The organism is Streptomyces sp. NPDC001848, assembly GCF_042891915.1.
Lineage (GTDB): Bacteria > Actinomycetota > Actinomycetes > Streptomycetales > Streptomycetaceae > Streptomyces.
This window is the reverse complement of sequence record NZ_JBIATP010000013.1, coordinates 181,825-236,251: the sequence shown is the minus strand read 5'-3', so window position 1 is coordinate 236,251 and position 54,427 is coordinate 181,825. Positions and strand designations below refer to the sequence as shown.

Sequence of the window (54,427 nt, the reverse complement as noted above, 5' to 3'; positions counted from 1 at the left end):
TGCGGGGGCGCGGCCCGGTGAGATTCCGCTGTTCGTGCTCGACGGCGGTGGCGGACAACTCGGCGGCGCGGTCCAGGTAGGCGCGGGCCTCTTCCGCCCGACCGGCCGCGCGCAGATGCACCCCCTTGCGGGCCGGCGCCGCCGCGAGGCCGCCCAACCCTGCTCGACGACTTTCAGCACCATGTCGCCAGTGCGGCCTCCCGCAGGCCGGCCAGCTCCTCGCACGTGGCACGGCCCCGGACCGGTACCCCGCGGCGAACTGGTGGAAGGAAACGGCTCAGTTGAGCTTCTGCAACGTGCGTACGATGCGATGCGTGACGTGGCTCTGAACCCGGCCGAGTCGCGGAAGTTCATCCTGCGGATGTGGGCGGAAGTGCCGTGCGAGCGATCGATCCGAGCGCCGCCACCTGGCGCAAGAGCAGCTACAGCAATCCGGACGGAGGCAACCGCGTCGAGGTCGCCCCGACCTCCCCTCCATCGTCCCCGTCCGTGACAGCAAGGACCCCGCCCGCGGCACCCTCGTCTTCCAGGCCGCCGCCTGGGCGTGCTTCGTCGGCGTGGTCAAGAGCGGCGACCTCGTGTAGCCGAGCACGGTGGCCGAGGCCCCTACGGGCTGGACACGGACACGGAAGGCCACGACGGCTGATCGAGGGGCCCGGACAGAGAGGCCCCGGTTCCGGCCGCGTAAGCTGGAGCCCGGCCCTGTGTACTCGTATCGCGCTCATCCGAGGAGCACCCCGTGGAGATCTTCTTCGAAACCCTGCTGGTCCTGGTCTGCGTCGGCGTCCTCGCCTTCGCCGGACTGACCGTGAAGAAGCTCTTCCAGGGCCAGCGCTGACCCCTACGCCATCCACGACGAAAAGCTGCTCATGATCGAGATCCCGTCCGACCTCCACAAGGACCTCGTCCCGCTCGCCTTCCTGCTCGGGAACTGGACCGGCGCGGGTGTGCACGACTTCCCCGGCGCCGAGAAGTGCAACTTCGGGCAGGAGGTCTCCTTCACCCACGACGGTCGGGACTTCCTGGAGTACCGCTCGCACACCTGGGTGCTGGACGGCGACGGGAACAAGGTCAGGCCGCTGGAGTCGGAGTCCGGCTACTGGCGGATCGACGCGAACCGCAAGGTCGAGGTGACCATGGTCCGCAGTGACGGCGTCGTCGAGGTCTGGTACGGCGAGCTGGCGCACCAGAAGCCGCAGATCGACCTGGCGACGGACACGGTGGCCCGTACGGCGGCGTCGGGCCCGTACAGCGGCGGCAAGCGCCTGTACGGCTACGTCAACAGCGACCTGATGTGGGTCGGCGAGAAGCAGACCCCCGAGGTGGAGCTGCGCCCGTACATGTCGGCGCACCTGAAGAAGGTCGTCACCCCGGAGGACGTCGAGCGCTGGGCGAAGGCCCTTCCGGACGACCTCCCGGACGACGGGATCGCGTTCTTCAAGTAGGCGGGCTCACCCGTTCCAGACCGCCGGGGCACGGCGACGAACCGGATGAAGCCGCGTCCGCCGAAGTCGGGGAAGTTCCGTGCCCCGCCGGGCCTCCCCTCCAGGCGGCTGTCCGCCGTCTCGGCGTCACGCCCGAGGGCGGCGAGTCCGGTGGCGATGCGCTCCACCTCCGCCACTCCCGGCCATCCGGTGCGCCGGCTTCTCCGTACCAGCGTTGACCACAGCTCTGCAGCTCTCCCCTCTTGTGATGTCCACAACAGAATGAGGATCTTGGTGCCGGTGGGTGGCGGAGCGGCCCTGACCGCCGGCGCCGTCATCGCCCCTGCCACGTCGGCAAGCGCGGCAGAACCGATCACCCGCCTGGCCGCGGTGGCCGCCTGCCTTGCCCTGGCCGCATACACGGTGCTGATCAACCGGCGGCACCGCGGCCGGTCGGCCCAATGACGGGACAAGGGTGACAAGCCGGACGCCTCCCACCCGCCCGGACCCTTCAGCCCGGAGAAGGCCGTCAGCCGCGTGCGAGCGATCGCGGCGTCCTAGACTGGACGCTGTGGTGGGCACCGACTGGAAGAGTGATCTGCGGCAGCGCGGCTACCGGCTGACCCCGCAGCGGCAACTCGTGCTCGAAGCCGTGGACGCCCTGGAGCACGCGACCCCCGACGACATCCTCAGCGAGGTGAGGAAGACCGCGTCGGGGGTCAACATTTCCACCGTGTACCGGACCCTGGAGCTCCTGGAGGAGCTGGGGCTGGTGAGTCATGCCCATCTGGGGCACGGCGCTCCCACCTACCACCTGGCCGACCGGCACCACCACATCCACCTGGTCTGCCGGGACTGCCAGAACGTGATCGAGGCGGACGTCGCGGTGGCGTCCGAGTTCACGGCCAAGCTGCGCGAGACGTTCGGTTTCGAGACGGACATGAAGCACTTCGCGATCTTCGGCCGGTGCAAGGACTGTTCCCTCAAGAGTTCAACTACCCCGTCGTAGGCTTGAGACCATGAAGAGTCCCCTGCTGTCCCTGCCCGGCGCCGTCCCCGCTGAGGGCGTGGACGAAGGCGTCGCCGCCCACTACGGCGACCTGTTCCGGGAGCAGCGCGCCCTCGCCGACGGCTCCGGATTCGTGGACCTCTCGCACCGCGGTGTCGTCACCGTCAGCGGTGAGGACCGGCTGGGCTGGCTGCACCTGCTGCTCACCCAGCACGTCAGCGAACTGCCCCCGCACCAGGCCACCGAGGCGTTGATCCTCTCCGCGCACGGCCACATCGAGCACGCGCTGTACCTGGTCGACGACGGCGAGACGGTCTGGGCGCATGTCGAGCCCGGCACGCAGGGCGCGCTGATCGCGTACCTGGAGTCGATGAAGTTCTTCTACCGCGTGGAAGTCGCCGACCGGACGGACGACTTCGCGGTGGTGCACCTGCCGGCCGGTTCCATCGCCGAGGCCCCCGAGGGGGTCGTGGTCCGCGAGACACCGTACGGCCGCGACCTCTTCCTCCCGCGCACGGACCTGGAGTCGTACGCGGGGAAGAACGGCCCCGCGGCCGGCATCCTCGCCCACGAGGCGCTGCGCGTGGAGCAGCACCGGCCGCGCCTGGGCTTCGAGACCGACCACCGCACGATCCCGCACGAGCTGGGCTGGATCGGCTCGGCCGTCCACCTGCAGAAGGGCTGCTACCGCGGCCAGGAGACGGTCGCCCGCGTCCAGAACCTGGGCAAGCCGCCGCGCCGCCTGGTCTTCCTCCACCTCGACGGCAGCGAGGTCCACCTGCCCCCGCACGGCACGGAGCTGCGCCTCGCGGACGACGGACCCGACGGCCGCAAGATCGGCTTCGTGACGACCTCGGTACGCCACCATGAACTGGGCCCGGTCGCCCTGGCCCTGGTCAAGCGGAACGTCCCGGTGGACGCGAGGCTCCTGGCCGGAGAGACAGCGGCCGCGCAGGAGGTCGTGGTCGAGCCGTAGTGGCGCGACTGCGGGTCCGTGAGCGCCGGGCTGCGCGACCTACTGCCGCGCAGCCCCCGCTCAGATCTCGAGCAGCACCGTGAACGGCCCGTCATTCGTCAGCGACACCCGCATCGCCGCCCCGAACCGCCCCGTCGCCACCGTCGCCCCCAGCGCCCGCAGCTGCGCGACCACCTCGTCCACCAGCGGCTCGGCGACATCGCCGGGGGCCGCCGCGTTCCAGGTCGGCCGGCGCCCCTTGCGGGCGTCGCCGTACAGCGTGAACTGGCTGATCACCAGCAGCGGCGCGTCGATGTCGGAGCAGGACTTCTCGTCGTGCAGCATGCGGATCGACCACAGCTTGCGGGCGAGCTGGGCCGCCTTCTCCTTGGTGTCGTCGTGCGTCACCCCGACGAGCACACACAGCCCCTCGCCGCTGATCTCGCCGACCGTCTCACCGTCCACGACGACGCTCGCGCCGTCGACCCTCTGCACCACCGCACGCATGAGGACCATGATGCCGTGCGTCCCGGCGGTGCCGGGATGCGGCCAACTGGTCGTCCCTTCCTGACCCTCAACACCCCCATCTGGGCTGTCCATGGTCACTTGGCCACATTACGGCTACTTGCAGTGGCACGATGCGTGTGTTGGCGGCGCATCCGTGGGGGGTGCCGCGCCGGTCGAGGGGACGGTAGGTACATGAGCACACCGAGTACCGGGCAGCAGCCCGCCCGTACGGCAACCATGGCGGAGTGCCGGGCGCCCGTGCAGCGCACGGACAGTCCCCCGCTGCCCGGGCGCGACCTGTCCGCTCTGGGGCTGCCCGAACTGCGCGCGCTGCGTCGGGACGCCCAGCGGGACGAGGCGGACCTCAGTTACGTACGGCGGCTGCTCCAGGGCCGCATCGACATCCTGCGCGCGGAACTGGCCCGCCGCGGAGGCGGCGCGGCGCCCGACGGGGTCATGCAACGGCTCCCGGAGATCCTCAGGGACTCCCCCGCCCGCCAGCGTTCCTCGGCCCGGCATGTGACGCTCGGCACACCGCACGGCGAGGAGTACCGGCGGCTGGCGGCCGAGATGCTCGCCGAGGTGGAGCTGTCGGACCTCCAGGCGCGTACCGACGAGGAGTTGGGCGCGGGGATGGGGCGGCTCGTGCGGTACGAGCAGCAGGTGTCCCGGAGGCGGCAGGAACTGCAGCGCACGGCGGACGACTGCAGTGCCGAAATCGCCCGCAGGTACCGTGAAGGGGAAGCGCAAGTAGACGACCTGCTGATGTGACGCGAGGGCCCCGGTATCGCCGGGGCCCGAGAGCGTGCCCGCCACCCGGGAGGGAACCCGTCCCGGGCCGTGCCGGCCAGGTCCCCGTCCCGAAGGGCAACCCCACCCATGTCGACCTCCGTCCTGCCCGCCATATCCGCACAGTCCGCCGCACCCCCGGTGCTCGCCGAGGTGGTGCGGTCCGGCTTCGTCGAGGGGCGGCACCGGGGGAGTCTGGTGGTGCTCGCCGAGGACGGTTCCGTGGAGTTCGCGCTCGGTGACGTGACGGCGCCCGTCTTCCCGCGCTCGTCGAACAAGCCGATGCAGGCGGCCGGTGTGCTGCGCGCGGGCCTGGAGCTGACGGGGGAGCGGCTGGCGCTCGCGGCGGCGAGCCACTCGGGGGAGACGTTCCACCTGGACCTGGTGCGGAAGATGCTGGCGGAGCAGGGACTGACCCCCGACCGTCTCCAGTGCCCGCCCGACCTGCCGCTGGACCCGCAGGAGGCGGAGGCGTACCTGGCCTCGGGCGCCGTCCGCGAGCGGGTCACCATGAACTGCTCCGGCAAGCACACGGCGATGCTGGCGGCGTGCGCGCTGCGGGACTGGCCGCTGGAGACCTACCTCGACCCCGAGCACCCGCTTCAGCAACTGATCCACTCCGTGGTGGAGGAGGCGGCCGGGGAGCCGGTGGCGGCGGTGGGGACGGACGGTTGCGGGGCGCCGCTGATGGCGATCAGCCTCACCGGCCTGGCCCGCGCCTACCGCTCCTTCGTCCTGGCGGCCCCGGGCACGGCGGAGCGCCGGGTGGCGGACGCGATGCGGGCACACCCGGAGTACGTGGCGGGCACTCGCCGCCCCGACACCTGGCTGATGCGCGAGATCCCTGGCGCCCTGTCGAAGATGGGTGCGGAAGCGGTCCAGGCGGTGGCCCTCCCGGACGGCCGCGCCCTGGCCTTCAAGATCGACGACGGTGCGACCCGGACCCTGGGCCCGGTCCTGTCCAGGGCGCTGACCCTGATGGGGGTGGAGGCCCCGGTGGTCCGGCGCATCGGCAGGGCACCGCTGCTGGGCGGGGCCCGTGAGGTGGGGGAGATACGGGCGGTCTTCTGAGCCGGCCAGGGGCCGGGCGGGAATTGTCGGAGACCGTCGGCCGGGGGTCGGGGGAGCGCAGCCGCGCCTCCGCGTTGCCGCGCCTCCGCGTTGCCGCGTTGCTGCGCCTCCGCGTTGCCTCTCCCGCGCCTCCGCGTTGCTGCGCCTCCGCGTTGCCGCGTTGCTGCGCCTCCGCGTTCCCTCTCCCGCGCCTCCGCGTTGCTGCGCCTCCGCGCCTCCGCGTTGCTGCGCCTCCGCGTTGCCGCGTTGCCGCGTTGCCGCGTTGCCGCGTTGCCGCGTTGCTGCGCCTCCGCGTTGCCGCGTTGCTGCGCCTCCGCGTTGCCGCGTTGCCGCGCCTCCGCGTTGCCGCGTTGCTGCGCCTCCGCGTTGCCGCGCTCCCGCGCCTCCGCGCTCCCGCGCCTCCGCGCTCCCGCGCGCTCCCGCGCGCTCCCGCGACCCCGCGCTCCCGCGTTGCCGCGTTGCCGCGCCTCCGCGTTGCCGCGCCCCCGCGCCCCCGCGCCCCCGAGACTCCAGGCCCCCCGCCGCCGTGCATCCGCGCGCCCCCGCCGCCGTGCATCCGCGCGACCCCGCCCCGTAAATCTCGCGACACCCCACCCCCGCCCTTCTACCGTGGCCCCATGAGCCGCACTCCTCAGGACGTCGGCGTACGCGCCGTCACCGAGTCCGAGATCCCCGACTGGATCCGTGCCCTCAACACCGGATTCCTGCGTCCCCCGCACGTCTCCGAAGCCGAACTGGCCGACCGCAGCAGCTACATCGTCCCCGACCGCACCCTCGGCGCCTTCGACGACGGCCGCTGTGTGGCCACCTTCCGCTCCTTCCCCCAGGAGCTGACCGCGGTGGGCGGCGCGGCCGTCCCCGCCGACGCCATCACGAACGTCTCCGTCACCGCCACCCACCGCCGCCACGGCCTGCTGACCCGCATGATGGCCCTCGACCTCGCCGCCGCCAAGGAGCGCGGCGACGTCGTCGCCACCCTCATCGCCGCCGAGTACCCGATCTACGGGCGCCACGGCTTCGGGCCCGCCGTCCACACCGCCGAGTGGACCGTCGACGTCCCCCGCACCGGCCTCGACCGCCACCGTCCGGTCGCCGACGACGGCCGGATCGACCTCATCGACCCGGAAGCCGTCCGCAAGCTCGGTCCCGAGCTGTACGAGCGCTTCCGCCGCGCCACTCCCGGTGCGGTCTCCCGCGACGACCGCTGGTGGCAGGTCGACACGGGTGCCGTGCGCCTCGACCGCCCGTCCTGGACGGAACCCTTCTACGCCGTCCACCGCTCCGCGTCCGGCGAGATCGACGGCCTCGCCACCTATGTGAGCGACGACCAGTGGGGCGACGACAAGCGGCCTCTGCAGACCGCGACCGTCAAGGGACTGATCACCACCAGCCCCGCCGCCGAACGCGCCCTGTGGCACTACCTGTGCTCGCTCGACTGGGTCACCACCGTGAAGTCGGGCCGCCGCGCCCCGGACGACCTGCTGCCCCACCTCCTCCCCGATCCGCGCGCGGCCCGCCTCAGCACGTACGGGGACTGGCTGTGGGTGCGCATCCTGGACGTCGTACCGGCCCTGGAGGCGCGCACGTACGCGACGTCCGGCACGCTCGTCCTGGAGGTGGTCGACGAGGCCGGGCTCGCGGGCGGCCGCTACCGGCTCGACGCCGGGCCGGAAGGAGCGGAGTGCCGGCCCACCGACCAGGAGCCCCAGCTGAGCCTGCCGGTGGGCGAGTTGGCGGCCCTGTGGCTGGGCGACGAGTCCGCGGTGCGGCTCGCGGCGCTCGGGCGGGTCCGGGAACAGCAAAAGGGCGCCGCCTCCGTCGCCGACGCCCTGCTGCGTACGTCCAGGCGACCGTGGTGCCCGGACATCTTCTGAGCCCCACGGGCCCTTCGGTGGCCGCTCCTTCCGTGCGGGTGGTGACTGCTGTGCTTGTTCATCCGTAGCGATTCAGTTGTGGTTGTGGTGGTGCCTGCCGGGCTCCCGGCTCCCCTCCGGAAGGGAGCCCGGTCACTCGTACGACCATGTCGGTCAGGAACACTCAAGCTCGTTCAACTTCGCTGAAGTTGGCGACCAACTCCACTTCACTTATCTCCGCTTGGAGTCGTCTCATAACCACCTTCTTCTGAACTGCCGGAAGATGGCGTGAAGTTGTAGTGTTCCGTCGTGGAGCCGGAACACGCTGCCGCGGGCGGGCGGAAGAAGTCACAACGGCCACAGAGATCACACCAGGACGTGGCCGACGAGCTGCGCAGCCGGATCAGGTCGGGGGTGCTGCGACCGGGCCAGCGCATGCCCACGCAGGCCAAGCTGGCGGACGAGTTCGGCGTGGAGCGGGGAGCGGTGCGGCAGGCGCTGCGCATCCTGCAGTCCGAGCAGCTGCTCACCAACGTCTCCAAGGGCAGCCCGGCGACCGTGGCGCAGCACGCGGGCAAGGCGCCACCGGCCGGTCCCCAGGCCCGGCCGCTACCCACGATGGTGGCGCTGGCCCCGCGGATATCCGCCGCCTTCGCGGCCCCGCACGTGGAGATCGACGCCCTGTGCCTGACCGCGGTGTCGCTCACGCTCGCGATGAGTGAGCCGTTGCGCGAGATTCACGCGGGGCGCATAAAACCGGCCAAGGTCGACGTACGCGTGCTGCTGCCCAGCGGCCGTATCGACCTGGCGTTCCCCACGCCGGTGGAGGGCACGGACAGGGTCCGCCTGCACCGCCGCTGGCTGGCCCAGCGCAACGCCCAGGGCCAGGTCCTGAGGCACAACCTGCTGGCGCTGCGCGGCACCCACGGCATCGACGTGCACGTCTCCTTCCGTGCCCTGCCCTTCACCCCGCCGGTGAAGCTGTACCTGCTCAACGGCGCGGAGGCGCTCTTCGCGTACTACACGCTGACCCGGCGCGAGGAGGAGATCGACCAGGAGTACCTGCAGTTGTACGACGCGGAGGGCACCCGGTCGACGCTGTTCCCGTTCGCGCAGGGGGCCGGGTTGCGGGACACGACGTTCGTGGAGCAGTCGCACCTGTGGTTCAACGCCCTGTGGGAGACGATCAGCTCGGAGCTGGACCTCGGCGTCTGACCCGGTCACAGCGCCGGCTGGGCGACCAGCAGGGCGAGGACGACGGCCCCTATGGAGCTGCAGGCGGGGCTGTTGGCCTTGATGCCGATCGTGAGCAACGTCAGTCCGATGATGCCGATCGTCCCGTACTTCCACTGGACGAACTGGTCGAATCCGACGACGAAGAGGGCGGAGAGAAGAGCGAGGGCGGGCATGGCGGACCTCTTTCCAGGGGCGGACCTCGGGGGCCCGGGTGGCGGGACAGAGGGGATCGAGCCGTCAGCATCAGGGAACTACCTGCGGACGATGTGCAAGAGGAGGGGAACCTGCCGCCAACCCTCCCAAGTTGGCGACCAACTACACTGAAGTTATCCCCAGTTGGTCGGTACCTATAAACAACCTTCAAACAACTCCCCGTAGATGGGTGGAGGTTGTAGCGTTTGGTCGTGACCCAGGAGAACGTCGCAGTGAACGGCAGCAGAAGGCTCTCGGCCCAGGAGATCGCCGACGCGTTGCGGACCCGTATCCGCAGGGGCGATCTGAAGCCGGGTGACCGCCTGCCGACCCAGGCCGAACTGGCTGATGAGTTCGGGGTGGAGCGGGGCACGGTCCGCCAGGCGCTGCGCGCCCTCCAGGAAGACGGCCTGCTCAGCAGCGTCAGCCGGGGCAGCCCGCCCCGCATCGCCGAGCCCTCACCGACCGGCGACGAGCCGCAGCCGACGATGGTGGCGCTGGCGCCGAGGCTGGCCGAGGCGTTCGCCGTCCCGCACGTGCGTATCGACGTGGCCTGCCTGACCGCCGAGACCCTGATGCTGGCGCTGGGCGAACCCCTCCGGCAGGTCCACGAGGGCCGCGTCCTGCCCCGGTCGATCGACGTACGGATCCTGCTGCCCTCCAGGAAGATCAACCTGGCGTTCCCGATCTCGGTGGACGACCCGGGCGACGACGAGGACCCGGTCCACCGCCGCTGGCTCGACCAGCGCAACGCCCAGGGCCACGTGCTGCGCCACAACCTCCTGGCCCTGCGCGCGACGCACGGCATCGACGTCCATGTGACGTTCCGGGCCCTGCCCTTCACCCCGCCGGTGAAGCTCTACCTCCTCAACGGCGCCGAGGCCCTGATGGGCTACTACATGGTCACCAGGCGCGAGGAGGAGGTGGACAGCCAGACCCTGGAGATGTACGACACGCTCGGCGCCGCGTCCCTCCTCTTCTCCTTCGAACGCCGGGCGGGCCAGCGCGACGCGGCGTTCGTGGACCAGTCACAGAAGTGGTTCGACGCCCTCTGGGAGACCATCACCACGGACCTCACGCTCACCTGAGGGGGTTGCCGTGTCCTCCAGTACGAGCAGAGCATCCCGCCGGCGACACGCGGGCGCGCGCAGTTGACCTATGGTCAGACCCGTTGGGCCGGCTCTAATCGGTCCAGTCCGGTTTACGTTTTTCGAGGAAGGCGGCCATGCCTTCCCGGGCTGCAGGGGTCTGGGAAGCAGCCGCCATCACCTCGACGGCGATCGTGTAGGCGTCGACCTCGGGGCGGTCCAGCTGCGCGTACAGGGTCTGCTTGCCCAGGGCCTTGCTCGTGCGGCTGCCGCGCGTTGCTCTGGCCAGCAGTTCGGCCACCCCCTCGTCGAGTTCGGTGTCCGGCACGACCCGGTTGACCAGTCCCCAGTCGAGCGCGGTGGCAGCGTCGATGACATCACCGGTCAAGGCGAGCTCCATCAGCCGCTTACGCCCGACAGCCCGGGCCACCGGCACCGCCGGGGTGTGGCAGAACCAGCCGCCCTTGCCGCCGGGCAACGCGAAACCGGCCGACTCCGCAGCCACCGCCAGGTCGCAGGACGCCACCAGCTGGCATCCCGCGGCGGTCGCCAGGCCGTGCACCCGGGCGATGACCACTTGCGGCACGGACTCGACAGTGCGCATCAGCTCGGTGCACAGCTGCAGCAGCTCCCGGACCCCGGCCAGGTCCCGAACGGCGACGTCGCCGAAGTCGTGACCCGCGGAGAACACCGGCCCCGCACCAGCCAAGACGATGCCGGTCGCGTCGGACTCCGCCGTCTCACGGAAAGCCGCCAGCAGCTCAGCGAGGTGATCCGCGGACAGAGAGTTGCGCCGCGAGGCCCGGTTCATGGTGATCGTGACCGTGTCACCCTCGCGTTTGACCAGGATGTGCTCGTACTCGCCCATACCTCGACGCTACGCCGCCCACAGCCGGAGGAAAACTCAACCGGGTGCGCGCTGCGCGTGGACGGGTCTGCGGTTGACGACGACATGCCGGCGTTCTGCGTGCGACAAACGGTGTCGCTCGGTCCCCCTGCCCGCCGCCGTGGGAGCCGCCCGGCCGCCGTGCAGAGCTGGTGAACAGGCGCGGCTCCGCGGGTTTCGGGACGAGGCCGATCAAATGAGCGGTGCAGAACACGAACGAGCGTTTCGGGTGACGTGTTCCTTCCCGGGGGAGTACCGTGCTTCGCCTCCGGACCACGGTGCGGGATCAGTTCAGGGGGCGAACGATGCCAGCCAAACGTGTCTCTTCCTCCGCGCGGCAGCGCGCCGTCCAGATGAGCGGTGACGCGGACGTCATCGAAGGGCCGCTGAAGGGCTACCACCACGAGACCTATGTGATCCCGCTGCCCGCCGAGATCGTCGGCCCGGAACCGGTCCGGGGCAAGTTCCGGGAGCCGCGCAGCAATCTGCTGTGGTTCGACCGCCGGTGCTTCGCCTCTGAAGGGAAACTGCTCCGTGCGTTGCAGGGGCGCATCACCGGCATCCCGGAGCTCATCAACTTGGACGACGGTCTGCGTCTGCAGCGGTTCATCGAAGGGCGGACCCTGGGTTCGCTCCATGCCTCCGGAGAGGGGGTACCCGAAGACCTGGTCAATCAGATCCTTCTTCTCTTCCGGGACTTGGCCAGGGTCACCGTGTTGTCGCTCGACGTGGAACGCGAGTGCCGCCCCGAGGACCGCTCCCCGGAGGGGCACACCGCGGGATTCCTGGATCACCTGATCTGTTTCGCCGAGGAGCGCGTGTACCGCGAGAACGAGAAGAGGTTCCCCGGTCTGTTCGCCTCCCTGGGTGTGGACGACAGATCGTTCATGCGGCTCCGAAGGCACGTGGCCGGCCTGAGTGAGCGGCCCTTCTGCCTGCTGCACGCGGATCTGCACCGGGAGAACTTCGTCGTCGACGACCGGCGGCGGCTGTGGACCATCGACTGGGAGCTGGCGATGTTCGGTGATCCGCTGTACGACCTGGCCACCCACCTCTACCTGATGCGTTACCCGGAGGCGCAGCAGGAGCTGATGGCCAAGCGGTGGTGCGAGGCGATGGAGGAGGTCCGGCCCGGCAGCTCGCGCGGCTGGGAGGAGGACCTGCCGCGACTGCTCGACTTCAAGCGGGCCCAGTCGGTGTTCACCGACATCGTCCGCGCGATCGGGTTGCTCGACTCCCCGCCGGGGGCCGACAGGATCGTCCTGACTCGCCAGGCCGTCCAGCTGAGGCGGGTGCTGACGGGGGCCGCCGAAACCCTGGGCCTGGACGGCGTGCCGAGCCTGCCCGAGGTGGAGGCCGCGCTGGCCCGCTGGCGCCGGCGGTGAGACCGAGCCGGAAGGTGCTGCCGGGGAGTGGGAGTGGTGCTGCCGAGGAGCGGGAGTCGCTCCTTTCACCGTTGCCCGGTTGCCCGGCCCGGTGTCCATGAACGGCCCCCAACGGTTCGACGCCCTCTGGGAAACCGTCCCGAAGAACCTGACACTCTCCTCGTGACTTCTGATACGGCGCAGACTGAAATGGTGACAGGTGAGACCGGGGACTTGCGGGAAGTGATCACCCAGGCCCGCTGTGTGCTCTTCGACTTCGACGGCCCGATCTGTCGTCTCTTCGCCGGCTACTCGGCGGACAAGGTGGCGAAGGAGCTGGTGGACTGGCTCACGGCGCAGGGGCTTCTCGGGCTGCTGACCCAGGCGGAGAGCGACGATCCGGATCCGCACGTGGTCCTGCGTACGGTCGATGTGCGACACCCGGGAAGCGACCTGGTGACCGAGCTGGAGGAGATACTCACCCAGCACGAGCTCAGGGCCGTGCCTCTCGCGCGGCCCACTCCGTACGCCGATCCGCTGATCCGCACCTGGACGGCCGTCGGCGTGCGGCTGGCCGTCACCACCAACAACTCCGCCCTGGTGGCCGGCCGTTACCTCGAAAGCCGCGGACTCACGGAGTGCTTCGCGCGGCATGTCTACGGCCGCACCCGGGACCTGCGTCGGATGAAGCCGGATCCGCACTGCCTGAACCAAGCGCTGACCGCGATGGGAGCACGGCCGGCCGACGCGCTGATGATCGGCGACACCGTTTCGGACCTGCTGGCCGCCGACAGCGCGGGAGTGCCGTTCGTGGGGTATGCGCCCGACGAGCGCAGGGACAAGGTGCTCAGAGCGGCCGGAGCCCAGTACCTCGTGTCGTCCCTGGAACCGTTGCTGGGCTTTCTGCGGGCTCGACGCGGGGACCGATGAACGGATCTCCCACCGGCATAAAGTGGTTCCGACTTGGTACGGAGGCCGAGACGGCGGGAGAGGGTGACAATGAACGACAACAGGGGACTCTCGCCTCTGGAGGTCGCCGCCATCCTGCGGAAGCGGATTCGTGACGGCGAGTTCACCGAGGACGGCAGACTGCCGTCCCAGGGGAAACTGGCCGAGGAACTCGGTGTGTCGCGTGGTGCGGTTCGCCAGGCCCAGCAGGCGCTGCAGGACGAGGGACTGCTCAACAGGACCGGAAAGGGCAGTGTCGCCCGCGTCGCCGAACCACCCGTCGCCGACAAGGTCCCGCAGCCCACCCTGGTCGCCCTGGCACACCGGCTCGAGGCGGCGTTCCTCGCGCCGCGCGTGCATATCGACGCCGTGTGCCTGACGGCCGAAACGCTCATGAACTCCATGGACGCCCCCCTGCGCCTTGTCGAATTGCAGCAGGCGAAACCCGGTTCGGTCACGGCACGCATCATTCTGCCGGCCAGGGAACACAGGCTGCTCTATCCCGCGCCGTTGCAGGGCTGGGGCCGGGAGGAGGCCGTCGACGCCGCTGTTCACGAGCGCTCCGAGCGGCAATTCGACGCCCAGGTCAAAGTGCTCAGGCGCCATTTCGACCGTTTGCGGATCCGGTACGGAATCAACGCCGAGGTGAGGTTCCGAATCGTCCACAACTCGCCCTACCAGAAGTTCTACCTGCTCAACAGGACCGAAGTGCTGTTCGCGCACTACAAGATGACGGAGCGCACCGAGGAGATCCGCGGCACCGAAACACCTTTGCGGGACACATCGGGAACCCAGCCCCTGCTCTTCCCCTTCGACGGCCGCCACGGTGAACGGGACAGCCTGCTCGTTCGCGACACCCAGGAGTGGTTCGACGCGTTCTGGGACGGACTGGGGCCCGATCTGATGGACACCTCGGCGACGAGCCGGTGACGAGAGCGGGCGCGAGCGGGTCCGAACGAGGGATCGGGGCGGACACGCCCCCGGAGGAACCGCGTCCGCGATGTGGACCCTGGGCTTGGTGAGGCTGTTGGGGCGGTACCATCTGCGGGCATGCCGTCCCCTCTGCCCCACGGAGCGCGTCGGGCGCTGGTGCAACGGCTCGCGGAGTCCCGGCGACGACGCGGCGACTGCGCCGTGGTCAAAGGCCACCACAACATCAATTACGTCGTCCCTCTGGGCATTCGGCTTTCCCTTCTCCTGGGAGTCGCGCCATGGGCCCGGGGCAAGATCAGGGTACCGCTCGACACGGTGGAAGTCGTGCCGCGCATCTGGCCGCGTGAGGCCGACGTCCTGCGTGTCGTCTCACGTCACATCCGAGGTCTGCCCCGCTGTCTCGCCGAATTCGGCGAGTGGTCTCTGCACGCCTACCAGAAGGGCAGGGCACTGGCGGAACTGAATCCTGCCGGGGCCGTCGACGACGATCTCATGCGGGAATTCGCGGAATTCTTCGCCAGGACCGCGAGCGTTCCGACGGACGAACTGCCGCCGAGGCCGGAGGGGTGGCCCGAGGACGGTGACAGCGACGGATTCCTGCACTGGCTCGTCGACTTCACGGAGGAGAGGGTCCACCGGGCCCACCGGGACCGCTTCGGGTCGCTGTTCGACGATCTGCTGATCCCCGACCACGCCATGGCCACGTTCAAGAAGGCCCACGGTGGCCTGACACCGCGGCCGTTCCGCCTTCTCCACACCGATGTGCACCGCTCCAACGTGGTCGTGCACCGCGGCCGCGTGACCGTCATCGACTGGGAACTGGCCATGTACGGCGATCCGCTGCACGAGCTCGCCACCCACCTGGTGCGGATGCGCTACGACAGGCGGGCGCAGGCACGCATGACGGACCTCTGGGCCGAGGCCATGGTCCGTGCGGGCCATGAGCCGCTGACCGCGGGCCTTCAGGACCTGGCGGTCTATCTGGCCTTCGAACACGCCCAGTCGGTCTTCCCGGACGTCATGCGGGCGGCCCTCGCCCTGCCGGAAGAACCCGACACGGCCCACTTCCGGTCGGCCGCGGCCACGATCTGCGAGGCGCTGCGCACGGCCCGGGACCCACTGCAGCTGATCGAGGTACCCGACGAGACGCGTGCCGTGAAAGCATTGCGCGAGTGGCACGCCGGGGACGCCGGAAGTGGCGGAAACACAGCCGGATCCTCGGTACGGCGCCACGACCACGACTGAGGGAGTGCCGTGTCGGACGAAGGCCGTCGCGCGCCCGGTACGCCGGACGAACACGACGGGATCCAGGACGCGGTCGGGTGGATGCTGGCCGGCCGGTGCGTGCTCTTCGATTTCGACGGGCCGCTGTGCCGGCTGTTCCCGGACCGGTCCTCGGCGCCGGTGGCCAGGGAGCTCAGGGACATCCTCGACGGTGAGGGCGCGGGTTCCCTGCTCGACGACGACGAACGGGAGTCCATCGACCCGCACGTGGTGCTGCGGGCCGTGGACCGGGAACGCCGCGGCAGCCCTCTGGTCGCCCGGCTGGAGGAGCGGATCGCGGAGCGGGAGACGGAGGCCGCGGCCACGGCGTGGCCCACCCCCGCGGCCGACCTCCTCGTCCACGGGCTGTCGGAGGCGGGCGTACGCCTCGCCGTGACGACGAACAACGCCCCCGTGGCGGTGGACGTGTACCTGCGCAGAGCGGGACTTGCGCGGTTCTTCGGCAGCCACGTCTACGGCCGGACCGGCGATCCACGGCTGATGAAGCCGGATCCCCACTGCCTGTACCGGGCCCTGGACGGCCTGCGGGCCCCGGCGGACGACGCCGTGCTGATCGGCGACACCGTGACGGACCTGCTCGCCGCTCGTGAGGCCGGCGTGCGCTTCGTGGGGTACGCCCGGAACGAACGCAAGGCGGCACCGCTGCGGAAGGCGGGGGCCGGGCTGGTGGTGCACCGCCTCGAACCACTGGTCGACGCGGTCACCTCGCACTCTTCCTGACAGCGGCACATCAGGGCACCATGAACAGTCCTGGACCAACTCATTGCCGAGCGGGGGAACTTGGTGGCGCGGGGACGATGGTCGTGGCGCAGGCTGGCGGCACACTGGGCACGGGCGGAGAGCGCGTCGACCCGGCTGCTGCTTCTCGCGATCTTTGTGATCGGGCTCCTGGCGCAGTTCGTCAAGCCGGTGGGGGACGCCCTCGAGGGCAAGGCCTATCTGGGTGGTTCACTGCTCAGTCTCGTCGGATACGTGCTCTACGCCGAGGTGCAGCGCCTGAACGCGGCGCACGACGAAGGACGCGCCGGCACCACCCGCCTGGAGGCCGAGGTACGGCGGCTGCACGAAGTCCACGAGGAGCAGCGCGCCACGGCGGACCGACTCCAGGCCGAGCTGGAGCGGCTGAGCGGCGCGGTGCAGCGCCTGACCGAGGAACAGCGGCTGCAGACCGGCAGGGGCGTCCCCCCGCGGGATCTGGAGACGTACTTCCGGGAAGCACTCGGGGCACGCGAGACCCAGATCGCCGCGCTGGGCTTCACCGGTGAGACCGTCGTGGTCCCGCTGCGCCCCTTGTTGCAGGGCTTGCCGCCCGATCCGCAGCGGAAGGTGCACCTGCGGTTCCTCGTACCCGACTTCACCAAGCCGATCGAGGTGCCGGGGCTGATCGGAAGCGACGGCAGGGTGGCGGACGCACCGGAGTTCCGCCAGGAGCTGGTCGACAAGATCCGGCGCTACGACCGCGAGATGCGGGAACTGATCGGCAGGTTCGACGACAAGGGGTGGGGCCTGCTGCGGGTGGAGTTCCGGGTGATGCACATGTCGCCGACGCTGAAACTGTGCCTCATCAACGACGATCAGGCGTTCGAAGGACTCTACGACAAGGTGGACATACGGCGCTTCATCCCGCCCTCGGGCGACCCGCACGGGGGCAACGGGGACAACGGTGACCGGCTGTTGGATCTCCTGGGCTACGACACCCTGCTGACGCGCTGGCACCGGGACGACGGCGTCAAGGCGCGCACCGTCATCGAGGCGCGCAGAAGACACTTCGACATCCTCTGGAACGCCGCACACCCGTTGTCCCCGAACGGCACACCCCAGGGCGCCCCATGACCCACCAGGGTGATCCCGGTGTCGCGGAGGGGGGCGCCCATCGGCGCGGCGATCACCTCCGCGGATCACCCTGGCGGGTCACCTCGGCACGATCAGGCCAGCAGGGGCATCAACTGCTCCTCCTCGTAGGCAAGATGGGCCTCCAGCTCGGCGGTGAGGCGTTCCACCTCGGGCAGGACGGCGGCCGGGTCCGCGTCCGCTGCCGACACGACCCGGCGCAGATCGTCGAGGAGGACGGCGATCCGCTCGTGTTCGCGGCGCAGCCGGTCGAAGGTCGGCGCCAGCTCGGGGTGGCGGCCTTCGAGGGGCGGGAACAGGGCGATGTCCTCGCCGGCGTGGTGGTTGCCGAGGCCCGTGCAGAGGGTGAGGCAGTTGATCCGGAGCTGGGCACCCAGAACGGAGCCGCCTCCCGAGGCCGCGAACTCCTTCCTGATCAGGGCCAGCTCACGGCGGAAGAGGTCATGGACCGCCCGGATGGCCTCGCCGGGAGAGGAAGCCTCGATGCGCGGCGGGCCCGGCCTCGGGTTCTGCCGGAGGGCGACGACGGGGATGACACGGTCCGTCTTCGCCTGGTACGCGGCCCAGCCGGGGTCGGACTCGACGGCCCGGGCGAAGGCCGCGTCGCGTGCGCCTGGGTCCAGGACGACCGCGGTCGCCTCGTAGGTGAACACGCCCGTCTCCACGGTGACCTGGGGATGAGCGACGAGGTTGTGGAACCAGTCGGGGTGCCGCGGCGCGCCCCCGGCCGAGGCGATCACGAGGACGCGCTCGCCGCCGTCGGGGTAGTAGCCGAGGGGGGTGGTGTGCGGGGTGCCGGTGCGGGCGCCGGTGGTGGTGAGGAGCAGTAACCGGGCGCCCTCGAAGGGGCCGCCCACGCGGCCGTGGTGGGCGCGGAACTCGTCGATGATCTGCTGGTTGAAGGGGTTGGGCATGCTGTGGTGTCTCTGCCTTCTTCTGTTCGGCGTGGTGGGAGTCTCGGTACGCGTCGGTACGCGTCGGTACGCGTCGGTACGCGTCGGTACGCGTCGGTACGCGTCGGAACAGAAGAAGGCGGCGGGCCTCTCGCCCGCCCCCGCCTCACTCGGAGGCCGGGTGCCCCACTCGTGAACGGCCCAGGGCCGACCCGGCAGTCATGGACGGCACGTTATCGAAGTGCGCGAGCCGGCGCCAACGGTTTGTGGCGTCAACCCACCACGCCATTCGGGTGTTTCAGGCATACAAGTCGGTATTGCGGAAGCCGCATAATTGAAGGCTGTATCAAATACGCCGTCCATGTCCCGGAAAGGACTCGCCACGAGCGCGGGCCCCTCTCTACCTGCCATGAGAGGCGGCAAACAAGCCTTCTTTCGGCCATAATTGGAGCGTGGGCGGCGAGTCTCGAATCGTGGACCCGGGTTGATAACGGTGAGGTGAAGGTGCTTGGGTGTGTAGGCCATTGAACGCGCACCATAGTTCAGAAAGCACCGGGGGATGTAGATGGGGATCCGTCATGTTGTGCTGTTCAAATTCAAGGACGGCGTCAGCTGGTCGGACTTCAGAGCCCAAGAAGCGGAGGCTGCGACGCGGCAGCATCCGCAGCACATTCCCGACATTGTGAACTGGCAGTGCGGACGGAATGTGGCGGACCGTTTGGTCGCCCATGACTTCGCGCTGATCGGTGACTTCGCCGACCGGGACGCCGTAGCGCGCTACTTGGTGCACCCGGACCACGTGCGGGGAGTCGAACTGTGGCGTGCCATTGCCGACTGGGTGGTCGTGGACTTCGAAGTGGACCTCGAGGCGGCCAAGTGACCGGTATATGTGTCAGTGGGCCCGTACCTCACGATGCGGTTGACGGGAGCGGCTTCCATGGGTAAGAGCAGCGCCCTGTCGACGCGATCCAGGTCCCGTCCGCCTTGGGCGGCATTGCTGGCCATCGTCGCCGCAGCGTTGATATGGAGCACTTCCTTCGCGGTGACCAAAGTGCTTCTGAAGAATGTGCCGCCGCTCACAATCGGCGCTATTCGCTTCTCGGCCGCGGCCTTGGTTCTCGCATTACTCGTACGGTTCCAAAAGGGATGGCGGCCGGTGGAGCGCCGGTCGGCGCTGGCGATGGGCGGGGCCGGCCTGCTGGGAATCACCGCCTATTTCGGCCTGGAAAACGTCGGTGTGGACATGGCCACGGCCGCCGACGCGGCGGTCATCGTGGCGGCTTTCCCCGTCATCACGGTGATCCTCGAGGTCGCGTTCCACAGGGAGCTGCCCTCTGCTCCTCGCCTCCTGGGTATGGTCCTGGCTGTGGCGGGAGTGTGGCTGATCGTCCGGCACAGCGCGAGCTCCGGAGGCAGTCACCGGCTGCTGGGTGACATCGTCCTGCTGGTCGCCGGCGTCGCCTGGGCCGCCTACAACGTCGTCGCTCGCCGCACCAGTCCGGGACATTCCCCGCTGACCAGCACCTATTACCAGACGGTGGCCGGTGCGCTGGGCTTCGTACTGCTCAGCCCTCTTGAGATCGGCGAGTGGCGCATGCCGACCGCCGCGGACATCGGCATGCTCGTGTTCCTGGCCGGCATGTGCTCCATTGCTGCGTTCGTCCTCTACAACTACGGCCTGCGCGACGTCACGTCGAGCACCGCCGTCAACGTGCTCAACCTCGTCCCGGTCTTCGGCCTGGTCTCCGCTGTCGTGGTCACCGGCGAGAACGTCGGGATCACCGAGGGGCTGGGATGCCTCATCGTCATCACCGGTGTGGTGCTCGGTGCCGGGGTGCGTTCGCGTCCGGTGGAACGGACGTCCCGGGCGAGCGCGGGCGCCGACCATGGACGCGATGAAGTGTCGGTGAAGAACCCCTAGTTGGAAAAGATATGAGCCACGACATCAAGAACAGCAAGTGTGTGATCGTCGTCAACGGCGATCTGCCGGTGGGCCTGACGGTGAACGCGGCATCCGTGGTGTCGCTGACACTGGGCCGCAGCGTCCCCGAGCTGATCGGCCAGGACGTGAAAGACGCCGACGGTGCCCTGCACCTCGGCATCACGCTGATCCCCGTGCCGATCCTCAAAGCGCCTGCCGAGCGGATCGCGGAGATCCACCAGATGGCCGTCTCCGACCCCGAGGTGGTCGTGGTCGGCTTCAGCGACCTGGCGCAGTCGTGCCGTACCTACGAGGAATACATCGAGCGCATGGCAGGCACCGAGTCAGCGGATCTGACGTACTCGTCGATCGGCCTCTTCGGACCGCGCAAGCAGCTCAACAAGTGGACCGGCAGTCTGGCACTCCTGCGCTGACCACCACCACGCCCCACCCGCAAAAAGCGGGTGCCTGCGGCTCCTACCCCGCAGGCACCCAAGCCCCTCAACCCTCTGATGAACTGCTCAGGCTGGGACCATGTTCACTATATTCGACGACCGACTTGACGCCTTCGCGCGTCGTACACTCAATGATCACCGCCGTTTCGACGCAGGCGAATGGCGCCAGGAGGAGCTCGAAGCACACCAGCTGCGAGCCCTCCGGGAGACCCTCCGCTACGTGACCAAGCGTTCACCCTTCTACCGCGAACTCCTCGGCCACCTCGACGAATCCGCCCTGGCTGACCTCACCTTCGACGCCTTCGCCCAGCTGCCCTTCACCACCAAGGACGACCTGCGCAGTCGGCTGCTGGACATGCTCTCCAAGCCCGTGTACGAGGGATGGGTCTTCTACGAGACGACCGGTACCACCGGCCGCGCGACTCCCTGCCCCCGGGACAACATCGACTCCATCGTCAACAACACGGCGCTGTCCGTCTGTTACGACCACGTCTTCCGGGCGCACGGGGACAACCACGTCATCGGCGTGATGGGTCCCAACGAACTGCACTCCACCGGTGACACCTTCGGTGACGTGTGCCGCAACCTCGGGCACGCGCACGCCAAGATGTGGCCCCACTCGCCGGTCGTCGGCTTCAAGCGCGCGCTGGAGGTGATCCAGGAGATCTCCATCACGGGCGTCTTCTGCACCCCCAACGTCGCCATGTCGATGGCCAAGGAAGCGGTGCGCGCGGGCCTGGAGCCGAAGGAACTCGGCATCAGGTTCTTCATGTTCACCGGCGAACTGGCCACCCCCGGCCTGCTGCGGAACATCGGTGAGGTGTGGGGGGCCACCGCCTACAACTGCCTCTATGCCTCCCAGGAGGCGTCCATCCTGGGGGCGGTGCACGGGGACGGCAGGCTGCGCACCGTGCCGCTGAACGTGTACTACGAGCTGATCGACCCGGAGACCGGTCGCCCGGCTCCCCCACAGGACGGCTACCGCCAAGGCGAACTCGTCGTCACGCACCTCTACCAGGGCAGCAAGCCACTGGTCCGCTACCGCACCGGTGACCTGGTGCGTCTTCACACGCCGGACACCGCATCCGGCGGCTACCCGTCCGAGGTGCTGCTCCCGCTCGGGCGCGTGCGGGATCTCATCGACCTCAACGGCAACAAGGTCACCGCCTACGAACTGGAATCCCTGATCCTTTCCCGGCTCGCCGGAGCCATGGACTACCAGCTTGTCATCGACCGCGTCGACGACACGGACACCCTCACGGTGGAGGTCGAGACCCGGGACGACGCACCGCTGGCGCCCCAGAACGTCGAGGACCTGGTGCGTGCGGCTCGGGACGCCTGGGGCTGCCCGCTGGAGGTCACCTACGGACAGCTCGGCGGGGTCACCACCACCGGCGCGATGGTGAGCTGGAAGGCCGCCCGGGTGCACGACCGGCGACAGGCCCCGGACGCCGAGCGGCAGGTGGCTCTCGCCATGGCCGGCCGGAGGCGAGGCCAGTGAGTCCCGCACCGCACGACCGGTGGGTCTTCCACCAGGGAGAGTTCGTCCGGGCCAAGGACGTGGGGCTCGGCCCCGGCACGCAGGGGCTCCACTACGGCACGGGTGTCTTCGAGGGCATCCGCTCCTACACCGCCGCGGAGGGCGGCGAGTCGCTCCTCTTCAAGGTGAGGGAGCACTACGAACGACTGCACGCGTCGTGCCGTCTGCTCCGCCTCGACCTGCCGTACAGCACGGGCGAGCTGGTCGACGTGACCCGTGAGCTGATCATCCGCAACCAGCTGGACTGTGACGCCTACATCAGGCCTCTGGTGTACAAACTCGCGCTGGAGCCCGGTACCCCCTTCGGGGTGAGACTCAGCGGAGTGTCGACCTCGGTGACGATCCTCGCCCTTCCGATGGGGGACTACAGCCGGACCGAGGGCATCCGTTGTGGCGTCAGCTCCTGGCGTCGCGTTCCGGACGCCTCCCTGCCGGCGCGAGCGAAGATCACCGGAGCGTACGCCAACAACGCACTGGCCGTGGACGAGGCGACGGCTGCCGGCTTTGACGACGCGATCATGCTCAACCAGCGGGGAACAGTCGCGGAGGCGAGCACCGCGAACGTGTTCGTCGTCCACTCGGGACGCGTCGCCACACCCGGACCGGACTCGGACATCCTGCTCGGGCTCACTCGTGCGGCCGTCATGCGGATCCTTGCCGACGAGGCAGACATCACTGTCGGCGAACGGACCATCCCGCGATCCGAACTCCACACGGCGGACGAGGTGTTCCTGACCGGCACCGGCTGTCAGATCGTTCCCGTGGTGGAGATCGACGGCCGCCGGATCGGCGACGGAACACCGGGCCCGATCACCACCCGTGTGCGCGAGGTGTACCGGCAAGCCGTGCGCGGAGCCGATCCGCGGTACCGGCACTGGAACACGCCCGTGGGCCTCAAGTCCCGGGTCAACGCCGCCTAGTCCGGACACTCACTAGCCCGGTCTCCGTAGCCCGTAGCCCGGTCTCCATAGCCCGGTCTTCCTGGCCCGGTCTCCGTAGCCCGTAGCCCGGTCTCCATAGCCCGGTCTTCCTGGCCCGGTCTCCGTAGCCCGGTCTCTCCTCGGCCGAAGCGACCGGGCAGGAACCGGTGTTCTCTGCCGACTTCCTGCGCCCGTGGCAGGGCGCAGTCACGTGCCTTTCCGTAGTCTTATGTCTTTCTGGGGGAATTGTGATCAGTCGCTACCGTCCTGACGTGCCCGACGGTCAGGAGATGACGGACGTCGCTCTCTTCCGACTCCCTGTGACAGGGCCGCTCAGGATCTCCTCCCTGGGCCCTGCGGGGACGAGCAGCGAGCAGGCCTGCCGTGCCCTGCAGGGTCACCTCCTGCGGCGCGGCCACGAGAGTGTCCAGATCGAGTTGTGCGACCAGTACGAGGAGGCCGGAGACAGGCTTGTCGCCGGCGACTGCGAACTGGTGGTGGTCGCGAACGCCTATTCCCGCATAGAACGCTTCTATATGGACCCGGGGCTTCGGCTGGCGGCGGTGTTCGTGAAGGACACCCCCCACTACGGCATCGCCGGAGTGCCGGGCGCCGGGATCGGCGAGAAGGCCGCGGTTGTCACCCACCCCGCCCCTCGTGCCCTCATCGACGAACTGCTGCCCGAGCGGTTCGACCTCACGGAAGTGGTGTTCGCTTCGTCGACGAGCGCGGCAGCCGAGGCGGTGGCCAAGGGTGAGGTTCCGCTGGCCCTCACCACCGCGCTGGCCGCGCGCCTGCACGGGCTGGAATTCCTCTCCCGGACGCGTCCCATCCGCATGGTGTGGTCGGTGTTCACCCGAGCGGAACTGCTCGACGAGAACCGTCCGGCGTCGGGCCGACGCGGCGAGACCGGCCGGAGCCTGGTGTGGTGAGCCTCGGCCCCGTCTTCGTCGACAGCACCGAGATCCGGGAACTGTTCCCTCCGGCGACGGCCGTCGCCGCGATGCGGGAGGTGATGCGGGCCTTCTCCGCCGGGGAGGTGACACAGCCCGTGCGTACGGTGCTGCGCCCGCCCGTCCGCGACGGGGTGGAACCCGGCCTGTTCGGGTCGATGCCCGCGCACGTGCCCTTCGAGGGGCAGCGCTGGTTCGGTATCAAGTCCGTCGTGGTGCGTGAGGACAATCCGCTCCGGGGCCTGCCCACCCACGTCGGCACGGTGACCGTCTTCGCGCCGGACACGGGGATGCCCCTGGCGGTACTCCCCGCCGACACCGTCACCGAGCTGCGCACCGCCGCCGTGTCCGCGGTCGCCGCCGACGCGCTCGCGCTGCCGGGCCCCACGACGCTTGCGATCGCCGGGGCGGGTGCCCAGGCGCGGGCGCATGTGACGGCCATGGCGGCGGTGCGGCCGATCCGGCGCGTCCACATCTGGAGCCGACGCCCCGACAGTGCCGGGAAACTGGCCGCATGGGTCCGGGCCGAGCACGGGCTCGACGTCGAGGTGTGCGGCACGCTCGCCGAAGCCACCCGCGAGGCCGGGCTGATCTGCACGACCACCGCCGCGAAGGACCCCGTGCTCAACGACGAGGACGTGGCCCCCGGGGCCGTCGTCTGCGCCGTGGGGGCCTGCCAGCCCGGCGCCCGGGAGCTGTCGTCCCACCTGGTGGCCCGATCCACCGTGGTCCTGGACAGCGCCGAAGCGGCGGCGCAGGAGGCGTCCGAGCTGCTCGTTCCCTTGCGGGAAGGGCTCATCGGGCCCGACCATGCCCGAGGAGAACTCGGGGCCGTCCTGGACGGCCGGGTCCCCGGACGGCAGGACGAACGGGAGCGGATGGTCTATCTGTCACTGGGCCTCGCCGCCCAGGACGTCGCGGCAGCCGTCCTCATCGCGAAGCTCCGGGCCGTGCGGGCCGGGGCGGACCCCGGGGCCGAATGGTGGGTGGCGTGAGGCTTTGGCACGGAACGCCGAGACCGGTGCCGTCACGAGTTCAGTGTGCTTCGTAGATGCCCTGATAGTGGGCGAGCGCCGTCTCGTGGATCCGCTGGTCGCTCCACGACGCGAAGCGGCCGGGCGCCAGCCGCGCGGGATCCACGAGGAGCTCGCCGGTTTCCAGCAGCATGTTCGCGAGCTGACGGCCGACACCGCCGGCATGGGTGACCCAGGAGGCCTCCGCGAACCACAGGCCTGCCACGTCGGTGGCGGGACCGACGAGCGGAAGCTCATCCGGGGTCATGGCGAACACCCCGTTGAGCCGACGGCCTTGGGACGCCGTCCGGAAGATCGGCACCAGGGAGGTGGCCTCGGCCAGGGCGGTGCCGAAGTCTGCGTCACGGAAGGGGAGCTCTGCCGAGACGAGGTCGGGGGAGGGGACCAGGGGCAGGGGTGTGTGGGCATAACTTCCCAGCCCGTAACGGCGACCGTGACGGCGGGTGTAGACGCAGTGGTCGGGGTAACGGACGATCGGCGCGTCGATGAACGTGTCGTCGAGCCCGGGCAGTTCACGGGTGTACAGGTACGGGTGCTGCACCGCGACCATGGGCAGCCGGACGCCGGCCTGCGCCGCGAGAGCGGGGCCCCAGACACCCGCGGCCAGCACGACTCGGGCGGCCCTCAACAACTCGGGCTCCCCTCCGGTGCGCACGCCCGTCACCCGGCCGTTGTCCAGCTCCAGTGCTCGGACGGGGGTGTCGAAGAGGAAGCGAGCCCCGGCCCGCTCGGCGGCGGCCACCAGCAGATGGGTGAGCAAGGCGGGGTCGGCGGCACCGTCGGAGGGGACGTGCAGAGCACCCCGTACACGTTCCGCGTCGACCAGGGCGGGGGCCAGCGCGAGGGCCTCGTCAGGGCCGAGCACCCGCGCCTCGACTCCCAGGCGTCTGCCGTGTTCGACGTCGTGGTGGGCCTGCTCCAGCCGGGCCGGGGTGGTTGCGATCTCCAGACAGCCGACCTGCCAGAAGACCTGGTCGGTTCCGCTCCGGGAGAGGGCGCGGTAGGCGGCGACACTGTCCCGGGCCAGTGCGGTCAGTTCCGGGGTGGCACTGAGCTGGCCGATGAATCCCGGCGCCAGACCGGTCGATCCGGGAAGCTCCGTACGGGGCCGGGCATCGAGCACGACGACGCTGTCGTGCCCCAGCCGAGTGAGGTGGTAGGCGACCGAAGCTCCCACCACGCCGGCACCCACGACCAGAGTCCGGTCGGGCAACCGTCGCTCACTGTTCATCGCCACACCTTCCCTGCCCACGCACTCCCGACAGCAGGACTCCGCCTGTGCCCGACCCGACGTCCGAGACGTGTTCTCGCCGCCCTCTGACAACAGCAGCGACACGGCTCAGGTCACCGTCACGCCGTCCCCGTGACGCGACGCACTTTTGCAAGCGGCATGCTTGCAATTGTTAGCGTTCCTGCGGCAAGGTGGAGGCATGGCATCGCTGAACGTCGGCAACCTCGGTGAGTACCTGCGTGAGCAGCGGCGTAACGCGCAGCTGTCGCTCAGGCAGCTCGCCGACGCCGCCGGGGTGTCCAATCCGTATCTGAGCCAGATCGAGCGCGGGCTGCGCAAGCCGAGCGCGGAGGTGTTGCAGCAGGTCGCCAAGGCGCTGCGGATCTCCGCCGAGACGCTGTACGTGCGGGCCGGCATCCTCGACGCCGAGCGGGACCGTGACGAGGTGGAGACGCGTGCCGTCATCCTCGCCGATCCCACGCTGACCGAGCGGCAGAAGCAGGTGCTGCTGCAGATCTACGAGTCCTTCCGCAAGGAGAACGGCTTCGAGATCGCCCGGGCCGGCGGGGCGGACGAGGACAGCCAGGCGGCTCAGGAGGCTCGCGCCCGGGAGGCTCGGCAGTCTCGGGAGGCGCACGGTACGGACGACGCCCAGGACACCGCCGACGCCGGCCCCCGCACGGCCGACGGCAGAGATGCCGGTCCGCGGCAGGCCGCCGGCTGACCGGGACCACCGGGACCACGGACAGCCACCGGATCACCGGACCAACCGGGCCGACGGCTCGGCGTCCCGCGGACCGCCCAAAACCCTCAACCAAAAGCCGAAACGGGAGGACCATCCCATGGCCATCACCGACGACCTGCGCAAGACCCTCAGCGACCCCACCCCGCTCTACTTCGCCGCCGGCACCGCCGACCTCGCCCTGAAGCAGGCCAAGAAGGTGCCCGCGCTGGTCGAGCAGCTGCGCGCCGAGGCCCCCGCCCGCCTCGAGGCCGTCCGCAACACCGACCCGAAGGCCGTCCAGGAGAAGGCCGCGGCCCGCGCCAAGGAGGCCGGCGCCCGCGTCAAGGAGACGCAGTCGACCATCCAGGCCAAGGTGGGCGAGTTCCTGGGCAGCCTCGACTCGGACCTCAAGAAGTTCGGCAGCAGCCTGGACGCCGATCTGAAGAAGCTCGGCGAGACCGCCCAGGACCTGGCGCTGCGGGGCGTGGGCGTCGCCGCCGAGTACGCGGTCAAGGCCCGGGAGACCTACGAGAAGGTGGCCGAGCACGGCGAGCAGGCCGTGAAGACCTGGCGTGGCGAGGCCGCCGAGGAGATCGAGGAACTGGCCGTCGCCGTCGAGGGCAAGCCCGAGCCGGTCGAGGTCAGGGCCGAGCCGAAGCCGGCCGAGGCCCCCAAGGCCGAGCCCGCCGCGGACAAGAGGCCGGTGGCGAAGAAGACGGCTCCGGCGGCCCGCAAGCCGGTGGCGAAGAAGACCACGCCTCCGGGTAAGTGAGGAACGCGTGGCTCCGGCCGGAGCCACGTGACGGATGACCGACGACGGGCCGGGCACTTCCTAGGTGCCCGGCCCGTTGTACGGGTACGCGGCGGCCGCAGGCGGGTACGGTTGGCCGTAGAGACGACTCGACTCGGGTGGTGGGCATTGTGCTGATGACGGCATTCGGCGGCCTGATGTGGCTGCTCTTCACCGCCATGCTGGTGCTCGCCGTGGTGGCGCTGGCCATGGCCGTGCTGTACCGGGAGGACGCGTATCGCGCCGCCGACAAGCAGAACAAGGGCTTCTGGCTGATCATCCTCGGCATCGCGGTCGCCGTGAACCTGTTCGTGCCGATGCTCTTCCTGCAGCTCGCGGGGCTCGTCGCCACGATCGTCTTCTTCGTGGACGTCCGTCCCGCCCTCAAGCAGGTCTCGGGCGGCGGCTGGGGCCGTCGACGCCGGGGAAGCAGCAGCGACGGTCCGTACGGGCCGTACAACGGCGGGCGGTAGTCGGCGGGCGGTACGCCGCGGGCCGGTCCGGTCCGCCGTGGGTCACGGCGCCCGGTCGAGCAGGACCACCGCCACGTCGTCCGTCAGTTCCCCTCCGTTGAGGTCGCGCACCTCGTTGACGGTCGCGCGCAGCAGTTCCTCGCCCCTCAGGCCCTCGGCCAGTCGGCGGCGGACGAGTTCCACCATGCCGTCCTGGCCCAGGCGCTCCCCGTCCTGCCCGACCCGGCCCTCGATCAGCCCGTCGGTGTAGAGCATCAGGCTCCAGACCGGTCCCAGCTCCACCTGCATCCGCGGCCAGCGCGCGCCGGGCAGCAGGCCGAGCGCGGGGCCGTTGTTGTCGTACGGCAGCAGTTCGGCCGGCCGGTTGGGGCGGGCGATCAGCGGGGCCGGGTGGCCGGCCAGGCACAGCCCGGCGCGACGGCCGTCCGGCGCGATGTCCACCGTGCACAGTGTGGCGAAGATCTCGTCGTTGTCCCGCTCGTGCTCCAGGACCTGCTGCAGCGTGGACAGCAGCTCGTCCCCGCACAGCCCCGCCAGCGTCAGCGCGCGCCAGGCGATGCGCAGCTCCACGCCGAGCGCCGCCTCGTCCGGGCCGTGCCCGCAGACGTCGCCGATCATCGCGTGCACCGTGCCGTCGGGTGTACGCACCGTGTCGTAGAAGTCACCGCCGAGCAGGGCGCGCGAACGGCCGGGCCGGTAGCGGGCGGCGAACCGCAGCGAGGACCCGTCGAGCAGCGGCGTGGGCAGCAGGCCGCGCTCCAGGCGGGCGTTCTCCTGGGCGCGCAGCTTGGACTCGGTCAGCCGGCGCTCGGCCGTGTCCGACCGCTTGCGCTCGACCGCGTACCGGATGGCACGGCTCAGCAGTCGCCCGTCCAGCTCCTCACGGAACAGATAGTCCTGGGCACCCACGCGCACGGCCTCGGCACCGCGCTCGGCGTCACCGGAGGCGGTGAGGGCGAGCACGGCGTGGCGGGGCGCGAGCTGCAGCACGTGCCGCAGCACGGCCAGCTCGTCGTCCTCCTCGGCGGCACGGCCGGGGGCGGGCAGCGCGAGGTCCAGCAGGATGCAGTGGACGTCGTCGGTGAGCAGCCGCTCGGCCTCGGTGAGGTTGCGGGCGGTGCGCAGCCGTATGGGGCGGCCTGCCGAGTCGAGCATCTCGGGCACGATCGGCGAACCGGCGGGATCGTCCTCGATCACGAGCAGGGTGAGCGTGTCGTTCTGGGCCTTGGCACGGGCGGACGGCCCCTGTGCGGTCTGAGCGGTCTGAGCGCCGGGCAGGGACGCGGCTTGAGCCTGACCACCCTCCACGGCCGGGATCGCTCGGGGCCGCGGCACGGGTACGGGCATCGTCTTGGGTTCCTTCCCTCCCCCCGAGGGCACGGCGGGACGAGGGACTCGACCCACCGACGGGGACCATAGCGGTAGCAGAGGCCGCAATGGAATGCCCGGCAGGGTGGGGTGGTGCAACCGGCCATCGTCATATGCCGCATCCCCTACCGCAGTTGGACACCGGTCTTTCCCGGCAAGGATGACGAATGTCACGTCGCGCGTAGGTTTCGACCGGAGAGGGGGTGGGCCGGGTCACGTGGGACGGGTCACGTCATGACACGTCTCTCAGTCGGCGTCCGGTCCCTTTGCGGGCGTCCGCTTCAGCCCGCGTCCGGTCGCACCACCCCGAGGATCGGCATGGACCCGGCCCCCGCGATCGTCACCGTCCGCCCCGGGCGCGGGGCGTGGACGATCGCGCCGTCGCCGATGTACATCGCCACGTGGCTGGCGTCGGAGAAGTAGATGATCAGGTCTCCGGGGCGCATGTCCTTGATGTCCACGTGTTTGAGCTGCTTCCACTGCTCCTGCGAGGTACGGGGGATGGGGTCGCCGGCCGCCGCCCAGGCCTGGGATGTCAGCCCCGAGCAGTCGTACGATTTCGGCCCTTCCGCTCCCCATACATACGGTTTGCCGATCTGATCGGTCGCGAACCGTACGGCTTTTTGCCCCTCTTCGGACGCTTTGCTGCGAATCTCCTTCAGTATCCCGGAGTCGAGCCAGGCGGTCTGCGCCTGGTAGGCGGCCTGGTCCTCCAGCTTCTGCAGCCGCTCCCGCTCCTGCTTCTTCAGCCGGGACTGCAACTCCTCGGCGGCGGCGATCTGCTTCTCGATCTCCTTCTTGGCCTCGGCCTTGGCCTTGCGGTTGGCGTCGAGCCTCTTCCACTCGTCGGCGGCGTCGCTCGCGTACTGCCTCAAGTCCTGTTGCGTACGCGTCAGCTCGGCGATCAGCCCCGTGGTCGCGTGCTCGCCCTGGCGGAGGGTGCCCGCGTCGTCCAGGAACTCCTGGGGGTCGCGGCTCAGCCAGAGCCGCATCTGGGGCGGCAGGCCGCCGCCGCGGTACTGGGCGCGGGCCGCGGCGCCCGCGCGGTCCTTCAACTCGGCCAGCCTCTCCCGGCCCTTGACGATCTCCCGGGCCAGCCGGACGATCTGCGCCGACTGCTTCTCGGCCTTCTCCTCGGCCGCGTTGTAGGCGTCGGTGGCGACCGCCGTGTCGTGGTACAGCGCGTCCAGTTTTCTACGGACCGCCTCGAGATCCTGGTCGGAGGCCGACGCCGTGGCCGCGGCCGAGCTGTCGGACGTGGTGGGTCTCGGGGTCGGCCGCTCCGGGCTCGCGTACGCCGCGCCCGGTGTGCCCAACACGGTGACCGTGCAGACCAGAGCGATGGCCGCCGTGATCAGGGTCCGCTTCCCGGATCCCATACTTCGCCCCCAAAGCTGATTTACCGTCAGTAACCTACGAGACGTCTGGGGATCGTGCCACGCCGGAGCGCAAAGTGACAGAGGCGGGACTTAACCGCGCAAAAAACTCCCCCACCTGCCGCACCTCGTACGACGATCTCCCTCCCCTGCCACCGGCCCGCGTACGGCGATCTTCCCGCGAGTGTGACGAAGGACTCGGGAAGATCGTTCCCCGCAGGTCGGACGGGGTCAGGTGCGGGGCGCCAAGGCCCCCCAGGCCACGGTGACTTCCCCCTGGCGCCAGCGCGCCGGGCCGTCGGTGACCGGCCAGTCCGCCTTCAGCAGGCGGACGGTGCGTATCCAGCGCTGGCGTGCGCCGTATGCGGCGTAGGGGGCGGCGGCGGCCCAGGCGCGGTCGAAGTCGCGCAGGAAGGCGTGCACGGGCTCGCCGGGGATGTTGCGGTGGATGAGCGCCTTCGGCAGCCGCTCGGCCAGGTCGGACGGCCGGTCGAGAGAACCGAGCCGAGTGGCGAACGTCACGGTGCGCGGGCCCTCGGGGCCGAGGGCGACCCACACATGGCGCCGGCCGATCTCGTCGCACGTACCCTCGACGAGCAGCCCGCCGCGGGAGCCGGACACCGGGTCGGCGGGGGCCAGCCGGGCGCACAGCCGCTCCCAGACGGCGCCGACCTCGTCCTCCTCGTACTGCCGCAGCACGTTCGCCGCCCGGATGAGCGACGGGCGCCCCGGCACGGGCACCTCGAAGCCACCGTGCCGGAAGACCAGCCCCTCGCGGGCGTACGGCAGCGCGGCCGCGACCCGGGCGGGCTCGATCTCCACCCCCACGACCCGGGTACGGGGCGCGGCGGTACGCAGCCGTCGCAGCAGCTCGACCGCGGTCCAGGGCGCGGCCCCGTACCCGAGGTCGACGGCCACGGGCTCCGCCGCACGACGAAGCTCGGCCCCGTGGACCGCTGTGATCCAGCGATCCATCCGGCGCAGCCGATTCGGATTGGTGGTCCCGCGCGTCACCGTACCCACGGGGCGGGACGCGACGCGGGTTGACATGCCTTCGAGAGTAAGGGGCCGGGCAGATCGCCGGACCGTCCTGTGGACAACTCTGGCGCGGTGAGCGCATACCGAGCTCGGTGCGGAGCGGCAGCGAGCTGAGTACGGGTACTCACGACACGACCCCCGGCCCCCGCGGACCCCGGGAAGCAGACGACGATCCACGGGGAGTTCCGGTGAATGCCCGCCGGACGCGCAGCCGCGTACGCACCCTCGCACGCCTGACCTTCGCCAACCCCGCCTTCGCCAACCCCGTCTCGGCGGTCTACCTCACTCTGGTCGCCGCTGCCGTCGGGACCGCCGCGACCGAACCGCTGTGGGCGCAGTACCCGGACGGTTTGGTCTGGGTGTGGCCGATGTTCCTCACCGTCCCCGTGTTCTTCGTCGTGCCGGCGGCCGACTGGGCGCTGTGGGACGGCGAGATGCCCACATGGCTCGTCACCGCCGGAATCATCGTCTCCGCCCTGGTCCAGTCCCTGGCCCTGGGAGCCCTCCTGGAAACCCTGGGCGGCCGGCACCGTCGCCTCACCCCTCCGCACGGCGGCTGACTCGGTCACGGCTGTCCCCCCGACCGGTAAAGGATTCGGCATCTACGGTTCAACGATCTTGTCCTGTGCATGACTCACTGGATGGGATGTGCGGAGACCACTTCGTGCGACTCCGGACCACTCAGGGGGATTCATGCACATAGCCCGTACCGGGCGGGGTGTCGCGGCTTCCACGGCCGCCACCGCCGCCCTCGCCGTCGCCGCGCTGGCGACCGCTCTGCCGGCCGGCGTCACCACCGCTGCGCCCGCCGCCGTACCGCACACCAAGGCGGTTCCGGCCATCGTCGGGCGCACGCTCGTCCATGGTGTGGCCAGCCCGCTCTCCAGCGAGCAGTGCCAGGCCAAGTGGCACATCGCCTGCTACAACCCGCTCCAGTACCGCACCGCGTACAACCTCAACGCGCTGTACCGCAAGGGCGTCACGGGCAAGGGCCGCACCATCGTCATCGTCGACTCGTTCGGGTCCCCGACGGTCCAGCACGACCTCGACGTCTACAGCAAGCAGTTCGGCCTGCCCAGCACCAAGATCAAGGTGGTCAAGTGGGGCAAGGTGCCCCCCTTCGACCCGAAGAACTCGGACATGACCGGCTGGGCCGGCGAGACGTCCCTGGACGTCGAGATGGCCCACGCCGTGGCGCCCGACGCCAAGATCGTCCTGGTGGAGACGGCCGTCTCCGAGACCGAGGGCACCACCGGCCTCCCGGAGATGATGGACGCCGAGAAGTACCTGGTCGACCACGGCGTCGGCGACGTCATCAGCCAGAGCTTCGGCGCCACCGAGAACACGTTCCCCGGTTTCGACAAGGGCGACTTCTCCAGCATCAAGAACCTGCGCTACGCCTTCCAGGACGCGAACCGCAAGCACGTGACGGTCCTCGCCTCCTCCGGCGACGGCGGCGCCACGGACCTCCAGGCGGACGGCAAGACCTACTACAAGGAGCGCGTCAACTCCTGGCCGTCCTCGGACCCGCTGGTCACCTCCATCGGCGGCACCCAGCTCCACCTGAACGACAAGGGACAGCGCGTCAAGCCGGACAGCGTCTACAACGACCACGGCGCGGGCGGCGGCGGCCAGTCGCACGTCTTCCCCCGCCCCGCCTTCCAGAACGGCGTCAAGAACGTCGTCGGCACCCGCCGCGGCACCCCGGACATCTCGATGGCCGCCGCGGTCAACGGCGGCGCCTGGGTCTACTCCAGCTACGACCCGACGGCCACCGGCTGGGACGTCTCCGGCGGCACCAGCGAGGCCAGCCCGCTCTTCTCCGGCATCGTCGCCCTCGCCGACCAGGCGGCCGGCCACCGGGTGGGCAACATCAACGAGGCGCTGTACGCCCTGTCCAAGCACAAGGGCACCGGCATCGTCGACGTCAACGACGGCACCGACAACAGCTACCAAGGCGTCACCGGCTACAAGGCCGTCAACGGCTACGACATGGCCACCGGCGTGGGCACGGTGGACGCCCTGCGCTTCGTGCAGGCACTCGCCTGGGCGAGCCGCCGCGGCTGACGCCACGGTGCCGGCCGCCCGGCTCGGCGGACGGCGGGGCGGCCCGGGTGCGGAAACCCGGGCCGCCCCGCTCATCGGCGCAGGGTGGTCTCCCGCCGCATGTACGACAGCTTCTCGGGATTGCGCACGGCGTAGAGCCCGGGGACGAGACCGTCGTCGATGCGAGGCCCGCACATCTCGGGCCGGACCGGTCCTGCTCGCGGCGCGCAGAAAAGCCCCCTACTCGCGGAGAACCGCAGGTAGGGGGCTTGTTCGTGGGGGCGTTGGGTCGCGCGGGTGTTGGGCAGCCGAGCTAGGGCCGGAGCACGATCTTGCCGTGGGTGTGCTGCTGTTCCAGCTCGCGGAAGGCGTCTCGAACCTGTTCCAGCGGATAGGTGCGGGCGATCGGCACCTCCAACTGCCCGCGCGCGGCAAGCCGGGCCAGCTCCCCGAGCACGACCGCACACGCCGCCGCCCCTTCCCCGTAGGTCCGCGCGCCGACCTCGGCCGCGGCCGGCCAGTCGCGGATCGTGTTGATTCGCTCGGGCCGCACGCCCAGCTCCACTGCCAGTGCCACGTAGCCGTCGCCGAAGGTGTCGATGAACGCGTCGACCCTGCCGCCGGACGCCTGACGGATCCGCTCGGCCACACCTGGCCCGTACTCGACCGGGAGGACGCCGTGATCCTTTAACCAAGCGTGGTTCCGCTCGCTCGCCAGCCCGATCACCGTGGCGCCGCGCCGCCGCGCGAGCTGCACGGCAAGCGACCCGACTCCACCCGCCGCACCCGAGACGACGACCGTGTCGTCCGGGCCGGGGTCCACCGCGAACACGGTGGCGTAGGCGGTCGTGCCCGCCACGTACAGCGCCCCGGCCACCTCCCAGGCCAACCCCGCTGGACGGGAGACCAGATGCACGTCGTCGACCACGACGAACTGCGCATGGCTGGCCCGCCTGTGAGTGAAGCCCAAAACCTCATCGCCCACCGCAAAGCCCCGGACGTGCGGGCCGGCCTCCGCCACGACGCCGGCCAGATCGCTGCCCTGCCCGGAGGGAAACGTCGCCGGCCAGCGTTCGTGCAGCGCGCCGGTGCGGATGTGCGCCTCGCCGGGCTGGATCCCGGCTGCGCGGACCTCGACCAGCACCTGCCCCGGACCGGGCACCGGCCGCTCCACCTCCTCCACCCGCAGCACTTCGATCCCGCCGTACTCGTGAAACCGCACCGCCTGCATTGCGTGATCACCGCACTTTCTCGGTCGGACAGGGCAAGGCCGGCCGCGCGTCGAGGGCCCACGCCGACCGTGCCACCGCGTTCAAAGACCAAGCGCGGATCCGTATTCCCAAGAGCACTACGACGGCGATGCCGTCCGCACCCAGGACCCACCTGCGGCCTGACGCGCACCGTGCGACTCGGGCCCCGGGACATCGACGGAGGGTGACGGCGGAGGTGGTGGTTCGACGCTTCCGCTCTCCACGAGTGGGCTCAGCGGCAGACCGCCGCATCCGATCGTCTCCCCCTCCTTTCGACCGTAGGCCTGGGGGCGGTGGGCACCTTCGGCGGGGCGCCGGCCGGGCCCACTATCGTTCGCGCGTCAGCACACCGCGACCCTCCCTCCCATGCGGCTGGCCGACGTTGTCGTCCCGGGAAGACAAGGGCCACTCATCGGCTTGCCGCCGCCCGAAACGTGTACGCGTCCGTCCTGCTGGACGCCGGGGAGAGCATCAAGGCCCTTGCCGAGTACCTCGGCCACTCCGACCCGGGCCTGACCCTCCAGGTATACGCGCACCGCATGCCCAGCAGCCGGGAGCGTGCCCGGAGGGCTCTTGGCGCAGCACTGCGACCCCAAGATCCGGGGCACTGAGGGCCCAGAGTGGGCCCAGGCCGTGAAAACGCCCCCGATCCGCGCCATAGACGCAGGTCGGGGGCATGATCACAAACCCTACTTCTTCTTGCCCTGGTTCTTGACCGCCTCGATCGCCGCCGCGGCCGCCTCCGGGTCGAGGTACGTGCCGCCGGGGGTGATCGGCTTGAAGTCGGCGTCCAGTTCGTAGGAGAGCGGGATGCCCGTCGGGATGTTCAGGCCGGCGATGTCGGCGTCCGAGATGCCGTCGAGGTGCTTGACCAGGGCGCGCAGGCTGTTCCCGTGGGCCGCGATCAGCACCGTGCGGCCGGCCAGGAGGTCCGGGACGATGCCGTCGTACCAGTACGGGAGCATGCGGGCGACGACGTCCTTCAGGCACTCCGTGCGAGGACGCAGCTCCGGCGGGATCGTCGCGTAGCGGGGGTCGTCCGACTGGGAGAACTCCGTGCCGTCCTCGAGCGGCGGCGGCGGCACGTCGTAGGAGCGGCGCCAGAGCATGAACTGCTCCTCGCCGAACTCCTGAAGCGTCTGCGCCTTGTCCTTGCCCTGGAGGGCGCCGTAGTGGCGCTCGTTCAGGCGCCAGGAGCGGTGGACCGGGATCCAGTGGCGGTCGGCGGCCTCCAGCGCCAGCTGCGCGGTGCGGATCGCGCGCTTCTGGAGGGACGTGTGGACCACGTCGGGCAGCAGGCCGGCGTCCTTGAGCAGCTCACCGCCGCGGACCGCCTCCTTCTCGCCCTTCTCGTTGAGGTTGACGTCCACCCAGCCGGTGAACAGGTTCTTCGCGTTCCACTCGCTCTCGCCGTGGCGGAGGAGGATCAGCTTGTACGGTGCGTCGGCCATGCCTCAGAGCGTAATCCACGCATTCGCCCCCTCGTACGGCCCGCCCGGCAGGCGGACAGCCGGCCGGCGGGCGGTTCCCGCCCCGTACGACAGTTGACGGCATCTGTTAATTGAGTGGCCTCTCCGCGCACCGCCTTTGTAAGTTGTGCTCACCGTTCGAGCCGCTTACATGCGCCTATGCCCGTGGGGGACCCTCATGTCGATCGCCGCCGTCAGACGCGCCGCCCGCGAGACCGTCTCGGGGCTTCCCCGCGAGTTCTGGTGGCTGTGGACGAGCACGCTCGTCAACCGGCTGGGCGGCTTCGTCGCCACCTTCATGGCGCTCTACCTGACCCTGGACCGCGGGTACTCCGCCTCGTACGCCGGTCTGGTCGCCTCGCTGCACGGGCTCGGCGGTGTCGTCTCCTCGCTCGGCGGGGGTGTGATGGCCGACCGGCTCGGGCGGCGGCCCACCCTGCTCATCGCGCAGACGGCGACCGCTGCCTTCGTGGCGCTGCTCGGGTTGGTGCAGGATCCCGTGTCCATCGCCGTGGTCGCCTTCTTCGTCGGCATGGCGAGCAACGCCTCCCGGCCCGCCGTGCAGGCGATGATGGCCGACATCGTGCGGCCCGAGGACCGGGTGCGCGCCTTCTCCCTGAACTACTGGGCGATCAACCTCGGCTTCGCGGTCTCCTCCACGGCGGCGGGTTTCATCGCCGAGTTCAGCTATCTCGCCGGGTTCCTGATCGAGGCGGGGATGACGTTGGTCTGCGCGGTCGTCGTCTTCGCGAAGCTGCCCGAGTCACGGCCCGTCCGCACCGCCAAGGAGGCGGCGAACGGTGTCAGCCTGGGGACCGTCGCGCGGGACGGCCGTTTCATGAGTGTCGTCGGGCTGTCCTTCCTCGTCGCGCTGGTCTTCCAGCAGGGCTCCGTCGGTCTGCCGGTCGCCATGGGCGAGGCCGGGTTCTCACCGGCGGACTACGGCATGGCGATCGCCGTCAACGGCGTGCTGATCGTCGCGCTGCAGATCCCGGTCACCCGTTTCATCGAGCACCGGGATCCGCGCCGGCTGCTGGTGGTCTCGTCCGTGCTCGCGGGGTACGGCTTCGGGCTGACCGCCTTCGCGGGCTCGGTCGGTGTCTTCGCGCTGACGGTGTGCGTGTGGACACTGGCGGAGATCGTCAACGCGCCCACCCAGACCGGCCTGGTGGTACGTCTCTCCCCGGTCCACGGGCGCGGCCGCTACCAGGGCATGTACACCCTGTCCTGGTCGGTGGCCTCGCTGGTCGCGCCGCTGCTGTCCGGCTTCGTCATCGACCGGCTCGGCGCGGAGTGGCTGTGGGGCCTGTGCGCGGCGGTGGGTACGGCGGCCGGACTCGGCTACGCCACCCTGATGCGGCGGATGCCGGCGGAGGAGCCGGTGCCGGAGGCGGGCTCCGCCGCCCCGAGCCACGAGGTGGAGGCCGCCTGACACCGGAGTGGCCGCGCCGCCGTGCTCAGGTCCTGGCGAACGTCACGGGTGCATCCGCGCTCCCTTCAGCACCTTGTCCACCGCGTTCCGCGGTCCGTACACCGCGAGGCCCACCAGATCCAGTTGGTCGGTCCGTACGGCGCGCACCGCCTTCCGGTTGGCGTCGTCGTGGTCGCGCCGCTGCTGTCCGGCTTCGTCATCGACCGGCTCGGCGCGGAGTGGCTGTGGGGCCTGTGCGCGGCGGTGGGTACGGCGGCCGGACTCGGCTACGCCGCCCTGATGCGGCGGATGCCGGCGGAGGAGCCGGTGCCGGAGGCGGGCTCCGCCGCCCCGAGCCACGAGGTGGAGGCCGCCTGACACCGGAGTGGCCGCGCCGCCGTGCTCAGGCCCTGGCGAACGTCACGGGTGCATCCGCGCTCCCTTCAGCACCTTGTCCACCGCGTTCCGCGGTCCGTACACCGCGAGGCCCACCAGATCCAGTTGGTCGGTCCGTACGGCGCGCACCGCCTTCCGGTTGGCGTCGTCGTGGCCCGTGGTGAACAGGTCGCTCGTGAAGACGGCGCGTGGCAGGGCGCGGGACAGGATGCGGCGGTGGGCGGACGTCAGCGTCTCCTTGGTGCCCTCGAAGACGAGTACCGGCTGGCGGAACATCGGCAGGTAGGGCACCCCGTCGGCGTCCTCGTACGGTTCCCCGACGACCTCGGGGGCCGTCGTGCCGAGGCCGCTGACCAGGAAGGCGGTGACGTTCAGACGCTGCCAGGCCTCCAGGTCCTCCCGCAGCAGGACGGCGATCTTGGTGTCGAAACGGATGGGCTGCTCGCTCATGGGACGAGACTGCCGACCGCCGTGCGACGGCGTCTTGTACGTTCTTTGCATGGCTGAGCAGCGGGAAGTCACCGCCTGGCGCCCCCGGGTCCCGGGCGTCGTGGAGGTCTTCCACGCGCACTTCACCGAGTACGCCTATCCGATGCACGTGCACCAGGCGTGGACGCTGCTGATCGTCGACGACGGTGCCGTACGGTACGACCTGGACCGGCATGAGCACGGCACGCCGCACGACACGGTCTCCCTGCTGCCGCCGCACGTGCCGCACAACGGTTCCCCGGCCACCCCGCACGGCTTCCGCAAACGTGTTCTGTACCTGGACGCGACCCGCCTAGGCGAGGACCTGATCGGGCCGGCCGTGGACGATCCCGATCTGCGCGATCCGGTGCTGCGGCGGCGCGTCGGGCAGCTGCACACCGCGCTCGCCCACCCCGGCGACGAGCTGGAGGCCGAGAGCAGGCTGACGCTCGTCGGGGAGCGGCTGCGCGCCCATCTGCGCCCACGGCGCGCCCCCGGGCCCGTACGCCGGGATCCCCCCGTCGCCCGCCGGCTGCGCGAACTCCTCGACGAACGGCTGCTGGACGGCATCGCCCTCGACGAGGCCGCCCGGCTCGTCCACGCCCATCCCGCCCATCTGGTACGGGCGTTCAGCGGTGCGTACGGCATCGCCCCGCACCAGTACCTGATGTCCCGCCGCGTCGAGCGCGCGCGCCGTCTGCTGCTGGCGGGCCTGAGGCCGGCGGAGGTCGCCGGCGCGACCGGCTTCTACGACCAGGCGCACTTCACACGGCACTTCAGGAAGCTGGTCGGGGTGACTCCCGGTCGCTATCGGGTCAGCTCCCGCTGAGGCTCGTACAGATGAGTTGGCCGCCGGAGGGTCAGTCCTCGGGACGCTGGGTCAGATGGCTGAACGCCTCCAGGTTGCGGGTGGACTCCCCGCGGGACACCCGCCAGGCGTACTCCTTGCGGATCGCGGAGGCGAAACCCAGCTCCAGAAGGGTGTTGAAACTGCCGTCCGCCGCCTCCAGCACCGACCCGAGCAGCCGGTCCACCTCGTCCGGGGTGACCGCGGCCAGCGGCAGCCGGCCGGTGAGATAGATGTCGCCGAGGGGGTCGACGGCGTAACTCACCCCGTACAGCTTGAGGTTGCGCTCCAGCAGCCAGCGGTGCACCGCGGGCTCGTTCTCGTCCGGGTGCCGGATGACGAAGGCGTTGAGGGACAGCGAGTGCCTGCCGACGATCAGTGAGACGGTCGTCGACAGCTTGCGCGTCCCGGGGAGCTTCACGACGTACGAGCCCGGCTGCGGGCTCTCCCATTCCAGTTCGGCGTCCTTCAGGACCCCTTCGATGACCTGTGCGGCCCGCTGCTCATCGGACATGCCCGGCAGCGTACGCGAGTGGTCAGCCGTGGTGGGCGCGCGCCCGGCGGCGGTGGGCCTGCATGGCCTCCGTGTACACCCCGGCCGTAGCGGAGGCCGCCGTGTCCCAGCCGAACGACTGGGCGTGCCGGGCCGCGGCCTCACCCATCCGGCCGCACAGCTGCGGGTCGTCGGCGAAATCGCGCAGTACGCGCGCGTAGGCGGCGGGATCGTGCCCCTCGATCAGGAACCCGGTGTGTCCGTCCCGCACCGCGACCGGCAGTCCGCCGACCGCGGCCGCCAGGACCGGCGTGCCCACCGCCTGCGCCTCGATCGCGACGAGCCCGAAGGACTCGCTGTACGACGGCATGACCAGGACGGACGCGGCGCGGAACCAGTCGGCGAGCTGGTCCTGTCGCACCGGCGGCCGGAAACGGACGACGTCCGCTATGCCCAGCCGGGCGGCGAGCTTCTGCAGACCCTCCGGCTTGGCGAGGCCGCTGCCGCTCGGGCCGCCCACGACGGGCACGACGATGCGGGAGCGCAGCTCGGGGCGCTCGTCGAGGAGCACGGCGACGGCGCGCAGCAGCACGTCGGGCGCCTTGAGGGGCTGTATGCGGCCGGCGAAGAGGGGGACCAGCGCGTCCTGGGGCAGCCCGAGGCGGGCCCGGGCGGCGGCCCGGCCGTCGGCGGGCCGGAAGCGCTCCAGGTTCACCCCCGGGTGGACGACGGCCACCTTGCCGGGGTCGGCGGCGTAGTGGTGTACGAGTTCGTCGGCCTCTTCGGCGGTGTTGGCGATGAGCCGGTCGGCGGCGGCCACGATCTGCGTCTCGCCGATGACCCGGGCGGCGGGCTCGGGGGTGTCGCCCTCGGCGAGGTTGGCGTTCTTGACCTTCGCCATGGTGTGCATGGCGTGCACCAGGGGCACGCCCCAGCGCTGGGCAGCGAGCCAGCCGACGTGGCCGGAGAGCCAGTAGTGGGAGTGCACCAGGTCGTAGTAGCCGGGGCGGTGGCCGGCCCACGCCTGCATCACGCCGTGCGTGAAGGCGCACAGCTGAGCCGGGAGGTCCTCCTTGGCGAGGCCCTCGTACGGTCCGGCGTCGACGTGCCGGACGAGCACGCCGGGGGCGAGCTGGACGGCCGGGGGGAGAGCGGCCGTGGTGGCCCGGGTGAAGATCTCGACCTCGATGCCCTGGGCGGCGAGCCGCTGGGCCAGCTCCACGATGTAGACGTTCATGCCGCCGGCGTCGCCCGTGCCGGGCTGGTGCAGCGGTGAGGTGTGCACGGAGAGCATGGCCACACGGCGGGGCCTGCGGTGCGTCAGCCGGAGCCGCGCGGTGGTCGCCGGGGAGCGACGCCCGAGCCTGGTGACGTACTGGCTCACGTGGCGTTCCTCCTTGCTGCGGTCATGCCTGTGCGGACGGCGCGGAACACCCTCCAAGAGGTCGAACGCCGTGCGGGTGCGCACCATTTCCCGCGGAGGCTGTTTTACTCAATCGTTGCCATGGGTCGGTCAACCGTTCGAGGGGGGCCCGGGTGCTCGCGGGCACTCCGCGCACATCAGGCACATGATCGTGGGCATCCCGGGGATCCCAGGCACATGATCGTGGGCATCCCCGGGACCCCAGGCACATGATCGTGGGCATCCCGGGGACCCCAAGCGCATAAACAGGCACTTAACCGCGGGCCCAGGCACATAAGCAGGCGCATAAAGGAGCCCCAGGCACATAAAGGGGCCCCGGCAGCGCGCCGGGGCCCCTTGTCGTAGCTCTCCGTCTTCCGTTGTCGTTCGCGATGAGCCGTCAGCCGCACTGGCAGGGTGCGCCCGACTGGCACCCGCACCCGCAGCCGGAGCCGCAGCCGCACGCGCCGACCAACGGCAGGCTCTTGATCTCGGCGGGCTGCTGGGTCTCGCGCTCCTGCGTGGGGTCGGGCGTGCTCGGGGTCTCGGCCATGGGTCCCTCCTCGAAGGATGTCGAGACTGGTGCCTCCGCCCATTGCATGCCCGCTGGGCCGGGCGCATCAACGGCGCACGGAGGCTCGTACGCGCTCGGCCGGCCTTCTCCAGGCCCCTTGCGGGCTCCCCGTCACGCGCCCTCGACGCCCGTCACCGGCTGGATGTCCTGCTGGATGTCGTCCGCGTGCTCACCCGTCACCAGGTACACCACCCGCTTGGCCACCGCGACCGCGTGGTCGGCGTAGCGCTCGTAGTAGCGGCCCAGCAGGGTCACGTCCACGGCGGTCTCGATGCCGTGCTTCCAGCGGTCGTCGATCAGGTGCTGGAAGAGGGTGCGGTGCAGCAGGTCCATCTCGTCGTCGTCCTGCTCCATCTGCAGCGCCAGGTCGACGTCCTTGGTGACGAGCACCTCGGCCGCCTTGGCCATCAGGCGCTGGGCGAGCTGGCCCATCTCCAGGATGGTCGCGTGCAGGTCGTGCGGCACCGCGCGCTCGGGGAAGCGCAGCCGGGCCAGCTTCGCGACGTGCTGGGCGAGGTCGCCCGAGCGCTCGAGGTCCGCGCTCATCCTCAGCGACGTCACGACGATGCGCAGGTCCGTCGCCACCGGCTGCTGGCGGGCGAGGAGCGCTATGGCGCGTGCCTCCAGGTCGTGCTGGAGGTCGTCGATCTTCTTGTCGGCCTCGATCACGGCCTCCGCCAGTTTCAGGTCGGCGTCGAGGATGGCCGTCGTGGCTCGCCCGATCGCCGACCCGACCAGCCGGGCCATCTCGACCAGGCTGTCACCGATCGAGTCAAGTTCCTCGTGGTACGCGTCCCGCATCTGGGTGTCCCTCTCTTACGTCTGCTCCGGGGCCGGGGGCCGGGGGCCGAGGCCCGACGTGACCATGGCGAAAACATGGCGGTCACGGCGCCCTACGCACCCCACGCTCCCACGTTCCGACCCGAACGCGACCGTTTCCGCCACCCCAAATGAACCAGTACTGGCTCCCAGGTGAACTCTGGGCGACGAGTGTTCGAGGTCCCACTCCGATGGCTGTGGGCAGGCGCGGGGACCTGCCTAATCTGGACGCATGGACGTGAACGCGGCGGTCGCCGCAGCGGCAGCGATCGCCGGGGTGCTCACCGGTGTCATCGCCATGCTGGCGTTCCGCTGGAGCGAGCGCGACCAGAAGCGCCCCACCCGCACTTCCCTGCACACCGACCCCGTGCTGCCGCCGGGCGTGGACACGGTGCTGTCCGTGCTGCGCTCCTCGGCCGTCGTCCTCGACGAGGGCGACGCCGTCGTCAAGGCCAGCTCGGCGGCCTACGCGCTCGGACTCGTGCGCGGCGGCAGGCTCTCCGTCGAGCCGATGCTCCAGATGGCACGTGACACCCGGCGCGACGGCGAGATACGCCAGGTCGAGCTGGACCTGCCGCGGCGCGGCACCGGACGCGGGGAGGCGCTCGCCGTCTCCGCGCGCGTGGCACCGCTCGGCTCCCGGCTGGTCCTGCTGCTCGTCGAGGACCTCACCGAAGCCCGCCGGATAGAGGCGGTGCGCCGCGACTTCGTGGCGAACGTCAGTCATGAGCTGAAGACGCCGGTGGGCGCCCTGTCGCTGCTGTCCGAGGCCGTGATGGACGCCTCCGACGACCCGGAGGCCGTGCAGCGCTTCGCGGGCCGGATGCAGATCGAGGCGACCCGCCTGACCAACCTCGTGCAGGAGCTCATCGACCTCTCCCGGGTGCAGAACGACGACCCGCTGGAGGACGCCGAGCCCGTGCGCGTGGACGAACTGGTCGCCGAGGCCATCGACCGCTGCCGGCACGCGGCCACCACCAAGCAGATCACCATGGCCGCCGGAGGCACCGCGGAACTGCACGTGTGGGGCAACCGCGGGCAGCTCGCCGCCGCCCTCGGCAACCTCGTGGAGAACGCCGTCAACTACTCGCCCGCCCGCACCCGCGTCGGCATCGCCGCCCGCCGGGTGTCCGCGCCCGGCGGCGACCTGATCGAGATCGCCGTGACCGACCAGGGCATCGGCATCTCCGAGAAGGACAAGGAGCGCATCTTCGAGCGCTTCTACCGCGTCGACCCGGCCCGCTCCCGTGCCACGGGCGGCACGGGCCTCGGCCTCGCGATCGTCAAGCATGTGGCCGCCTCGCACGGCGGGGAGGTCACGGTGTGGAGCTCCGAGGGCCAGGGCTCCACCTTCACCCTGCGGCTGCCGGAGGCGGGTGTGGCCCGCGACCGTGCGACCGACCATCCGGCCGACCTCGAAGACGAGGACGGCCCGCCCGACGGGACGACCCCCACCGTCTCATCCCCGTACGAACCGCTTCCCGCCCCGGAGGTCCTTCCGTGACCCGAGTGCTCGTCGTCGAGGACGAGGAGTCCTTCTCCGACGCCCTGTCGTACATGCTCCGCAAGGAGGGCTTCGAGGTCGCCGTCGCGACCACCGGGCCCGACGGACTCGACGAGTTCGAGCGCAACGGCGCCGACCTCGTCCTCCTCGACCTGATGCTGCCGGGGCTGCCCGGCACGGAGGTGTGCCGCCAGCTGCGCGGCCGCTCCAACGTCCCCGTCATCATGGTGACCGCCAAGGACAGCGAGATCGACAAGGTCGTCGGGCTTGAGATAGGGGCCGACGACTACGTCACCAAGCCGTTCTCCTCGCGGGAACTGGTCGCCCGGATCCGGGCCGTGCTGCGCCGCCGCGGCGAGCCGGAGGAGGTGACGCCGGCCGCGCTGGAGGCCGGTCCGGTGCGGATGGACGTCGACCGGCACGTGGTCACGGTCTCCGGGTCGAAGGTCGACCTGCCGCTGAAGGAGTTCGACCTGCTGGAGATGCTGCTGCGCAACGCGGGCCGCGTGCTGACCCGTATGCAGCTCATCGACCGGGTCTGGGGCGCGGACTACGTGGGCGACACCAAGACCCTCGACGTCCACGTCAAGCGCCTGCGCGCCAAGATCGAACCGGACCCGGGCGCGCCGCGCTACCTGGTGACGGTCCGCGGCCTCGGCTACAAGTTCGAGCCGTAAGCCATAAGCCATGAGGCGCACGAGCGGGTGATGAGCCGCAGCCCGCAGCCCGCAGCCCGCAACCCATGAGCCGGGACGGACGGCACGCGCGCGTACCGGCTCGACTCGGTGCGAGCCGGGCCGGGCCGGGTGGCCGACGACGCGTCGTCGCACGCATCGCACGCATCGCAGGCATCGCACAACGAAGGGCGGTACTCCTCGGGGAGTGCCGCCTTTCGTGCGCGTGGGCGCCCGCCGCCCCGGCGAGAGGATCGGCCGCGCCCACCCCCGCGTGGACCCTACGGCGGAGGGCGGCGCCCCCAACGGGGTACCGCCCTCGTGTCCGTGCCCGGGAGTCCGTCAGTGGCTCGGGGACTTCGACGACGTCGCCGACGCGGTTGCCTTGGCGCCCGCGGCCGGGGAACCCTGCACCGACGTCGACGGCTTGGGGGAGCCCGGCTTCGAGGTGGACGGGGACGCGGAGCTGGTGGCCGACGGCGACGGGATGTTGCTCGGGCCCCACTTGCTGAAGTAGCTCTCGGCCGGGACCACGAACGCCCGCAGGCTCACGTCCCCGGCCTCGCTGAAGCTGAACGTGATCTTCTGCGCGTTGCCGTCCTGCACGGCCTCCCGGCTGCTCGGCAGCACCGCGGAGGCGTTGCCCTGGCCGCCGATCACGACGGAGCCGCCGGCCGGGATGGTCAGGCTGCCCTTGCCCGAGGCGGGGCTGAGCTGGGCGGTCTTGCCGGTGCCGGCGACCGTGATGGAGTCCAGCGTCTGGTCCGTGCGGCCGGTGTTGAAGATGGTCGCGGAGATCACGGCGGGCCCGGTGGACCCCGGGTCGGGCTGGGTGATGACGAGCGCGTTCTGGATCTTGATGTTTCCGACGCTGGTCGCCGCGTTGTCCGGCTTGACCTGGAGCGTCTGGCTGTCGTTGCCGGCGCCGCATGCGGCGAGCGAGGCGATCGAGAACGCGATGGCGGCGGCGGCGAGGGCGCCGCGTCGAAGGCTGCTGCTCACGGCGGCGGCAACTCCTTGACTCGAGCGAGGCGACTTGTAAAGCCGCGCTATGTGTCTGTCAGCGGCCTTAGGTTACCGAGCCGCTCCCGGGCCACCGCACCCGACCCTCCCCAAGCCGGGCACTTCGCTTCCGCGGGCCCGGCACGCCGGCCGGTGGCGCACACCGCCGCCGGGACGACACGCTTCCTTCACCCCATCCCCCTCTGCCGGCCCTTCTGCCACTTTGACCTGCTCCTGGTTCAGCATTCACATAAGCGTCTCCTCGCCCGCCCCGGGGATTTCCCGTAAGGAATGCGAGGGGGGTGCCGGAAATCGATCACCGGGACAACAAGCGCGCCTCGCCGGAGCCCTTGATCAATTCCGGATTCGTCTCGTACCCGCCTCCGCACACCGAACGGAGTAGCGGAAGTCGATCACTTGAGAGTGGACATAAGTGGACGTTCCGGGCGTGCTCGAAGCCCTCCGACGTGTGTGACGCCCGGGTTTCGCCCCGCCCGTACAGCCGCTCCGACCTGCGAATACCCTCTCCCCCTCCCCCCTCGAAGCACGTTCCGGTCGCGCTTGTCAAGCCCCGAGATATGCCCTGACCTGCGAAAACGCCATTCAGAAGACGCGGTTTCCGTGTTACCCTGGATAGCCACGGAAGGGGTACCTGTCACATGACGTTCAAGGTTGGCGACACCGTGGTCTATCCCCATCACGGGGCCGCGCTGATCGAGGCCATCGAAACTCGCCAGATCAAAGGCGTGGACAAGACCTACTTGGTGCTGAAGGTCGCCCAGGGCGACCTGACGGTGCGTGTGCCAGCGGACAATGCGGAGTTCGTCGGCGTGCGTGATGTGGTCGGTCAGGACGGGCTGGACCGGGTCTTCGAGGTGCTGCGCGCGCCGTACGCCGAGGAGCCCACGAACTGGTCCCGTCGCTACAAGGCAAATCTGGAGAAGCTCGCCTCCGGCGACGTCATCAAGGTCGCGGAAGTCGTGCGCGACCTGTGGCGCCGCGAGCGTGAGCGCGGACTCTCCGCCGGTGAGAAGCGGATGCTCGCCAAGGCCCGGCAGATCCTGGTGAGCGAGCTCGCCCTCGCGGAGAACACGAACGAGGACAAGGCCGAGGCCCTGCTCGACGAGGTCCTCGCGTCCTGACACCCGCCACGGCCCGCTCGGCTCCCGGCCAGGAGCACGGCGGACCGACCGGCGCACAGCACACACGCGATGCCGCGGTGCCCGATGACGCAGTAGATGTCGCCGGGCGCTGCGGCATGTTCGTACCCGTCACTTCCCGACGGACCCGCCGTGACGCCACGGCCGGAACCTCAGGTGCGACAGCCGGAACGTGAAAACCCTGCCCGGACCCCTGTGCCTTCGAAAGACCCCCGATACTTGGCGTGCCGGGCCCGGGCAGTCGGCTCGACCAGAAGTCACGGAAGGGTCCGGTCAAGGCGTCGCGCCCGGCACGGTGTGGCCATACCCATCCCGGCCGAGCACACAAACCTGACAGGAACCGATGTCTGACGATTCGCGCCCTTCGACCACCGAGCCCCCCGCCGTCCGCACCGCCGCCGTGATTCCGGCCGCAGGCCGCGGCGTACGCCTCGGCCCGGGCGCCCCCAAGGCGCTCCGTGCCCTCGGTGGCGTTCCCATGCTCATCCACGCCGTGCGCGCGATGGCGGCGTCCCGTGCGGTCTCGCTCGTCATCGTCGTGGCCCCGCCCGACGGTGCCGCCGAGGTCAAGTCGCTGCTCGACGCGCACGCGCTGCCGGAGAGAACGGACTTCCTGGTCGTACCCGGCGGCGAGACGCGCCAGGAGTCCGTGCGACTCGGCCTCGACGCGCTGCCGCCCGAGTACGGGATCGTCCTGGTCCACGACGCGGCACGCCCGCTGGTGCCGGTGGACACGGTGGACGCGGTGATCGAGGCGGTACGGGACGGCGCGCCGGCCGTCGTCCCCGCGCTGCCGCTCGCCGACACGGTGAAGGAGGTCCAGCCGGCCGCCACGCCCGGCGAACCGGAACCGGTTGTCGCCACCCCGGACCGGGCCCGGCTGCGCGCGGTGCAGACCCCGCAGGGCTTCGACCGCGCGACGCTGATCCGCGCCCACGAGACGGTCACGGACGACGTCACGGACGACGCGAGCATGGTGGAGCAACTCGGGCTGCCGGTCGTCGTGGTGCCCGGCCACGAGGAGGCCTTCAAGGTCACGCGCCCCCTGGACCTGGTGCTCGCGGAGGCGGTCCTGACGCGCAGGAGGCTCACCGATGGCTTCTGAGGCGCCGCTGCTGCCCCAGGTCGGCATCGGCACCGACATCCACGCCTTCGAGGAGGGGCGCGAGCTGTGGTGCGCGGGCCTGAAATGGGAGGGCGAGGGGCCCGGCCTCGCGGGCCACTCCGACGCGGACGTGGTCGCGCACGCCGCGTGCAACGCGCTCTTCTCGGCGGCCGGCCTCGGCGACCTGGGGCAGCACTTCGGCACCGGGCGGCCCGAGTGGTCGGGGGCGTCCGGAGTCACGCTGCTCACGGAGGCGGCACGGATCGTGCGCGAGGCGGGGTTCCGGATCGGGAACATCGCCGTGCAGGTCGTCGGGGACCACCCGAAGATCGGCAAACGCCGCGACGAGGCGCAGAAGATCCTCTCGGAGGCGGCGGGCGCACCGGTCTCGGTCTCCGGCGCGACGACGGACGGCCTCGGCTTCCCCGGCCGCGGCGAGGGCCTGATGGCGGTGGCGACCGCACTGGTGGTGCGGGTGTCCTGAGCACGGGCCGGTCACTCGTGGTGCGCGTGTGCCGAGAGCGTGCGAGGGTACCGGCAGAGTGACCAGCAACACATGACCGAGGTCCCGGAGGCACCCATGCCGACCGCCGTACTGTCCGACCGCCTCAAGAGCCTGCTCGACGGCCCCGTCTTCATCGTCGTCGGCACGATCCAGCCCGACGGCAGCCCGCAACTGTCGCCCGTGTGGGTCAAGCGGGACGGCGACGACATCCTCTTCTCCACGACGGTCGACCGCCGCAAGAAGCGGAACCTGGACCGCGACCCCCGGGTGAGCGTGGTGGTCCTGAACCCGGACGCGCCGTACGAGTACGCGGAGATCCGTGGCACCGCGGAGCTGAGCACGGAAGGCGCCCGGGAACTGATCGACGAACTGTCGCTGAAGTACACGGGGAAGAAGTACGCCGAGTTCAACCCCGCGTCGGCGCAGGACGCGGACCGAGTGGTGGTACGGGTGGTGCCGCGGAAGGTGGCGGGGCGGCTCTGAGGCGAGGCGGACCGGGCGTTCCGAGGTGGGGCAGGCCGCCCGCATGATCGGGTGACGGTCTTGGTGGGCTGGGCGCCGGACACCGGCCCCGGCCCACTACTCTGGACTCGTGACTATTCGCCTGTACGACACCAGCGCCCGGCAGATCCGTGACTTCATCCCGCTCAAGCCGGGTTGTGTCTCGATCTACCTGTGTGGCGCCACCGTGCAGGCCGCACCGCACATCGGGCACATCCGCTCGGGCCTCAACTTCGACATCATGCGCCGGTGGTTCGAGTACCGCGGGTACCAGGTGACCTTCGTCAGGAACGTCACCGACATCGACGACAAGATCATCGCGAAGTCCGCGGACCAGGGCCGTCCCTGGTGGGCCATCGGGTACGAGAACGAGCGCGCCTTCGACGACGGGTACACCGTGCTCGGGTGCCTGCCGCCGACGTACGAGCCGCGCGCCACCGGCCACATCACCGAGATGGTCGAGATGATGCGCGGACTCATCGAGCGCGGGCACGCCTACGAGGCCGACGGCAACGTCTACTTCGATGTGCGCTCCTTCCCGGACTACCTCCAGCTCTCCAACCAGGAGCTGGAGAACCTCCAGCAGCCCTCCGGCGCCGGGGAGACCGGCAAGCGGGACCCGCGCGACTTCGCCATGTGGAAGGCGGAGAAGCCGGGGGAGCCGAGCTGGGAGACGCCGTGGGGACGCGGCCGCCCCGGCTGGCACCTGGAGTGCTCCGCCATGGCGCACAAGTACCTGGGCCCCGCCTTCGACATCCACGGCGGCGGTCTCGACCTGATCTTCCCGCACCACGAGAACGAGATCGCGCAGGCCAAGGCCTTCGGCGACGAGTTCGCCCGGTACTGGGTGCACAACGCCTGGGTCACCATGAGCGGCGAGAAGATGTCGAAGTCCCTGGGGAACTCGGTGCTCGTCTCCGAGATGGTCAAGCAGTGGCGCCCCATCGTGCTGCGCTACTACCTCGGCACCCCGCACTACCGCTCGATGATCGAGTACAGCGAGGAGGCCCTGCGCGAGGCCGAATCCGCGTTCGCGCGCATCGAGGGTTTCGTGCAGCGCGTCGTCGAGAAGGCCGGCGGTGCCGTCGAGCCGGCCGCCGAGGTGCCGCCCGCCTTCGCCGAGGCCATGGACGACGACCTGGGCGTGCCGCAGGCGCTCGCCGTCGTGCACACCACCGTCCGCCAGGGCAACAGCGCACTTGCGGCCGACGACAAGGAGGCCGCTGTGGCCCGGCTCGCCGAGGTCCGCGCCATGCTCGGCGTCCTCGGCCTCGACCCGCTCGATCCGCAGTGGGTCGGCGAGGGCGACCGCGGCGAAGACCTGCACGGTGTCGTCGACTCGTTGGTGGGCATGGTGCTCCAGCAGCGGGAGGCGGCCCGCGCCCGCAAGGACTGGGCCACCGCGGACGCCATCCGCGACCAGCTCAACCAGTCCGGGCTGGTCATCGAGGACAGCCCGCAGGGCCCGCGCTGGACGCTCGGCCCGCGCTGAGCCCACCACCGATCCGATGATCGATTGTGCCGCCCGGCCCCCCGGGCGGCACACTGCATAGACGTAAGAGACGTACTGGACGTACGTACGAACGCACGCTTCAACAGACAGGTAGGTCATGGCCGCGAACAACCGCCGCATGTCCGGCAAGAAGGGCGCGCAGGTCGGCAGCGGAGGCAAGCGGCGCCGGGGCCTGGAGGGCAAGGGCCCGACTCCGCCCGCCGAGATGCGCAAGGGACACGCCAAGCAGCGCGCCGCACAGGCGAAGACGCGCCGGGCGCAGGGGCGCCCCCAGCGTCGTACGGGCGGGAAGTCCTCGTCCGAGCTGGTCGTCGGGCGCAACCCGGTCGTCGAGGCGCTGCGCGAGGGCGTGCCCGCGTCCACGCTCTACGTCCAGCAGTTCATCGACAACGACGAGCGCGTGCGCGAGGCGCTGCAGCTGGCGGCCGAGCGCGGCGGCATCAACCTCATGGAGGCGCCGCGCCCCGAGCTGGACCGGATGACGAACGGGCTCAACCACCAGGGCCTCGTCCTCCAGGTCCCGCCGTACGAGTACGCGCACCCGGAGGACCTCGCCGACGCCGCGTACGACGAGGACGAGGATCCGCTGATCGTCGCGCTCGACGGGGTCACCGACCCGCGGAACCTGGGCGCCGTCGTCCGTTCCGTCTCCGCCTTCGGCGGGCACGGGGTCGTCGTCCCCGAGCGGCGCGCGGCCGGCATGACCGCCGGCGCGTGGAAGACGTCCGCCGGTACGGCCGCCCGTACTCCGGTCGCGCGCGCCACCAACCTGACCCGCGCCCTGGAGGCGTACAAGAAGGCCGGCATCACGGTCGTCGGGCTCGCGGCCGACGGCGATGTCGAACTCGGGGAACTCGACGCCCTGGAAGGACCGGTCGTCATCGTCGTCGGCAGCGAGGGCAAGGGGCTGTCGCGGCTGGTCGGCGAGACCTGCGACCTGCGGGTGCGGATCCCGATGCCGGGCGGCGCCGAGTCGCTCAACGCCGGTGTGGCGGCGGGGATCGTGCTGTACGAGGCGGCCCGCCGACGCGCGTGACACCGACGGGCCGGAGGATGCGGATGGATGTTCGCATCCTCGCCCGTACGGGGGAATTCGGTCGTACAGGGCGAGCTTGACGGGGTCCGGACAGATCCGCGGAGTCAAAGCAGTGTCCTAACCACACGTCACTCGGTTAGATGAGTGTGGAGACCAGAACACGCCGCACACCCACGGGGGACCGGTCGTCCGGGTTCGACGACACTCCCGCGCTGAGCATGGTGAAGGTGCCGAGCGACCCGGCGCAGGTCATCGTCAATCATGCGAGTTTCCGCGTGCAGTTGGGTGCGTCGGCGCGCCGCGCCCAGTCCCTGCGGGTCGCCCGGCAGATGGGTGGCGCACAGGACGTCGCGCGCATGCCCGCCACCGGTACGGCGGCGCGGGCCGGTCGCCGCCGGCCCGTCGTCTGGAGCGGGAGGTCGGCGCCCGACGACACCGGCGCGCACCGGCTGCTGCAGGCCGTGCGTTCGAGCGTCACGCACGGCGAGGAGGCCGGCGGCGACCCGGGCGCCACCCAGGTCATCCCGCGCGTCGGGGTGGACGGCCTGGCGGGGACCGGCGGCTACGACGACCATCTGACCGCACAGACGCTTCCGACGCCGGTCGTCGGCGCCCAGCGCGGTCCGCTGGGCGGGGAGACCCGGCTGCTGCCGTCGATGCGGACCGTGGGGGGCGCGTACGACGACATCCCGTACGGGGAACACGTCCACGGCGAACCGCCTTACGGGGAACGGCCGCACGAGGACGGCGAGTTCGCGGACGCGGCACACATCGAGGAACTGGAACACGGGCCGCGGAGCAGGCGGCACGGCGGCGACCACGTACGGCACGCCTACTACCCCGGGCGCCGGATGAACCTCGGCGTGGTGCTGCTGCCGTTGCGCATCTTCCTCGGTTCCGTCTCCGCCTACGCCGGCATGGGCAAACTGTGCGACCCCGTCTACTTCGACGGCGGCAAGCGGGGCACCATGGTCACCTGGCTCAACAGCCTGCACCCCTGGCAAGTTGCCGAACCGCTCCGGGAGTTCGCGCTCCAGCACCCCGTCGGCACGGGCCTGGTCATCGCCTTCCTCCAGGTGATCGTGGGCGTGCTGACCGTCCTCGGGCTGTGGCAGCGCGTCGCGGCCGCGGCCGGGGCGCTGCTGTCGGCGGCGCTGATCGTGACGGTGAGCTGGCGGACCACTCCCACATACGACGCGCCCGACATCATCTACCTCGCCGCCTGGTCGCCACTGATCATCGCGGGGGCGCCGGTGTACTCCGTGGACGGCCGCCTCGCGGGCAGCGCGTGGCGCCGGCTCGGGCCGCGGGCGGGTATCTGGGAGCTGCGGCAGTACGTGCTGCGCCGGGGCGCGGTGGTGACCGGGCTGGTGACCGGGGTGACGCTGCTGGTCGGCTCGCTGCTCGGCGGGGCGGTGCGGGACGCGGACCGCGTGGTCGTGCCCGGTCCCGGAGAGGCACCGCGCAATGAACTGCCGGGTTCCCCGCTGCCCGAGACCTCGGGTGCGCGGCAGCACAAGGCGAGCCCCTCGGCCTCGCAGCCGCCGACCACCCGGGGCACGACGTCGTCGCCGTCGAGCACGGCCAGGACGCCGACCACTGCGGGCGCGACCGGCTCGGTCACGGGCGGGCAGCCGAGCCAGACCCAGGGCAGCGTGGGCCAGGCCCCACCCCGCCACTCGTCCCCCTCCGGGCACGCGCCCAGCACCAGCGCGGGCCCCTCCTCATCGGGCGGCACGGGCTCAGCAGGCCCCACGGGCGGCTCATCGGGCGGCACAGGAGGCGGCGGCAGCGGCTCGGGAGGCTCGGACCACTTGGTGGGCGGGCTGCTGGGGTAGCGCGACGGTGGTCATACAGGGGGCCCGCACATGGCGTGCGGGCCCTTTGTGTGAGAGGCGGGGGTGGCTGCTCTGGAGTCCGGCCACTTCACCGCCGACCCTTCGACACGTCCACGTCGCGGGCCGCTGTCCGCCTGGGCGGGGCCTGGCGGGTGTATGTCCGGCCAGAGCGAGCCTTTGGGTGCGTCCGGGCCGGTGCGGCTTCTGACGGGTGGTACGAGGCGGGTGGTACCTGACGGAGCGAGCCCCTGCCGGATGTGGCCCCGGCACCCGTCCGGGCCGGGGCGGCTGTCTGGCGGGTGGTACGA

Annotated in this window: 56 protein-coding genes and 5 pseudogenes (1 of these 61 cut by a window edge); 42 read left to right on the top strand and 19 right to left on the bottom strand. The window is 70.5% G+C overall.

Annotated features, from left to right (window positions below):
* A protein-coding gene (locus ACFYZJ_RS26950; protein WP_388572029.1) for a hypothetical protein crosses the window boundary here: on the bottom strand, positions 1-157 show its beginning. 461 nt of this gene lie to the left of the window's left edge; 157 of the gene's 618 nt are visible here — the first part of the coding sequence; the start codon lies at positions 155-157; the stop codon falls past the left edge of the window.
* 93 nt (positions 158-250) lie between these two features.
* On the opposite strand from ACFYZJ_RS26950, the pseudogene ACFYZJ_RS26945 reads away from it, so the two are divergent.
* From ACFYZJ_RS26945 to ACFYZJ_RS26920, 6 genes and pseudogenes are all read left to right on the top strand, one after another.
* A pseudogene (locus tag ACFYZJ_RS26945) lies at positions 251-394 on the top strand (XRE family transcriptional regulator); the annotation flags it as partial.
* Positions 364-584, top strand: a pseudogene (locus ACFYZJ_RS26940) (DUF397 domain-containing protein). The pseudogenes ACFYZJ_RS26945 and ACFYZJ_RS26940, both read left to right, overlap by 31 nt.
* A gap of 285 nt (positions 585-869) precedes the next feature.
* Entirely contained in the window at positions 870-1,445 is a 576-nt protein-coding gene (locus tag ACFYZJ_RS26935; protein WP_388572027.1) for an FABP family protein, read from the top strand.
* A gap of 261 nt (positions 1,446-1,706) precedes the next feature.
* Complete coding sequence (locus ACFYZJ_RS26930) at positions 1,707-1,889, top strand: hypothetical protein (protein ID WP_388572025.1); 183 nt, start codon at positions 1,707-1,709, stop codon at positions 1,887-1,889.
* 106 nt (positions 1,890-1,995) lie between these two features.
* Entirely contained in the window at positions 1,996-2,433 is a 438-nt protein-coding gene (locus ACFYZJ_RS26925) for a Fur family transcriptional regulator (RefSeq protein WP_388572023.1), read from the top strand.
* A gap of 10 nt (positions 2,434-2,443) precedes the next feature.
* Positions 2,444-3,409 (top strand): YgfZ/GcvT domain-containing protein, encoded by a 966-nt coding sequence (locus ACFYZJ_RS26920; protein WP_388572022.1) that lies wholly within the window; start codon positions 2,444-2,446, stop codon positions 3,407-3,409.
* A 60-nt stretch (positions 3,410-3,469) separates the two neighbouring features.
* On the opposite strand, the gene dtd is transcribed toward ACFYZJ_RS26920, so the two are convergent.
* Positions 3,470-3,895: a D-aminoacyl-tRNA deacylase gene (gene dtd, locus ACFYZJ_RS26915; RefSeq protein WP_263230697.1), complete on the bottom strand. Its 426-nt coding sequence runs from the start codon at positions 3,893-3,895 to the stop codon at positions 3,470-3,472.
* A 192-nt stretch (positions 3,896-4,087) separates the two neighbouring features.
* On the opposite strand from dtd, the gene ACFYZJ_RS26910 reads away from it, so the two are divergent.
* The 4 genes from ACFYZJ_RS26910 (at position 4,088) to ACFYZJ_RS26895 (ending at position 8,823) form a co-directional block, all read left to right on the top strand.
* Positions 4,088-4,666, top strand: coding sequence for an AmfC protein (locus tag ACFYZJ_RS26910; protein ID WP_388572020.1), 579 nt, complete (start codon positions 4,088-4,090; stop codon positions 4,664-4,666).
* A 108-nt stretch (positions 4,667-4,774) separates the two neighbouring features.
* Positions 4,775-5,755: an asparaginase gene (locus tag ACFYZJ_RS26905; protein WP_388572017.1), complete on the top strand. Its 981-nt coding sequence runs from the start codon at positions 4,775-4,777 to the stop codon at positions 5,753-5,755.
* A 617-nt stretch (positions 5,756-6,372) separates the two neighbouring features.
* Positions 6,373-7,629: a GNAT family N-acetyltransferase gene (locus ACFYZJ_RS26900; RefSeq protein ID WP_388572015.1), complete on the top strand. Its 1,257-nt coding sequence runs from the start codon at positions 6,373-6,375 to the stop codon at positions 7,627-7,629.
* Between the two features lie 288 nt (positions 7,630-7,917).
* Complete coding sequence (locus ACFYZJ_RS26895; RefSeq protein WP_388572012.1) at positions 7,918-8,823, top strand: winged helix-turn-helix domain-containing protein; 906 nt, start codon at positions 7,918-7,920, stop codon at positions 8,821-8,823.
* Positions 8,824-8,828: 5 nt separating this feature from the next.
* Here the strand turns inward: ACFYZJ_RS26895 and ACFYZJ_RS26890 are convergent, their stop codons facing one another.
* The gene (locus tag ACFYZJ_RS26890) at positions 8,829-9,017 is read right to left on the bottom strand and encodes a hypothetical protein (protein WP_103844350.1); all 189 of its coding nucleotides are present in this window, start codon (positions 9,015-9,017) and stop codon (positions 8,829-8,831) included.
* A 225-nt stretch (positions 9,018-9,242) separates the two neighbouring features.
* Here ACFYZJ_RS26890 and ACFYZJ_RS26885 point away from each other — a divergent pair, with 225 nt between their 5' ends.
* On the top strand, positions 9,243-10,124 hold the full coding sequence (locus tag ACFYZJ_RS26885) for a GntR family transcriptional regulator (protein ID WP_388572010.1): 882 nt from the start codon (positions 9,243-9,245) through the stop codon (positions 10,122-10,124).
* A 94-nt stretch (positions 10,125-10,218) separates the two neighbouring features.
* Here the strand turns inward: ACFYZJ_RS26885 and ACFYZJ_RS26880 are convergent, their stop codons facing one another.
* Positions 10,219-10,992: an enoyl-CoA hydratase-related protein gene (locus ACFYZJ_RS26880; protein ID WP_388572007.1), complete on the bottom strand. Its 774-nt coding sequence runs from the start codon at positions 10,990-10,992 to the stop codon at positions 10,219-10,221.
* 323 nt (positions 10,993-11,315) lie between these two features.
* Here ACFYZJ_RS26880 and ACFYZJ_RS26875 point away from each other — a divergent pair, with 323 nt between their 5' ends.
* From ACFYZJ_RS26875 to ACFYZJ_RS26850, 6 genes are all read left to right on the top strand, one after another.
* Positions 11,316-12,395, top strand: coding sequence for a phosphotransferase (locus tag ACFYZJ_RS26875; protein WP_388572004.1), 1,080 nt, complete (start codon positions 11,316-11,318; stop codon positions 12,393-12,395).
* A gap of 189 nt (positions 12,396-12,584) precedes the next feature.
* Positions 12,585-13,304, top strand: coding sequence for an HAD family hydrolase (locus tag ACFYZJ_RS26870; RefSeq protein ID WP_388572125.1), 720 nt, complete (start codon positions 12,585-12,587; stop codon positions 13,302-13,304).
* Positions 13,305-13,373: 69 nt separating this feature from the next.
* Entirely contained in the window at positions 13,374-14,252 is an 879-nt protein-coding gene (locus ACFYZJ_RS26865; protein ID WP_388572001.1) for a GntR family transcriptional regulator, read from the top strand.
* 120 nt (positions 14,253-14,372) lie between these two features.
* Positions 14,373-15,500: an aminoglycoside phosphotransferase family protein gene (locus ACFYZJ_RS26860; protein WP_388571999.1), complete on the top strand. Its 1,128-nt coding sequence runs from the start codon at positions 14,373-14,375 to the stop codon at positions 15,498-15,500.
* 9 nt (positions 15,501-15,509) lie between these two features.
* Positions 15,510-16,259 (top strand): HAD family hydrolase, encoded by a 750-nt coding sequence (locus tag ACFYZJ_RS26855; RefSeq protein ID WP_388571996.1) that lies wholly within the window; start codon positions 15,510-15,512, stop codon positions 16,257-16,259.
* Positions 16,260-16,322: 63 nt separating this feature from the next.
* A complete protein-coding gene (locus ACFYZJ_RS26850) occupies positions 16,323-17,372 on the top strand; it encodes an ATP/GTP-binding protein (RefSeq protein WP_388571994.1) in 1,050 nt (349 codons plus the stop codon).
* A gap of 92 nt (positions 17,373-17,464) precedes the next feature.
* Here the strand turns inward: ACFYZJ_RS26850 and ACFYZJ_RS26845 are convergent, their stop codons facing one another.
* A complete protein-coding gene (locus ACFYZJ_RS26845) occupies positions 17,465-18,304 on the bottom strand; it encodes a nitroreductase/quinone reductase family protein (protein ID WP_388571990.1) in 840 nt (279 codons plus the stop codon).
* Between the two features lie 562 nt (positions 18,305-18,866).
* Between ACFYZJ_RS26845 and ACFYZJ_RS26840 the strand changes: the two genes are divergently transcribed.
* The 7 genes from ACFYZJ_RS26840 (at position 18,867) to ACFYZJ_RS26810 (ending at position 25,067) form a co-directional block, all read left to right on the top strand.
* Positions 18,867-19,163: a Dabb family protein gene (locus ACFYZJ_RS26840; protein ID WP_388571987.1), complete on the top strand. Its 297-nt coding sequence runs from the start codon at positions 18,867-18,869 to the stop codon at positions 19,161-19,163.
* Between the two features lie 57 nt (positions 19,164-19,220).
* Entirely contained in the window at positions 19,221-20,204 is a 984-nt protein-coding gene (locus ACFYZJ_RS26835) for a DMT family transporter (protein WP_388571985.1), read from the top strand.
* 11 nt (positions 20,205-20,215) lie between these two features.
* On the top strand, positions 20,216-20,638 hold the full coding sequence (locus ACFYZJ_RS26830; protein WP_388571982.1) for a DUF2000 domain-containing protein: 423 nt from the start codon (positions 20,216-20,218) through the stop codon (positions 20,636-20,638).
* A gap of 241 nt (positions 20,639-20,879) precedes the next feature.
* A complete protein-coding gene (locus tag ACFYZJ_RS26825) occupies positions 20,880-22,160 on the top strand; it encodes a phenylacetate--CoA ligase family protein (RefSeq protein ID WP_388571979.1) in 1,281 nt (426 codons plus the stop codon).
* Positions 22,157-23,119 carry a branched-chain amino acid transaminase gene (locus ACFYZJ_RS26820; RefSeq protein ID WP_388571976.1) on the top strand — a complete coding sequence of 321 codons (963 nt, stop codon included), beginning with the start codon at positions 22,157-22,159 and terminating at the stop codon, positions 23,117-23,119. Before ACFYZJ_RS26825 ends, ACFYZJ_RS26820 begins: the two co-directional genes overlap by 4 nt.
* Before the next feature lie 272 nt (positions 23,120-23,391).
* The gene (locus ACFYZJ_RS26815; protein WP_388571973.1) at positions 23,392-24,051 is read left to right on the top strand and encodes a hypothetical protein; all 660 of its coding nucleotides are present in this window, start codon (positions 23,392-23,394) and stop codon (positions 24,049-24,051) included.
* Positions 24,048-25,067: an ornithine cyclodeaminase family protein gene (locus ACFYZJ_RS26810; RefSeq protein ID WP_388571971.1), complete on the top strand. Its 1,020-nt coding sequence runs from the start codon at positions 24,048-24,050 to the stop codon at positions 25,065-25,067. The genes ACFYZJ_RS26815 and ACFYZJ_RS26810 overlap by 4 nt, the downstream gene beginning before the upstream one ends.
* A 40-nt stretch (positions 25,068-25,107) precedes the next feature.
* Here ACFYZJ_RS26810 and ACFYZJ_RS26805 read toward each other — a convergent pair whose 3' ends face one another.
* Positions 25,108-26,337: an NAD(P)/FAD-dependent oxidoreductase gene (locus ACFYZJ_RS26805; protein ID WP_388571968.1), complete on the bottom strand. Its 1,230-nt coding sequence runs from the start codon at positions 26,335-26,337 to the stop codon at positions 25,108-25,110.
* Between the two features lie 199 nt (positions 26,338-26,536).
* On the opposite strand from ACFYZJ_RS26805, the gene ACFYZJ_RS26800 reads away from it, so the two are divergent.
* The 3 genes from ACFYZJ_RS26800 (at position 26,537) to ACFYZJ_RS26790 (ending at position 28,324) form a co-directional block, all read left to right on the top strand.
* The gene (locus ACFYZJ_RS26800; RefSeq protein WP_388571966.1) at positions 26,537-27,061 is read left to right on the top strand and encodes a helix-turn-helix domain-containing protein; all 525 of its coding nucleotides are present in this window, start codon (positions 26,537-26,539) and stop codon (positions 27,059-27,061) included.
* 118 nt (positions 27,062-27,179) lie between these two features.
* Positions 27,180-27,833, top strand: a complete 654-nt coding sequence (locus tag ACFYZJ_RS26795; protein ID WP_388571965.1) for a hypothetical protein — start codon at positions 27,180-27,182, stop codon at positions 27,831-27,833.
* Positions 27,834-27,982: 149 nt separating this feature from the next.
* Positions 27,983-28,324 carry a DUF2516 family protein gene (locus ACFYZJ_RS26790; RefSeq protein WP_200421102.1) on the top strand — a complete coding sequence of 114 codons (342 nt, stop codon included), beginning with the start codon at positions 27,983-27,985 and terminating at the stop codon, positions 28,322-28,324.
* Positions 28,325-28,366: 42 nt separating this feature from the next.
* Here the strand turns inward: ACFYZJ_RS26790 and ACFYZJ_RS26785 are convergent, their stop codons facing one another.
* The 3 genes from ACFYZJ_RS26785 to ACFYZJ_RS26775 all read right to left on the bottom strand — a co-directional run bounded on the left by ACFYZJ_RS26785 (position 28,367) and on the right by ACFYZJ_RS26775 (position 32,118).
* On the bottom strand, positions 28,367-29,671 hold the full coding sequence (locus ACFYZJ_RS26785) for a PP2C family protein-serine/threonine phosphatase (RefSeq protein ID WP_388571963.1): 1,305 nt from the start codon (positions 29,669-29,671) through the stop codon (positions 28,367-28,369).
* Between the two features lie 302 nt (positions 29,672-29,973).
* The gene (locus tag ACFYZJ_RS26780; RefSeq protein ID WP_388571962.1) at positions 29,974-31,071 is read right to left on the bottom strand and encodes an NlpC/P60 family protein; all 1,098 of its coding nucleotides are present in this window, start codon (positions 31,069-31,071) and stop codon (positions 29,974-29,976) included.
* A 228-nt stretch (positions 31,072-31,299) separates the two neighbouring features.
* Positions 31,300-32,118 (bottom strand): class I SAM-dependent methyltransferase, encoded by an 819-nt coding sequence (locus ACFYZJ_RS26775; RefSeq protein WP_388571961.1) that lies wholly within the window; start codon positions 32,116-32,118, stop codon positions 31,300-31,302.
* Between the two features lie 176 nt (positions 32,119-32,294).
* On the opposite strand from ACFYZJ_RS26775, the gene ACFYZJ_RS26770 reads away from it, so the two are divergent.
* Positions 32,295-32,666: an SCO4225 family membrane protein gene (locus ACFYZJ_RS26770; protein ID WP_388571959.1), complete on the top strand. Its 372-nt coding sequence runs from the start codon at positions 32,295-32,297 to the stop codon at positions 32,664-32,666.
* Between the two features lie 133 nt (positions 32,667-32,799).
* Positions 32,800-34,173, top strand: a complete 1,374-nt coding sequence (locus ACFYZJ_RS26765; RefSeq protein WP_388571958.1) for a S8 family serine peptidase — start codon at positions 32,800-32,802, stop codon at positions 34,171-34,173.
* A gap of 71 nt (positions 34,174-34,244) precedes the next feature.
* Here ACFYZJ_RS26765 and ACFYZJ_RS26760 read toward each other — a convergent pair.
* Positions 34,245-34,337, bottom strand: a pseudogene (locus ACFYZJ_RS26760) (RNA polymerase subunit sigma-24); the annotation flags it as partial.
* A gap of 128 nt (positions 34,338-34,465) precedes the next feature.
* Positions 34,466-35,383 (bottom strand): NADP-dependent oxidoreductase, encoded by a 918-nt coding sequence (locus ACFYZJ_RS26755; protein WP_388571956.1) that lies wholly within the window; start codon positions 35,381-35,383, stop codon positions 34,466-34,468.
* Positions 35,384-35,830: 447 nt separating this feature from the next.
* Between ACFYZJ_RS26755 and ACFYZJ_RS26750 the strand changes: the two are divergent.
* Positions 35,831-36,013 (top strand): annotated as a pseudogene (locus tag ACFYZJ_RS26750) (site-specific integrase); the annotation flags it as partial.
* Positions 36,014-36,091: 78 nt separating this feature from the next.
* On the opposite strand, the gene ACFYZJ_RS26745 reads toward ACFYZJ_RS26750, so the two are convergent.
* Complete coding sequence (locus ACFYZJ_RS26745) at positions 36,092-36,853, bottom strand: phosphoglyceromutase (protein ID WP_388571954.1); 762 nt, start codon at positions 36,851-36,853, stop codon at positions 36,092-36,094.
* A gap of 196 nt (positions 36,854-37,049) precedes the next feature.
* Between ACFYZJ_RS26745 and ACFYZJ_RS26740 the strand changes: the two genes are divergently transcribed.
* The gene (locus tag ACFYZJ_RS26740; RefSeq protein ID WP_388571952.1) at positions 37,050-38,303 is read left to right on the top strand and encodes an MDR family MFS transporter; all 1,254 of its coding nucleotides are present in this window, start codon (positions 37,050-37,052) and stop codon (positions 38,301-38,303) included.
* A gap of 42 nt (positions 38,304-38,345) precedes the next feature.
* Here ACFYZJ_RS26740 and ACFYZJ_RS26735 read toward each other — a convergent pair.
* Positions 38,346-38,471: pseudogene (locus tag ACFYZJ_RS26735) on the bottom strand (DUF2000 family protein); the annotation flags it as partial.
* Here ACFYZJ_RS26735 and ACFYZJ_RS26730 point away from each other — a divergent pair.
* Complete coding sequence (locus tag ACFYZJ_RS26730) at positions 38,472-38,660, top strand: hypothetical protein (RefSeq protein ID WP_388572128.1); 189 nt, start codon at positions 38,472-38,474, stop codon at positions 38,658-38,660.
* Between the two features lie 42 nt (positions 38,661-38,702).
* Here ACFYZJ_RS26730 and ACFYZJ_RS26725 read toward each other — a convergent pair whose 3' ends face one another.
* Positions 38,703-39,128 carry a DUF2000 family protein gene (locus ACFYZJ_RS26725; protein ID WP_388571950.1) on the bottom strand — a complete coding sequence of 142 codons (426 nt, stop codon included), beginning with the start codon at positions 39,126-39,128 and terminating at the stop codon, positions 38,703-38,705.
* A gap of 49 nt (positions 39,129-39,177) precedes the next feature.
* On the opposite strand from ACFYZJ_RS26725, the gene ACFYZJ_RS26720 reads away from it, so the two are divergent.
* The gene (locus ACFYZJ_RS26720) at positions 39,178-39,975 is read left to right on the top strand and encodes an AraC family transcriptional regulator (RefSeq protein ID WP_388571948.1); all 798 of its coding nucleotides are present in this window, start codon (positions 39,178-39,180) and stop codon (positions 39,973-39,975) included.
* 31 nt (positions 39,976-40,006) lie between these two features.
* Here ACFYZJ_RS26720 and ACFYZJ_RS26715 read toward each other — a convergent pair whose 3' ends face one another.
* From ACFYZJ_RS26715 to phoU, 4 genes are all read right to left on the bottom strand, one after another.
* The gene (locus ACFYZJ_RS26715) at positions 40,007-40,507 is read right to left on the bottom strand and encodes a YbjN domain-containing protein (protein WP_388571947.1); all 501 of its coding nucleotides are present in this window, start codon (positions 40,505-40,507) and stop codon (positions 40,007-40,009) included.
* Between the two features lie 22 nt (positions 40,508-40,529).
* Positions 40,530-41,870 (bottom strand): D-inositol-3-phosphate glycosyltransferase, encoded by a 1,341-nt coding sequence (mshA, locus tag ACFYZJ_RS26710; RefSeq protein WP_388571945.1) that lies wholly within the window; start codon positions 41,868-41,870, stop codon positions 40,530-40,532.
* Positions 41,871-42,288: 418 nt separating this feature from the next.
* Positions 42,289-42,441: a hypothetical protein gene (locus ACFYZJ_RS26705; protein ID WP_388571943.1), complete on the bottom strand. Its 153-nt coding sequence runs from the start codon at positions 42,439-42,441 to the stop codon at positions 42,289-42,291.
* A 132-nt stretch (positions 42,442-42,573) separates the two neighbouring features.
* The gene (phoU, locus tag ACFYZJ_RS26700) at positions 42,574-43,263 is read right to left on the bottom strand and encodes a phosphate signaling complex protein PhoU (RefSeq protein WP_388571942.1); all 690 of its coding nucleotides are present in this window, start codon (positions 43,261-43,263) and stop codon (positions 42,574-42,576) included.
* Between the two features lie 250 nt (positions 43,264-43,513).
* Between phoU and ACFYZJ_RS26695 the strand changes: the two genes are divergently transcribed.
* Together ACFYZJ_RS26695 and ACFYZJ_RS26690 are read left to right on the top strand one after the other, a co-directional pair.
* Positions 43,514-44,785 (top strand): sensor histidine kinase, encoded by a 1,272-nt coding sequence (locus ACFYZJ_RS26695; RefSeq protein ID WP_388571940.1) that lies wholly within the window; start codon positions 43,514-43,516, stop codon positions 44,783-44,785.
* Entirely contained in the window at positions 44,782-45,462 is a 681-nt protein-coding gene (locus ACFYZJ_RS26690; protein WP_015659563.1) for a response regulator transcription factor, read from the top strand. The genes ACFYZJ_RS26695 and ACFYZJ_RS26690 overlap by 4 nt, the downstream gene beginning before the upstream one ends.
* A 339-nt stretch (positions 45,463-45,801) precedes the next feature.
* On the opposite strand, the gene ACFYZJ_RS26685 is transcribed toward ACFYZJ_RS26690, so the two are convergent.
* On the bottom strand, positions 45,802-46,461 hold the full coding sequence (locus tag ACFYZJ_RS26685; protein WP_388571938.1) for a DUF461 domain-containing protein: 660 nt from the start codon (positions 46,459-46,461) through the stop codon (positions 45,802-45,804).
* Positions 46,462-47,120: 659 nt separating this feature from the next.
* On the opposite strand from ACFYZJ_RS26685, the gene ACFYZJ_RS26680 reads away from it, so the two are divergent.
* The 7 genes from ACFYZJ_RS26680 (at position 47,121) to ACFYZJ_RS26650 (ending at position 54,119) form a co-directional block, all read left to right on the top strand.
* Positions 47,121-47,603, top strand: coding sequence for a CarD family transcriptional regulator (locus ACFYZJ_RS26680; RefSeq protein WP_003953493.1), 483 nt, complete (start codon positions 47,121-47,123; stop codon positions 47,601-47,603).
* Positions 47,604-47,964: 361 nt separating this feature from the next.
* Positions 47,965-48,726, top strand: coding sequence for a 2-C-methyl-D-erythritol 4-phosphate cytidylyltransferase (gene ispD / locus ACFYZJ_RS26675; RefSeq protein ID WP_388571937.1), 762 nt, complete (start codon positions 47,965-47,967; stop codon positions 48,724-48,726).
* Positions 48,716-49,210 carry a 2-C-methyl-D-erythritol 2,4-cyclodiphosphate synthase gene (gene ispF / locus ACFYZJ_RS26670; protein WP_388571935.1) on the top strand — a complete coding sequence of 165 codons (495 nt, stop codon included), beginning with the start codon at positions 48,716-48,718 and terminating at the stop codon, positions 49,208-49,210. Before ispD ends, ispF begins: the two co-directional genes overlap by 11 nt.
* A 96-nt stretch (positions 49,211-49,306) precedes the next feature.
* Complete coding sequence (locus ACFYZJ_RS26665) at positions 49,307-49,714, top strand: PPOX class F420-dependent oxidoreductase (RefSeq protein WP_388571934.1); 408 nt, start codon at positions 49,307-49,309, stop codon at positions 49,712-49,714.
* Between the two features lie 109 nt (positions 49,715-49,823).
* Positions 49,824-51,224 carry a cysteine--tRNA ligase gene (gene cysS / locus ACFYZJ_RS26660; protein ID WP_388571932.1) on the top strand — a complete coding sequence of 467 codons (1,401 nt, stop codon included), beginning with the start codon at positions 49,824-49,826 and terminating at the stop codon, positions 51,222-51,224.
* Positions 51,225-51,342: 118 nt separating this feature from the next.
* Positions 51,343-52,281, top strand: coding sequence for a 23S rRNA (guanosine(2251)-2'-O)-methyltransferase RlmB (gene rlmB / locus ACFYZJ_RS26655; protein ID WP_388571930.1), 939 nt, complete (start codon positions 51,343-51,345; stop codon positions 52,279-52,281).
* Positions 52,282-52,421: 140 nt separating this feature from the next.
* Positions 52,422-54,119 carry a DoxX family protein gene (locus tag ACFYZJ_RS26650; RefSeq protein WP_388571929.1) on the top strand — a complete coding sequence of 566 codons (1,698 nt, stop codon included), beginning with the start codon at positions 52,422-52,424 and terminating at the stop codon, positions 54,117-54,119.
* The last annotated feature ends 308 nt before the right edge of the window (positions 54,120-54,427 follow it).

Bases quoted from the DNA above. Each gene is read 5' to 3' on its own strand.
- ACFYZJ_RS26935 (WP_388572027.1), top strand. From the start codon at position 870: ATGATCGAGATCCCGTCCGACCTCCACAAGGACCTCGTCCCGCTCGCC.
- ACFYZJ_RS26930 (WP_388572025.1), top strand. From the start codon at position 1,707: ATGAGGATCTTGGTGCCGGTGGGTGGCGGAGCGGCCCTGACCGCCGGC.
- ACFYZJ_RS26920 (WP_388572022.1), top strand. From the start codon at position 2,444: ATGAAGAGTCCCCTGCTGTCCCTGCCCGGCGCCGTCCCCGCTGAGGGC.
- dtd (WP_263230697.1), bottom strand. From the start codon at position 3,895: ATGCGTGCGGTGGTGCAGAGGGTCGACGGCGCGAGCGTCGTCGTGGAC.
- ACFYZJ_RS26910 (WP_388572020.1), top strand. From the start codon at position 4,088: ATGAGCACACCGAGTACCGGGCAGCAGCCCGCCCGTACGGCAACCATG.
- ACFYZJ_RS26905 (WP_388572017.1), top strand. From the start codon at position 4,775: ATGTCGACCTCCGTCCTGCCCGCCATATCCGCACAGTCCGCCGCACCC.
- ACFYZJ_RS26900 (WP_388572015.1), top strand. From the start codon at position 6,373: ATGAGCCGCACTCCTCAGGACGTCGGCGTACGCGCCGTCACCGAGTCC.
- ACFYZJ_RS26890 (WP_103844350.1), bottom strand. From the start codon at position 9,017: ATGCCCGCCCTCGCTCTTCTCTCCGCCCTCTTCGTCGTCGGATTCGAC.
- ACFYZJ_RS26880 (WP_388572007.1), bottom strand. From the start codon at position 10,992: ATGGGCGAGTACGAGCACATCCTGGTCAAACGCGAGGGTGACACGGTC.
- ACFYZJ_RS26875 (WP_388572004.1), top strand. From the start codon at position 11,316: ATGCCAGCCAAACGTGTCTCTTCCTCCGCGCGGCAGCGCGCCGTCCAG.
- ACFYZJ_RS26870 (WP_388572125.1), top strand. From the start codon at position 12,585: ATGGTGACAGGTGAGACCGGGGACTTGCGGGAAGTGATCACCCAGGCC.
- ACFYZJ_RS26865 (WP_388572001.1), top strand. From the start codon at position 13,374: ATGAACGACAACAGGGGACTCTCGCCTCTGGAGGTCGCCGCCATCCTG.
- ACFYZJ_RS26860 (WP_388571999.1), top strand. From the start codon at position 14,373: ATGCCGTCCCCTCTGCCCCACGGAGCGCGTCGGGCGCTGGTGCAACGG.
- ACFYZJ_RS26845 (WP_388571990.1), bottom strand. From the start codon at position 18,304: ATGCCCAACCCCTTCAACCAGCAGATCATCGACGAGTTCCGCGCCCAC.
- ACFYZJ_RS26835 (WP_388571985.1), top strand. From the start codon at position 19,221: ATGGGTAAGAGCAGCGCCCTGTCGACGCGATCCAGGTCCCGTCCGCCT.
- ACFYZJ_RS26830 (WP_388571982.1), top strand. From the start codon at position 20,216: ATGAGCCACGACATCAAGAACAGCAAGTGTGTGATCGTCGTCAACGGC.
- ACFYZJ_RS26805 (WP_388571968.1), bottom strand. From the start codon at position 26,337: ATGAACAGTGAGCGACGGTTGCCCGACCGGACTCTGGTCGTGGGTGCC.
- ACFYZJ_RS26800 (WP_388571966.1), top strand. From the start codon at position 26,537: ATGGCATCGCTGAACGTCGGCAACCTCGGTGAGTACCTGCGTGAGCAG.
- ACFYZJ_RS26795 (WP_388571965.1), top strand. From the start codon at position 27,180: ATGGCCATCACCGACGACCTGCGCAAGACCCTCAGCGACCCCACCCCG.
- ACFYZJ_RS26785 (WP_388571963.1), bottom strand. From the start codon at position 29,671: ATGCCCGTACCCGTGCCGCGGCCCCGAGCGATCCCGGCCGTGGAGGGT.
- ACFYZJ_RS26780 (WP_388571962.1), bottom strand. From the start codon at position 31,071: ATGGGATCCGGGAAGCGGACCCTGATCACGGCGGCCATCGCTCTGGTC.
- ACFYZJ_RS26775 (WP_388571961.1), bottom strand. From the start codon at position 32,118: ATGTCAACCCGCGTCGCGTCCCGCCCCGTGGGTACGGTGACGCGCGGG.
- ACFYZJ_RS26765 (WP_388571958.1), top strand. From the start codon at position 32,800: ATGCACATAGCCCGTACCGGGCGGGGTGTCGCGGCTTCCACGGCCGCC.
- ACFYZJ_RS26755 (WP_388571956.1), bottom strand. From the start codon at position 35,383: ATGCAGGCGGTGCGGTTTCACGAGTACGGCGGGATCGAAGTGCTGCGG.
- ACFYZJ_RS26745 (WP_388571954.1), bottom strand. From the start codon at position 36,853: ATGGCCGACGCACCGTACAAGCTGATCCTCCTCCGCCACGGCGAGAGC.
- ACFYZJ_RS26740 (WP_388571952.1), top strand. From the start codon at position 37,050: ATGTCGATCGCCGCCGTCAGACGCGCCGCCCGCGAGACCGTCTCGGGG.
- ACFYZJ_RS26725 (WP_388571950.1), bottom strand. From the start codon at position 39,128: ATGAGCGAGCAGCCCATCCGTTTCGACACCAAGATCGCCGTCCTGCTG.
- ACFYZJ_RS26720 (WP_388571948.1), top strand. From the start codon at position 39,178: ATGGCTGAGCAGCGGGAAGTCACCGCCTGGCGCCCCCGGGTCCCGGGC.
- ACFYZJ_RS26715 (WP_388571947.1), bottom strand. From the start codon at position 40,507: ATGTCCGATGAGCAGCGGGCCGCACAGGTCATCGAAGGGGTCCTGAAG.
- ACFYZJ_RS26705 (WP_388571943.1), bottom strand. From the start codon at position 42,441: ATGGCCGAGACCCCGAGCACGCCCGACCCCACGCAGGAGCGCGAGACC.
- phoU (WP_388571942.1), bottom strand. From the start codon at position 43,263: ATGCGGGACGCGTACCACGAGGAACTTGACTCGATCGGTGACAGCCTG.
- ACFYZJ_RS26695 (WP_388571940.1), top strand. From the start codon at position 43,514: ATGGACGTGAACGCGGCGGTCGCCGCAGCGGCAGCGATCGCCGGGGTG.
- ACFYZJ_RS26680 (WP_003953493.1), top strand. From the start codon at position 47,121: ATGACGTTCAAGGTTGGCGACACCGTGGTCTATCCCCATCACGGGGCC.
- ispD (WP_388571937.1), top strand. From the start codon at position 47,965: ATGTCTGACGATTCGCGCCCTTCGACCACCGAGCCCCCCGCCGTCCGC.
- ispF (WP_388571935.1), top strand. From the start codon at position 48,716: ATGGCTTCTGAGGCGCCGCTGCTGCCCCAGGTCGGCATCGGCACCGAC.
- ACFYZJ_RS26665 (WP_388571934.1), top strand. From the start codon at position 49,307: ATGCCGACCGCCGTACTGTCCGACCGCCTCAAGAGCCTGCTCGACGGC.
- rlmB (WP_388571930.1), top strand. From the start codon at position 51,343: ATGGCCGCGAACAACCGCCGCATGTCCGGCAAGAAGGGCGCGCAGGTC.
- ACFYZJ_RS26650 (WP_388571929.1), top strand. From the start codon at position 52,422: ATGAGTGTGGAGACCAGAACACGCCGCACACCCACGGGGGACCGGTCG.